The following is a 49,144-nucleotide window of genomic DNA, read 5'->3' as shown; positions in this document are numbered from 1 at the left end:
GGGCCTGGTCCCGATGGCGCCGACGACGCCAACACCAAGCCCGAACCTGCCACTACCGACGACGCGGCTACCCCTGACCAACTGCCGTTGCAGTACTAGGGGGCGCCGGGCCCGGTTGCCGCGCGGAGATATCCGCTGGCGCCCGGTCGCCGACGCCGGTTGACTGCCCACCATGACGCAGCGGGTGGCCCTCGTGACGGGCGTGAGTCGTCGGATCGGCATCGGCGCGGCGGTCGCCCGCACACTCGCCGCGGACGGCTGGCGGCTGCTGCTCACCGGCCTGCCGGAGTTCGACGACGCCCAGCCCTACGGCGGCGATCCCGAGGGCGTGCCGGCCCTGCTGGGCGAGCTGGGCGACGCCGGACACGTCCGCGCCGACCTGCTCGACCCGGCCGCGCCCGCCAACCTGGTCGCCGAGGCGCTACGCCGGCACGGCCGGCTCGACGCGGTCATCGCCGTGCACGCCTACTGCACCGACACGCCGTTCGGCGCGCTGGATCCGGCCGAGATCGACCGGCACCTGCTGGTCAACGTGCGGGCCACGCTGCTGCTCGCCGAAGCGTTCGCCGAGGCGTTCACCGCCGGATCGGGTGGCCGGCTGGTGCTCTTCTCCACCGGCCAGCGCCTCGGCCCGATGCCGCAGACCCTCGCCTACGCGGTCAGCAAGGCGGCGGTGGAGAACGCAACCTTCCAGCTCTCCCCGCTGCTGATGCCACGGGGCATCACCGTCAACTGCGTCCACCCCGGCCCGACGGACACCGGATACGCCTCGCCCGAGGCGTACGCCGAGGTCGCCAAGCTCTTTCCGAGCGGGCGCTGGGGCACGCCGCAGGACGCCGCCCGGCTGGTCCGGTTCCTCTGCTCGTCCGACGCCGACTGGATCACCGGCCAGGTGATCGACTCGGAGGGCGGCTTCCGCCGCCACCTGTGAGCCTGGCTCAGCCCGGCGGCGAGCGCCCGCGACAATTCGGCGCAGCCCATCGCCCTGACAGGCGTGCACGACGAAGGCCTCCGGATTGCCGGAGCGGTCCCTTGTCGGTTCCACTTCACAACCGGAGGCCTTCGTCATCCCGCGATCTCAAGCCGTGGCGTCATTCGCGCCAATCGACCGCCTGCGAGGTGTTTCTAGCCGCAGCCGGAGACCGACGCCTCGCTGAGGTAATCCTCCGCCGCCCAGCCGTCGATGGACGTGGGCCCGCCGTTGTTGTAGTGGATCCGGACCCAACGGTTGGTCGAATTCACGACATCGCCATAGACGTGGCACAGGTAGGTCACCCAGTGGCCGGTAGGAACCCGCCCCACCAAGCCGCAGGAGAGGTGCGGGCCGGTACGCACCGCCAGACCGGTCGTCCCGGCGCCGATCACCTGCCCGCTCGTCAGCTCCTTGTCCACGTAACCGTGGCTGCAACTGGCGGACGCCGGCCCACCGCTCACCACGGCGACGCTGGTGGCGGCGGTGACCACGACCGCGACCTTCGCCAGGGTCGCCCTATTGATTACAGACCTCATCTAGCCCCCGTTTCCTGTGGGTGCGCCGGTGTTTCCGGACACAAGAAACCTATTGCCTCCACAGAATCAGGTCAATATTGATTTCAATCGATTCGTACGGTAAGGGCCGCTGGCAAGGCCGAAAAAGGAGACCCTCGCCCCGGCCGCAGATCCACCGGGATTCCCACTATCGCAAGCCGCCCCTGCCGACAATCAGCAAGAGGCCTCAACGCTCTGTCGAACCGGGTGCCGACGAAGCCCGTCGATAACACCATCCCGCCGTCCGGCGGGCGTCAGGCGAACCGAACCATCTGCGATTCCCGACTCCATTGGTCGGCGCGACCACGGCCCATTCCATCGAGTCAACTGTTCGCGCCAGGCCTCAACGGGCGTTCTCCGGGAGTCAGCTCAGCCGCCCTGCGGGGAGACAGCCGGTTCTGACTCGTGGCGGCCGTTGGCCGACCCAGCCGCGCGGTCCCGCAGCAGCGCCAGCGTCTCGTCGTCGCCGAGGGCCACCGACGCCAGCCAGTCGCTCATCCGCTCGTAGCGGGTGACGTCAGCCTCGGAGACCAACCGCAGGTCGGCGGTCAGCGTCTCCAGCATGACCGTACGCGGATCAGCCGGGTCGGGGAACACGTAGCTGGAGTAGCCGGTCAGCGGATGCAGCCCGGCGCGCGGCGCGGCGGCACAGGGCACCATTCGGACCGTCACGTGCGGCAGGTCGGCCAACGCGGCCAGGTGCGCCACCTGCTCCCGCCACACCTCGGGCGACACGTCTGCCTGGTCACAGACCCGCTCGTCGAGCAGCGCGGTGTAGCGGGGCGGGTCGGCGCGGCGCAGCACGTCCTGACGCATCAGCCGGGCCCGGATGTCGGCCTCGACGTTGACCTCGGGGTACAGCAGCCGGCCGGCCTCGATGCGCTGGCGGGCGTACCCGGGCGACTGGAGCAGGCCGGGCACGACGGCTGGCTGGTACTCCACGATGCTCGCGGCGCCCGCCTCCAGTTCGGCGTAGGTGCGCTGCCGCTCGCCCATCTCCCCCAGCGCCTTCCACCAGCCCCGGCTGGTCGCGGCGTCGCGGGCGATGACGATGAGCGCGTCGCGCTGCGGCGGCGGCACCTCGTAGACGTCGAGCAGGTCGAGCACGTCGGCCAGGTCCGGCCGGCTCTGCCCCAGCTCGATGCGGGACAGCTTCGAGGTGGAGGCCCAACCCAGCCGGTCGCAGACCTGTTCCAGGGTCAGCGCCTCCCGCCGGCGCAGCTGACGCAACTCGGCGCCCAGCCGGGCGCGACGAATGACCGGACTCGTTGGCAACGGCATCCCCAGCCTCCCCACCGAGGGAGAGTAGGGCAGGACGATCACTCAGCGCAATAGCTTGCTCGCGTACCGCAATCAGAGGCCAGGTGGCCGCATGGGTCGGCCCGAGCCCCGCCGACCAGGTCAGGCGGGGCCCGGGCCGCTCACTTCACCCCGGCGGCGTCCATGCCGCGCAGCTCCTTCTTCAGGTCGGCGACCTCGTCGCGGATCCGGGCGGCCAGCTCGAACTGGAGCTCCCGGGCCGCGGCCAGCATCTGGTCGTTGAGCTCCTGGATGAGCTGGGCCAGCTCGGCCCGGGCCATCCCCTCCCGCGCGGGCCCGGCGCCGCCGGTACGGGCGCGGCTGCGGGTCTCCTTGACCGGCGCCTTGCCACGGGAGAGCTGCCGTACGGCTCCGCCGACGCGGCTGTTCTCGGTGTCCTCCGCCTCGCGGTAGATGTCGTCGAGAATGTCGTGGATCTTCTTGCGCAGCGGCTCGGGGCTGATGCCGTGCGCCTCGTTGTGCGCGATCTGCTTGTCCCGCCGCCGGTTGGTCTCCCCGATCGCCTCGGCCATCGACGGAGTGATCTTGTCGGCGTACATGTGCACCTGACCGGAGACGTTCCGCGCCGCCCGGCCGATGGTCTGGATCAGCGACCGGCCGCTGCGCAGGAAGCCCTCCTTGTCGGCGTCGAGGATGGCGACCAGCGACACCTCCGGCAGGTCGAGACCCTCCCGGAGCAGGTTGATGCCGACCAGCACGTCGTAGTCGCCCTTGCGCAACTCCCGCAGCAGCTCCACGCGGCGCAGCGTGTCGACCTCGGAGTGCAGGTAGCGCACCCGGATGCCGTTCTCCAGGAGGTAGTCGGACAGGTCCTCGGCCATCTTCTTGGTCAGCGTGGTGACCAGCACCCGCTCGTCGCGCTCGGTGCGCAGCTTGATCTCGTGCATGAGGTCGTCGATCTGGCCCTTGGTGGGCTTGACGACGACCTCCGGGTCGATCAGGCCGGTGGGCCGGATCACCTGCTCGACGAACTCGCCCTGGGCCTGCTCCAGCTCCCACGGGCCGGGCGTCGCGGAGAGGAAGACCATCTGGCCCACCCGCTCCAGGAACTCGTCGAAGCGCAGGGGCCGGTTGTCGGCGGCGCTGGGCAGCCGGAAGCCGTGGTCGATCAGCATCCGCTTGCGGGACGCGTCGCCCTCGTACATGCCGCCGATCTGCGGGATGGTCACGTGCGACTCGTCGACGACCGTCAGGAAGTCGTCGGGGAAGTAGTCGAGCAGGCAGTGCGGCGGGCTGCCCGGCAGCCGGCCGTCCATGTGCATCGAGTAGTTCTCGATGCCGGAGCAGAACCCGACCTGGCGCATCATCTCGATGTCGTAGGTGGTGCGCATCCGCAGCCGCTGCGCCTCCAGCAGCTTGCCCTGCCGCTCCAGCTCGGCCAGCCGCCCGGCCAGCTCGGCCTCGATGTCGCGGATCGCCCGCTCCATCCGCTCCGGCCCGGCCGCGTAGTGGGTGGCCGGGAAGATGACCAGCCCGTCGACCTCCTTGACCACGTCGCCGGTCAGGGGGTTGAGGTAGTAGAGCTTCTCCACCTCGTCGCCGAAGAGCTCGATCCGCACGGCCAGCTCCTCGTAGGCCGGGATGATCTCCAGCGTGTCGCCGCGGACCCGGAAGGTGCCCCGGTTGAAGGCCATGTCGTTGCGCGTGTACTGGATGTCGACCAGCCGGCGCAGCAACTGGTCGCGGTCCAGCTCCTGCCCGACCGCGACCCGCACCGCGCGGTCGAGGTATTCCTCCGGGGTGCCCAGGCCGTAGATCGCCGAGACGGTGGCCACCACGATCACGTCGCGGCGGGTGAGCAGCGACATGGTCGCCGAGTGCCGCAGCCGCTCGACCTCCTCGTTGATCGAGGAGTCCTTCTCGATGTAGGTGTCGGTCTGCGGGATGTAGGCCTCGGGCTGGTAGTAGTCGTAGTAGGAGACGAAGTATTCGACCGCGTTGTGCGGCAGCAGCTCGCTGAACTCCTTGGCCAGCTGCGCGCAGAGCGTCTTGTTGGGCGCCAGCACCAGCGTGGGCCGTTGCACCCGCTCGATCAGCCACGCGGTGGTGGCGCTCTTGCCGGTGCCGGTCGCGCCGAGCAGCACGGTGTTGCGGTCGCCGCGTCGGACCCGACGCTCCAGGTCGTCGATGGCCGCCGGCTGGTCGCCGGCCGGCTGGAACTCGCTGACGACCTGGAAACGGCCGTCGAGCCGGGGAATGTCGAGCGCCATGACCCCAACGGTACGCCGGGGGTCCGACACCGCGGCGCGACTACGCCCGGTCCGTGATCGGCTTCAATATTCGCATTGTGTGGCGCATCTCACCGGACTACGCTCTCCGTGTAGGCCGCTCGCGGCGGCCGACCGGGCAGGTGGCCAGGCCGTCACGGCCGGCCCGCCCCCGGCACAGGGGTCGCAGCACCCGGCACTCCCGGCGTGCGCACCCGACGTGGTCGCGCGTGAGGCGCTGACCGGCCGCCGCGAGCGCCCCTGCTCGTCACCCCACGGGGGTGAATCCCGTTCAACCTCCCGTGGAGACCTCCGCCGCCCGCTCCGGCCCGCCCGACCCGCCGCAGGGCCCACCGACGCACGACGACGCGCACACCGGCGGCATCCCACGGGTGGTGACCGGCCGTCGGCGCACCGTCCTGCTGGTGCTCGCGGCCGTGGCCGTGCTCTCCGCCGCCGCGCTGGTCGTGGGGCTGGCGAGCTGGGCGCCCGAGCGGCCGGAGCAGCCGAGGGCACTGACGGGCGACGAGCGCGAGCGACTGGCCGCGATGCGGGTCACCAACTACCGGGACCTGCGGGCCGGGGTACGCGTGACCGCGGGCAGCGGCGCGGCGCGTACCGAACTGGTCGGCTGGGTCGACTGGTCCCGGCCGCTGGTCTACCTCGACGTCGGCGGGCCCGGCGCGGGCGCCGAGCGTGGGCTGCTCCAGGCCACCCCGACGGTGGTCCTGCTGCGCCCCGACCCGACGGCGGTGCCGACCCCCGCGCCGCCCCCGCTGGTGCCGCCGGCGGACCGCTGGCGCCTGCACGACCCGCCCGCCGGGCAGGGGCTGGCCGCCGTGCTCGACCTGCTCTTCCGCCTCGCCTCCGACCGCCCGGAGCCGCCGGCCGACGCCACGCGCCGGATCGGTGGGGCCACGGTCGGGGCGACGCCGGTCGACATCCTCCAGGCACCGCCGCCCGGCCCCGCCGTCCCGGCCCCGGACGGGCTTCCCCGCTACTGGCTCGACCACGACGCGCGGCTGCACCGGCTGGAGACCGGGCTGGCCGGCGTCGGCCCGGTGACCGTGCAGCTGAACCGGACCGACCGGCCCACGCTGCGGCCGGTCGACGCTCTCGGCGGCCGTCCCGGGCAGCCCCGCGCCCTCACCGCCGTCGAGCGGGGCCGGCTGGACCGGTTGGCCGCCCGGCTGCGCGCCCATGGCGGCGCCGCCGTGACCCTGACCGCGCCCGTCGCCGCCGCCACGAACCTGCGCGGAACCGGCTGGGTGAGCTGGAGCGGGCGGGCCGCGTACCTGACGGTCGCCGACCTCGGCGTGCCGGAGCGCCGGACGCTGCTGCGCGTCGACGACGCCGGCGTGCGCCGGGCGGAGGTGCCGGCCGCGACGGTCCCGGGCACCGTGGAATCGCCCGGCCGGCCGCCGCTGCCGCCGCCCGCCCGGGGCTGGAGGGCCGACCCGCGGCGCGCGGGCGACCTGGGCCTGCTGCTCGACGCGGCGCTGCGGGCCGCCCGGTCGCCCGGCGGGCGGGGCGTCCCCCTGCGGGTGCGCGGCGACACCGTCGCCGGGAAGGCCGTCGACGTGGTCGAGCTGCGCACGTCCCGGGGGCTGCTGCGCTACTGGATCGACCGGTCCGGCGCGCTGCGCCGCCTGGAGCTGCGTACCCGCACCGGCGCCTGGGCCCAGCTCGACCTGACGCCCACCACGGTGCCCCGGCTCGTCCCACCGCCCCGGCCCCCGGCCGGGGGCCGCTGACCGGTCAGGGACGCCAGCCGGTCTGCGCCGCCCACTGTTCGGCGCGCAGGTGCTCCTCGTCGAACCACGGGTCCTTCGCGGTGGTCCAGGTGGCGCTGTCCGGGGCGGAGGCCGCCAGCTCCCGCTTCAGCGCCAGGTAGGCCGACCGCTGGTCCGGGTCGGCACGCAGGTGGTCGCGCATCAGCAGCGCGTACCGCCAGCCGGGCGCGTCGGCCGGGCGGACGTGCAGGTGCACGGGGCGGCCCGGGTCGGCGCTGCCGTGCAGGCGCTTCTCCCACCGGCCGCTGCCGGGCGGGCGGGGGTCGTCCCACCACTCGCCGGGCAGGCGCGGGAAGCCCGCCTCCGCGAGCCGTTCGGCCAGCGGTCCGTCCGCGTCGGCGAGGGTCGGGACGGTGAGCTGGATGTCGATCACGTCCCTGGCGGCGAGCCCCGGGACCGCGGTCGAGCCGATGTGGTCGATACGCAGGCCGGCGGGGGCGAGCGCGTGCCGGATCCGGGCGGCCAGCCGCGCGTACTGCTGGGGCCAGGTCGGGTCGGCCTCGGTCAGGACGACGTGCTCCGATCCGGCCGCCCGCCGCTCGCGCAGGTTCGCCTCAAAGGGCCGCAGCCGCTCGCGCCACAGCGCGTCGACGGCCGCGTGCAGGTCGTCGAGGCTGCCGTCGTTGGTCAGCAGCACGTCCGCCGCGCCCCGCCGCCGGTCGTCGTCGGCCTGCGCGGCGATCCGCCGCTCAGCCTCCGCCCGGTCCATGCCCCGGTCGCGGGCCAGCCGCGCCAACCGGGTGGCCACCTCCGTCTGCACCACGACCACCAGGTGGTACGTGGGCGCGAGCCCCACCTCCACCAGCAGCGGCACGTCGTTGACCACGATCGCGTCGGGTGCCGCCGCGGCGGCCAGCTCGGCGGCGCGGGCCCGTACGCGGGGATGGGTGATCGCCTCCAGCCGGCGGCGCGCCGTCTCGTCGGCGAACACCAGCGCGCCCAGCGCCGCCCGGTCGAGGGCGCCGTCGGCGTCGAGGACCCGCTCGGAGAAGGCCCCGACGATCTCGGCCAGCCCTTCCGTGCCCGGCGCGACGACCTCCCGGGCGATGCGGTCGGAGTCGATCACCACCGCGCCGCGCTCGGTCAGTCGCCTCGCCACGGCGCTCTTGCCGGACCCGATTCCTCCGGTCAGTCCCACCTTCAGCACGGCACCAGTCAACCGGATGATCACCGCGCCGCCGGCACCGGGGGCACCCCGGACCGGTCCCCCCGGCCCCTATTCTAGTACTAGGATAGGGACGTGGAGCTGACCACCGCCGAGCTGACCGTGCTGGGCCTGCTCATCGAACGCCCCCGGCACGGCTACGACCTGGAGCAGGTGATCGCGCGACGCGGCATCCGGCAGTGGTCCGACGTCGGGTTCTCCTCGATCTACTACCTGCTCGCCAAGCTGGACAGGCGCGGCCTGGTCCACGGTCCCGAGGCTCCCGCCGCCCCGAAGTCCCGCCAGGTGTTCCACGCCACCGCCGAGGGCCGGGCGGCCGCGGCGCGCACCGCGCTGGCGCTCATCGAGCAACCACAGCCGGTCCGGCACCCGCTTCTCGTCGGCATCGCCAACCTGCCCCTGCTCTCCGACCGGGAGTACGCGCAGGCGCTGCGCACCCGGCTGGCGGGGGTCGAGGCCCGCATCGGGTCGCTCCGGTCGGCGCAGCAGGCGCAGGCCCCCCTCCCGCACCCGGCGCGGGAGGTCTTCTCGTACTCGCTGAGCCTCCTGGAGGCGGAAAGGCAGTGGCTCGCCGCCCGAGCCCAGGTGCCTGATGACTGACAAGACCGACTTCAAGAAGACGCTCGACGCCTATCAGGCCGAGCGGGGCCAGTTCCGGATCGTGGACGTGCCCGACACGCGGTACCTCATGGTCGACGGCCACGGCGACCCGAACGGCGCACCGGCGTTCACCGGCGCCATCGAAGCCCTCTACCCGGTGGCCTACAAGCTGAAGTTCGCCAGCAGGCGGGACCTCGGCCGGGACTACGTCGTCCCGCCCCTGGAGGGCCTGTGGTGGGCCGAGGACATGGACTCGTTCACCGCCCGGCGCGACAAGGCACGGTGGAACTGGACCCTGATGATCATGGTCCCGGACTGGATCGGCCAGGACCTGTGCACCGCCGCCGTCGAGCAGGCCGGGGCCAGGAACCGCCCGTCACGCCTCGACGACGTCCGCCTGGCGACGCTGTCCGAGGGGCGGTGCGTGCAGACGCTGCACGTCGGTTCGTTCGACGACGAGGCCGAGGTGCTGGCGCGGCTGCACGGTGAGTTCGTCCCGGGCAACGGGCTGCGGATGGTGGGCAGGCATCACGAGATCTACCTCAGCGACTTCCGCCGGGTCGCGCCCGAGCGGCAACGCACCATCCTGAGGCAACCGGTCGCCCCCGCATCGGGTGCGTAGGCGCGGCGAGGGCGGAGCGGCTGCGGAAAGACGGGAGCCCCGCCCCCGGCGATCTCGCGATCGCGGGGACGGGGCCCGTCGTCGTTCAGCGGGTCACTTGCCGCCGGCGAGCTTCTCCCGCAGAGCGGCGAGCGCCTCGTCGGTGGCCAGGGTGCCGGCCGGCTCCTCGGCCTGGCGGCTCGGGGCCGCGCTGGTCGAGGTGGTGGTGCCACCACCGGTGACGGCCGGAGCCGGGTTGGCAGCGGCCTCGGCGTCGGCGGCCCGGGAGGTCTGCACCTGCTTGGTGTGGGCCTCCCAGCGCTGACGCGCCTCGGCGTACTGGTTCTCCCAGGTCTCGCGCTGCTTGTCGTACCCCTCGAGCCACTCGCCCGTCTCCGGGTCGAAGCCCTCCGGGTAGATGTAGTTGCCCTCGGCGTCGTACGTCGCCGCCATGCCGTAGAGGGTCGGGTCGAAGTGCTCCTCGCCCTCGACGAAGCCCTCGTTGGCCTGCTTGAGCGACAGCGAGATCCGGCGGCGCTCCAGGTCGATGTCGATGACCTTGACCATGACCTCGGAGCCGACCTGGACGACCTGCTCCGGGATCTCCACGTGGCGCTCGGCCAGCTCGGAGATGTGGACCAGGCCCTCGATGCCGTCGTCCACCCGGACGAAGGCGCCGAACGGCACCAGCTTGGTGACCTTACCCGGCACGATCTGCTGGATCGCGTGGGTGCGGGCGAACTGACGCCACGGGTCCTCCTGCGTCGCCTTCAGCGACAGCGAGACCCGCTCGCGGTCCAGGTCGACGTCCAGGACCTCGACCTCGACCTCCTGGCCCACCTCGACGACCTCGGACGGGTGGTCGATGTGCTTCCAGGACAGCTCGGAGACGTGCACGAGGCCGTCCACGCCGCCCAGGTCGACGAACGCGCCGAAGTTGACGATCGAGGACACGACGCCCTTGCGGACCTGGCCCTTCTGCAGCTTGTTGAGGAACTCGGTGCGCACCTCGGACTGCGTCTGCTCCAGCCAGGCCCGGCGGGACAGGACCACGTTGTTGCGGTTCTTGTCCAGCTCGATGATCTTGGCTTCGAGCTCACGCCCGACGTACGGCTGCAGGTCGCGCACCCGACGCATCTCGACCAGGGAGGCGGGCAGGAAGCCCCGCAGCCCGATGTCGAGGATGAGGCCGCCCTTGACCACCTCGATGACCGAGCCGCGGACGACCCCGTCCTCGTCCTTGATCTTCTCGATGGTGCCCCAGGCCCGCTCGTACTGCGCCCGCTTCTTGGAGAGGATCAGACGACCCTCCTTGTCCTCCTTCTGGAGGACCAGGGCCTCGATGTGGTCACCAACCGAAACGACCTCGGCCGGGTCCACGTCGTGCTTGATCGACAACTCCCGAGAGGGGATGACACCCTCGGTCTTGTAGCCGATGTCGAGCAGGACCTCGTCCCGATCGACCTTGACGACGGTGCCTTCGACAATGTCGCCGTCGTTGAAGTACTTGATGGTCTCGTCGATCGCGGCGAGGAAAGCCTCCTCGGAACCGAGATCGTCGTGGGTGACCCGGGTGGCGCTCGAGGGGGCCTCGATGCTGCTCGTCATGTGGGCGGTTGCTCCGGTCGGATGGTGTGTCACAGCAGGCTGGTGTGTCGCGGTGACCTGTTCGCGCCAGCGGATCCGTCGCCGGGCACACCGAAAGATCATCGCGTGAGATCATGGATGTGGCTCCGCCAGTGGTCCCGGAGACCGCGCACCTGCTCCCTGCCGAGGCACACGATCCGCGAGCGCATCATCTAGCCTACCCGCTGCATTACCACAGCGTGCAAGCCCTCCCGTCCTCTCGCCGCCTCGTCAGCTGCGAAAGCGGAGATATCGGCAGGAAGGCGTCGCAGGTGTCGCGTCCGTCACAGGGGCATCACCGGTGAACGGTAGCGCCGGACGCCGTACCCCGCACTCCGGGGGTCGCCCGGCGCGCGGCGCCCACGGGGCTAGCGTGGGCGGGTGGATGACGACAGCCGGGTGACCCGGCGCCGGGTCGGCAACGCCGAGGCCCGCCGGGCGAACCGCCGCTGGTGGGACGCCGACGCCGACGACTACCAGGCCGAGCACGGCCGTTTCCTCGGCGACCTGGACTTCGTCTGGTGTCCGGAGGGCGTGCGGGAGGCCGACGTACGGCTGCTGGGCGACCTGGCCGGACGGCGGGTGCTGGAACTCGGCTGCGGGGCCGCCGCCGCCGCGCGGTGGCTCGCCACCCAGGGGGCCCGCCCGGTGGCCCTGGACCTCTCCGCCGGCATGCTGCGGCACGCCGCGCTGGCGGCCGGACGCACCGGCGTACGCGTGCCGCTGGTGCAGGCCGACGCGCTGGCGCTGCCCTTCGCCGACGCGGCGTTCGACACGGCCTGCACGGCGTTCGGGGCGGTCCCGTTCGTGGCCGACTCGGCGGCGGTCATGCGCGAGGTGTTCCGGGTGCTGCGCCCCGGCGGCCGGTGGGTGTTCTCGGTGACCCACCCGATGCGGTGGATCTTCCTCGACGACCCGGGGGAGGGCGGGCTGACCGCGGTGCACTCGTACTTCGACCGCTCCCCCTACGTGGAGCAGGACGAGGCCGGCGACGCCACCTACGTCGAGCAGCACCGCACGCTCGGCGACCGGATCCGCGAGCTCGTGGGCGCCGGGTTCCGCCTGCTCGACCTGGTGGAACCGGAGTGGCCCGAGGGGCACGAGGGGATCTGGGGGCAGTGGAGCCCGCTGCGCGGCCGCCTCTTCCCCGGCACCGCCATCTTCGTCGCCGAGAAACCCGCCCGCGCGAGCCGGACAGTCAGTGCGACGTCCGAGGCGGGCCGCGGGGTTACGCTGAGCCGGTGAGCGCCGTCGCGACACCACCTGGCCCATGGTGTCCGGACCCGATCCGGCAGCAGCGTGCCGACTACACGCTGGAGGACCTGCTCAACCTGCCGGACGACGCCCCCCGCGTCGAACTCGTCGACGGAGTCATCCAGGTGACACCCTCCCCCACCCTGGGCCACCAGGACATTTCCAGCCTGCTCTGGCTGTGGCTACGAACCCACTGCCCCGCACACCTGCGTGCCACACAGGCCGTCGGCGTAGCCCTCAATGCGAACACCAGCCGGCAGCCGGACGTGCTGCTGTGCCGGACGGAGGTGACCGCCGACCGGTCGCTGCTCAGGCCGGACGACGTCATCCTCGCGGTCGAGGTGGTGTCGCCCGGCACCCGCCGCACCGACCGGTTCGCCAAGCCCGGCGAGTACGCCGCCGCCGGCATCCCCTTCTACTGGCGGATCGAGCAGGGCCCGGTCCACCTCTACGCCTACCGGCGGGGCGATCGGCTCGGGCCGGGCGGTGAGCGACAGTACGAACTGATCGCCGACAGCGCGGAGCTGATCGAGCTGGTCGAACCCTTCGAGATCAAGCTGCCGATCGCCGACATCACGCCGTAGCCCGCGGGTCGTCGTTTCGGGGCATCGACGCCGGGTACCCGCGTCGCATGGCCGAGCAGAGCGAGTTCCACAGCGGTGACCACGTCTCCTGGGCCAGCCACAGCGGCCGGGCGTACGGCGTGGTCAAGGAGAAGATCACCGAACGGACGCACGTACGCGGGCACGCCGTGAACGCGTCGCCGGACGACCCGCAGTACCGGATCCGCAACGACGACTCGGGACGGGACGTCGCACACCGACCGGAGGTGCTGCGCCATGAGCAGGGCTGACGAGGGTCGGGACACCTACCGGGAGTTCACCGAGGCGGTGAACATGAAGCCGGCCGAGCTGTCGACGTGGCTGGAGACCGACGAGTCGAAGCAGGTCGGCTGGCACAAGGGTGGGCGCTCCGGCGGCGGCGAGTCGGTCGGGCACGAGTCGGGCCGCAGGATCATCGAGCTGCTGCGGCGCAAGCGTGCCGAGCTCTCCGAGGGCGACTACCGGCACATGCGCAAGGTCGTCGGCTACGTCCGCCGGCACATGGCGCAGCGCCCCTCCGGCGATGTCCGCGACACGAAGTGGCGCTGGTCCCTGATGAACTGGGGCCACGACCCCCTGAAGCGCTGAGCGCGCCCGCTTGACCCTGCCACTGACGGCAGGGTCCGACGATCCGCACCATGAGTCGAGCGCCACGCAGGATCGTCGTCGTCACCGGTGCGGGCACCGGGATCGGACGGGCCACCGCCCGTGGGTTCAGCGCCCAGGGGGCGTACGTCGTCGCGGTGGGCCGACGGGCCGCGCCCCTGGCGGACACCGCCGCCGGTCACCCGGGTATCGAACCGCTGGTCGCCGACGTCACCGCTCCCGGTGCCGCGGAGCTGATCGTCGGCGCCGCCACGCAGCGGCACGGCCGCCTCGACGTGCTGGTCAACAACGCGGGCGTGGCGGGCGGCGGTCCGCTCGGTTCGCTCGCCCCCGAGACCGTCGAGCGCCACCTGGCGACGAACCTGGTGGCGCCGCTCCTGCTCACCCAGGCGGCGGTGCCGGCGCTGGCCGACAGCCGGGGCGTCGTCGTCAACGTCACCACGTCGGTCGGGTCGCGGGCCTGGCCGGGCAGTTCGCTGTACGCGGCCGGGAAGTCCGCCCTGGACTCACTGACCCGCAGCTGGGCGGTGGAGCTCGCGCCGGCCGGGATCAGGGTGGTGGCGGTGGCACCCGGCGCCGTCGACACTCCGATCGGCGCGCACCAGGGGCTGACGCCGCAGCAGCAGGTCGACGTGCGCCGGTGGCAGGTGGAGCGGACGCCGCTGGGACGCATCGGGCGTCCCGAGGAGGTGGCGTGGGCGATCCTGCGCCTCGCCGACCCGGCGGCCGGTTTCGTCACCGGCGTCGTGCTGCCGGTCGACGGTGGCGCCGTGATCGCGTGACGGCGTCGCCCGCCGTGCTGGTAGAACGGTGCCCGGAGGTGCGGACCATGCTGATCGGCGAGCTGGCGGAGGCCACCGGCGCCACCCCGCGCGCGCTGCGGCACTACGAACGGCACGGACTGCTCGACTCCCGGCGGGCCCACAACGGCTACCGGATCTACGACGAGCGGGCGGTGGGCCGGGTGCGCAACATCCGTCACCTGCTGGCCGCCGGCCTGACGCTGGACGACGTACGGACGTTCCTGCCCTGCCTGGACGGGGACGTGGCCGCCGCTCCGCCCGCGCCGGCCGGCGTCCGGGTCGGACTGGACCGCCTCGCGGTGCTCGACGCCCGCATCGCCGCGCAGATCGAGGTCCGCGACCGGCTGGCGGCGGCCCTGCGCGCGGCGGGCACGGCCGTCCCGGACGCCTGACGACGACGCGGACCCGCCGCCCCTGCCCCGACCACAGCCGTCCCACCGGACGCCTGACGACGCGGACCCGCCCTCCCCGCCCCGACCACGGCCCGCCGCACGGTGCGACGGCGACGGCGACGGCGACGGCGACGGCGACGGCGACGGCGGACTCTACCGCCTCCCCGGGCAGGGCCGGGTGCCGGCGCGCGGCGGTCCCGCCCCGGTCAGGACGGGACGGCGCCGGTCAGTGGTCGGCGCTGTTCCAGTCCCGGCCCTCGCCGACGGAGACCTCCAGCGGCACCGACAGCGGGTGCGCCCCGCCCATCTCCCGCCGCACCAGCGCCTCCAGGGTCTCCCGTTCGCCCGGGGCGACCTCGAAGACCAGCTCGTCGTGCACCTGGAGCAGCATCCGCGAGCGCAGGCCCGCCTCGCGCAGCGCCGTGTCGACGTGCAGCATGGCGACCTTGATGATGTCGGCCGCCGAACCCTGGATGGGGGCGTTGAGCGCCATCCGCTCCGCCATCTCCCGGCGCTGCCGGTTGTCGCTGACCAGGTCGGGCAGGTAGCGGCGGCGGCCCAGGATGGTGGAGGTGTAGCCGTCGTGCCGGGCCCGGGCGACGACCTCCTGGAGGTAGTCGCGCACGCCCCCGAAACCGGCGAAGTAGTTCTCCATCAGCCCACGCGCCTCCTCGGCGGTGATCCCGAGCTGCTGGGAGAGGCCGAACGCGCTCAGCCCGTACGCCAGGCCGTAGTTCATCGCCTTGATCTTGCGCCGCTGGTCGGCGGTGACCTCGTCCACCGGCACCTCGAAGACCGACGAGGCGGTGGCCGCGTGGAAGTCGGCGCCGGAGTTGAACGCCTCGATCAGCGCCTCGTCCGACGACAGGTGCGCCATGATCCGCATCTCGATCTGGCTGTAGTCGGCGGTCAGCAGGCAGTCGTAGCCCTCCCCCACCACGAAGGCGCGGCGGATCCGGCGCCCCTCCTCGGTGCGGATCGGGATGTTCTGCAGGTTGGGCTCGGTGGAGGAGAGCCGCCCCGTGGCCGCCACCGTCTGGTTGAACGTGGTGTGGATGCGGCCGTCGTCGGAGACCGACTTGAGCAGCCCGTCGACGGTCGTCTTGAGCTTCGCCACGTCGCGGTGGCGCAGCAGGTGGGCCAGCACCGGGTGCGGGTTCTGCGCGTGCAGCCACTGGAGGGCGTCGGCGTCGGTGGTGTAGCCGGTCTTGATCTTCTTGGTCTTGGGCAGGCCCAGCTCGCCGAAGAGGATCTCCTGCAACTGCTTCGGCGAGCCGAGGTTGAACTCCCGGCCGACCGACTCGTAGGCCCCCTGGGCGGCGGCCTTCACCTCGGCGGCGAAGTGCGCCTCCAACTCGGAGAGGTAGTGCGTGTCGGCGGCGATGCCGGTGCGTTCCATGCCGGCGAGCACCCGCATCAGCGGCAGCTCCACCCCGGCCATCAGCCGCGCCGACTGCTCGCCGTCGCGGGACAGCTCGGCGTCGATCGCGTCGGCCAGGTCGAGGGTGGCGCGGGCCTGGAGCATGAGGTTCTGCTCCGCCTCGCCGTCGTTGCCGAGCCCCTCCAGGGTGAGCTGGCCGGTCTCCGGGGCGTCGACCCGCAGCTCGCGGTGCAGGTAGCGCAGGGCCAGGTCGGTCAGGTCGTAGGAGCGCTGGTCGGGGCGGGCCAGGTAGGCGGCGATCTGCGTGTCGCGCAGGATGCCCTCCAGGCGCCAGCCGTACGCGGCGAACGCCAGCACCGCCGGCTTGCTGTCGTGCAGCACCTTGGGCCGCCCGGCGTCGGCCAGCCAGGCCGCCAGGGCCGCCTCGTCGGTCGGCTCCAGGGTGGCGGGATCGCACCAGGCCGCCGCGCCGCCGGCGGTGGCCAGCGCCAGCCCGGTCACCGAGGCGGTGTGCCGGCGGTTGGGGCCCGTGTCGAGCTTCGCCGCCACGCCCACCGGGGTGTCGGCCGGCGCGTGCGTCTCCAGCCACCCGGCGAGCGCCCCGGGCTCGGTGAGCACCTCGCCGGTCAGGTCGAACCCGGACTCGGCCTCCGGCTCCACCGCCTCCAGGTACTGGTAGAGCCGGTCGCGCAGGATGCGGAACTCGAGGGTGTCGAAGACCTGGTGGACGGCCTCGCGGTCCCACCCCTCCCACCGCGCGTCCTCGGGGCGCAGCGGCAGCTCAAGGTCGGAGACGAGACAGTTGATCTCGTAGTTGCGGATCACGTCGGCGAGCCGCTCCCGCAGGCTGTCGCCGGCCTTGCCCTTGATCTCGTCGGCCCGCGCGACGACCCCGTCGACCCCGCCGTACGTGTTGATCCACTTCGCGGCGGTCTTCGGCCCGACACCGGGCACGCCGGGCAGGTTGTCGCTGGTCTCGCCGACCAGGGCGGCCAGGTCGCGGTAGCGCTCCGGGGGGACGCCGTACTTCGCCTCGATCGCCGCCGGGTCCATCCGGGCCAGGTCCGAGACGCCCTTGCGCGGGTAGAGCACCGTGATCTGGTCGCCGACGAGCTGGAACGCGTCGCGGTCGCCGCTGCTGATCAGCACCGACATGCCCTGGTCGCGGGCCTGGCAGGCGAGGGTGGCGATGATGTCGTCGGCCTCGAAGCCCTCCTTCTCCACCACCGGGATGCGCAGCGCCGCGAGGACCTCCTTGACCAGGCTCACCTGGCCCTTGAAGTCGGTCGGGGTCTCGCTGCGGCCGGCCTTGTACTCCGCGTACTTCTCCGTGCGGAAGGAGCGGCGGGAGACGTCGAAGGCGACCACGATGTGCGTCGGCTGCTCGTCGCGCAGCACGTTGATCAGCATGGACGTGAAGCCGTAGACCGCGTTGGTCGGCTGCCCCGTCGTGGTGGAGAAGTTCTCCACCGGCAGGGCGAAGAACGCCCGGTATGCCATGGAATGTCCGTCGACGAGAAGCAGGCGCGGCGTGGTAGCTGTCACGGCAGCGACTCTAGCCGCCCGCTCCGACACTCCGGGACACCGGCACGGACGCCGGCGCGGCCCGAGGCGGACACCGGCACGGACGCCGGCACGGCCCGGGGTGGGCCGCGCCGGCGTACCGCTCAGAGCACCTTGGCCAGGAACGCCTTCGTCCGGTCGTGCCGGGGGTTGGCGATGACCTCGCGGGGCACCCCGGACTCGACCACGACGCCGCCGTCCATGAAGACCAACGAGTCGCCGACCTCGCGGGCGAAGCCGATCTCGTGGGTGACCACGATCATCGTCATGCCGTCGCGGGCCAGGTCCTTCATCACGTCGAGCACCTCGCCGACCAGCTCGGGGTCGAGCGCGCTGGTGGGCTCGTCGAAGAGCATCAGCTTCGGCTGCATCGCCAGCGCCCGGGCGATCGCCACCCGCTGCTGCTGCCCGCCGGAGAGCTGACCCGGGTAGTTGCCGAGCTTGTCGCCCAGCCCCACCCGCTCCAGCAGCGCGGCGGCCCGGTCCCGGGCGGTGGCCTTCTTCTCGCGGCCCACCTGCACCGGCGCCTCGGCGACGTTCTCCAGGGCGGTCATGTGCGGGAAGAGGTTGAACCGCTGGAACACCATGCCGATCGCGCGGCGCTGGGCGGCGACGTCCTTCTCCCGCATCTCGTGCAGCTTGCCGCCGCGCTCGCGGTAGCCGATCAGGTCGCCGTCCACCCAGATCCGACCGGCGTTGATCTTCTCCAGGTGGTTGATGCAGCGCAGGAACGTCGACTTGCCGGAGCCGGAGGGCCCCAGCAGGCAGCACACCTCGCCGCTGCGGACCTCCAGGTCGATGCCCTTGAGCACCTCGATCGGCCCGAACGACTTGTGCACCTGCTCGGCCCGGACCATCGGCCCGGACTCCACCGCCGCCCCGCCGGCCGCAGCCGGCACCGTCAGTTCGGTCATGCGCCGTCCGCCTTCCCGGTCGTGCCGCCGTTCTCCGCCGCGATCGCCCGCAGCCTGGTCTTCGCCCGTCCGCTGCGTCCGACGCCCTTGGAGAAGTGCCGCTCCAGGTAGTACTGCCCGACCAGCAGCACGCTGGTCAGCAGCAGGTACCAGACGGTCGCCGCGACCAGCATCGGGAAGACCTGGAAGGTCCGGCTACCGACGGCCCTGAGCTGGAAGAACAGCTCGGTGGAGACCGGTACGAAGGCCACCAGCGAGGTGTCCTTGAGCATGGCGATGGTCTCGTTACCGGTCGGCGGGACGATCACCCGCATGGCCTGCGGCAGCACGATCCGACGCAGGATCTGCCCCCGGCGCAGGCCGAGCGCCTGCGCGGCCTCGGTCTGCCCCTCGTCGACCGACTGGATGCCGGCCCGGACGATCTCCGCCATGTAGGCGGCCTCCGACAGGCCCAGCGCCAGCATGCCGGCGACGAAGCCGGTCAGGATCTCCACGGCGGAGAAGCCGAACAGCCGCGCCTCGAAGTCGTCGACCCCGAACAGGGCGCCGATCTGCCGGTCGAAGGGCAGCCCGAACTCGACGCGCGCCCAGAGGATGCCCAGGTTGCCGAAGAGGATCGCCAGCACCAGCCGGGGCACCGCCCGGAAGAACCAGGTGTACGCGAAGGCGACGCCGCGCAGGATCGGGTTCTCCGACAGCCGCATGATGGCGATGACGACGCCCAGCCCGACACCGATCAGCATGGAGGTCAGGAGCAGCGCGATCGTGCCGCGCAACCCCTCCATGATCGGCGGACGGAACATCTCGTCGATCATGAACGACCAGTTGAACGCCTTGTTCGTCACCAGCAGGTGCACGAACATGGCCACCAGCACCCCGATCACGCCGACGGCGACCCACCGCCCGGGATGCCGCACGGGCACGGCGCGGATGGGTTCCGGCCGTGCCCGTTCGGGTGTGCCTGTTCCGACCGACATGGTCAGCTGGTCGGGTTCAGCGCCGGAGTCGTGATGGCGCCGCCCTCGACGCCCCACTTCTTCAGCGCGCCCTCGTACGAGCCGTCGGCGATGACCGCCGCGACGGCCTCCTTCAGCACCTCGGCGAACGCGGCCTGGTCCTTCTTGACCGCGTAGCCGTACGGGGCCGACTCGTAGATGTCGCCGAGCACCTCCAGCTGGCCGTTGCTCTGCTTCACCGCGTACGCCCCGACCGGGGAGTCGGCCAGCATGGCGTCGTTCTTGCCGCTGACCACGGCGGCCGTGGCGTCGCTCTGCGCCTGGTACTGGTCGATGGTGATGGCCGGCTTGCCGGCATCGGTGCACTTCTTCGACCGGGCGGTGATGTCGTCGAGCTGCACGGTGCCGACCTGCACGGCGATCTTCTTGCCGCAGGCGTTCTCGGTGTCGACCTTGGCCGGGTTGCCGGCCTTGGTCGCCCACTGGGTGCCGGCGGAGAAGTAGCTGACCATGTTGACGGTCTTCATCCGGTCGGCGTTGATGGTGAACGAGGAGACGCCGACCTCGTACTTGCCCGAGTCGACGCCGGGCAGGATCGCGTCGAACGGCGCCGACTCGTACTCGGCCTTGAGGCCGAGCTTCTGCGCGACCGCGTTGAACAGCTCGATGTCGAAGCCGACCACCGTCTTGCCGTCGGCGTCGAGGAACTCCGCCGGGGCGTACGTCGAGTCGGTGCCGACCTTGATCACGCCGTCGGCCTTGATGGCGTCGGGCACCTTCGCGGCCAGCGCCGAGTCGGCGGCGGCGGTGACGCTGGGGCCGGCGCCGGGCTGCTCGGTGCTCTCCTTCTCGCCGCAGCCGGCCAGCGAGAGTGCGAGCAGAGCGGCGCCGGTGACGCCGAGGGCGGCCCGGCGGCCACTACTGATGCGGAACATGGGGTACTCCTTGCGATGAGGGGTGACGGCCGGTCAGGCCACGCCGAGGTAGGCCTCTTTGACCGCCGGGTCGTGCAGCAGCTCGGCGCCGGTGCCGCTCTTGACGATCCGGCCGGTCTCCAGCACGTACGCCCGGTGGGCCCGGGCCAGCGCCTGCTGGGCGTTCTGCTCGACCAGCAGGACGGTGGTGCCCTGCTGGTTGATCTCGACGATGATGTCGAAGATCTGCTGGATCAGCATCGGCGCCAGGCCCATCGAGGGCTCGTCGAGCAGCAGCAGCTTCGGCCGGCTCATCAGCGCCCGCCCGACGGCCAGCATCTGCTGCTCGCCGCCGGAGAGGGTGCCGCCCTGCTGCCTGCGCCGCTCGGCCAGGCGCGGGAAGAGCCCCAGCACCCGGTCGAGGTCCTGGGCGATGCCGGCCCGGTCGCGCCGGGTGTACGCGCCCATGTCGAGGTTCTCCAGCACCGTCATGCCCGGGAAGATCCCGCGGCCCTCGGGCGCCTGGCACAGTCCCCGCCGGACCCGCAGGTCCGCCCGGAGCTTGGTGATGTCCTCACCGTCGAACCGGATGCTGCCGCTGGCGACCGGCCGGATCCCGGAGATCGCCCGCATCGTGGTCGACTTGCCGGCGCCGTTGGCGCCGATCAGGGCGACGATCTCGCCCTCGTCCACCGTCAGGCTGATGCCGTGCAGCGCCTGGATCCGCCCGTAGAGCAGGCTCACATCGTCGATCTCAAGCAGCATCGTCCGGCACCCCCAGGTACGCCGCGATCACCTTCGGGTTCTCCCGCACCTCGGCGGGCAGCCCCTCGGCGATCTTCTTTCCGAACTCCAGCACCACGATCCGGTCGGTGACCCCCATGACCAGGCGCATGTCGTGCTCGATGAGCAGCACGGTCACGCCGGTGTCCCGGATCTGCCGGATGAGCTGGAGCAGTTCCTCCTTCTCCGCCGGGTTGAAGCCGGCGGCCGGCTCGTCCAGGCAGAGCAGCACCGGGTCGGTGGCCAGCGCGCGGGCGATCTCCAGCCGCCGCTGCTCGCCGTAGGAGAGGTTGCGGGCGAACTCGTGCATCCGCTTGCGGATGCCGACGAACTCCAGCAGGCGCTCGGCCTTCTCCCGACTCGCGCGCTCCTCCTTCCAGTACCGCGGCAGGCGGAACAGCGCGGAGATGACGCTCGTCTTGTTGTGCGCGTCCGCGCCCACCAGGACGTTCTCCAGCGCCGTCATCTCCGGGAAGAGGCGGATGTTCTGGAACGTCCGCGCCATGCCCATCTTGGTGATCTGGTGCCGCTTCTTGCCGCTGACCTTCTGGCCACGGAACCGGATCTGCCCCTCGGTGGGCTGGTAGATGCCGGTCATGGCGTTGAAGCAGGTGGTCTTGCCGGCGCCGTTCGGGCCGATCAGACCGAGGATCTCGCCCTTGTAGAGGGTGAAGTCCACCTCGTTCAGCGCGACCACGCCGCCGAAGCGCAGCGTGACCTTGTCGACCTCCAGCAGCGGCTCCCGGGTGGGCACCGCCTCCACGGCCGGCGCGCCGGCCTGTGCCGGAACGACCGGCGTCTGCTCGGTGTCACTCACCGACGGTCACCTCCTTGCGACGATCCTTGAACTCCGCCGCACGTCGTCGGTTGGGGATCAGACCCTCCGGCCGGAAGATCATCATGACCACCAGCACCAGGCCGAAGAACAGGAACCGGTACTCGTACAGCTCGACGCCCAGCACCTCGATGCCACGGAACCGCTCGATCATGTACGCCACCAGGCCACCGCCGACGATCGCGCCGACGATGTTGCCCGAACCGCCGAAGATGACCGCGGCCAAGATGATGATCGAGTTCAGCAGCTCGAAGTTCTGCGAGCTGACGAAGTTGTGCTTACCCGCGAAGAGCGCGCCGGCGAGGCCGGCGATCGCGGCGCCGGCGGCGAACGCCCACAGCTTGAACTTGAACGTCGGCACGCCCATGAGCTGCGCGGCGTCCTCGTCCTCGCGGATCGAGATCCAGGCGCGCCCGACACGGCTGTGGGTCAGGTTCCGCACCCCGATGACCACCAGGATGATCAGCGTGAGGACCAGCCAGTAGTACGGCCGGGCGTCGAGCACGCCGAAGATCGGCTTGCCGTCGGCGAACTCGCCCGGCGGGTGCGGGATCTGGTTGAAGCCCCGCTGCCCCCTGAGGAACTCCGAGCTGACCGCGCCGATGCGGATCATCTCGGCGAAGCCGAGCGTCACCAGCGCCAGGTAGTCGCCGCGCAGCCGCAGGGTCGGCGTACCGAGCATCACGCCGGAGACCATCGTCAGGGCGATCGCCACCGGCACCGCCAGCAGCCACGGCCACAGCGTCTTGAGGTTGCTGCTCGGCGAGGTCAGCACCGCCACGGTGTACGCGCCCACGGCGAAGAAGCCGAAGTAGCCGAGGTCGAGCAGGCCGGCGAAGCCGACCACGATGTTCAGGCCGACGGCCAGCAGCACGTAGATCGAGACGGTGAACATCACCTGGGTGAAGTTCGCACCGGGGGTCGGGATCGGCCCGAGGTACTGGTAGAACTCCTTGTTCGGCAACGCGTAGAAGAACACGATCACCGCGGCCAGCAGCGCCCAGCGCACCCAGCGCGGCGCCCCGCGCCACCGTTCGCCGGCCGCCTCGCGGCCGGAGCGCACCTTGTCCAGAACGGTCGTCATGCCCGTGCCCTCCCCAGCGACTCACCCAGCAGACCGGTCGGCCGGAACATCAGCAGCACCACCAGCAGCGCGAACGCGGCGAAGTCCTTCCACTCGCTGCCGAACAGACCGGAGGCGTAGTTCTCGATCAGGCCCAACAGCAGGCCGCCGAGCAGCGCGCCACGCAGGTTGCCGATGCCGCCGAGCACCGCGGCGGTGAATGCCTTGAGGCCGAGCAGGAAGCCGACGCTGTAGGTGAGGGTCTGGATCCGTACGTCGTAGAGCAGACCGGCGACGCCGGCCATGCTGCCACCGGCGATGAAGACGATCAGGATGATCCGGTCCTTGTTCACGCCCATCAGCGCGGCGGTGTTGGCGTCCTGGGCGACCGCCCGGATGCCGCGACCGACCCGGCTGCGGTTGATGAACAGGTCCAGCGCGATCATCATCACCAGCGCGGCGCCGAGGGTGAGCAGCTGCACCCCGTCGATCGGCACGCCGAAGACGTGGAACAGCGGCTCCTGGCTGACCAGGATCGGGGCGCCCTCGGGGCGGCGGCGGGTCCAGATGCCGAACGCCTCGGAGATGGCGATGGACGCGCCGATGGCGGTGATCAGAAAGGCCAGCGGCGGCGCGTTGCGCTTACGCAGCGGCCGGTACGCCACCCGCTCGATCACGGTGGCCGTGCCGGCGGAGGCGATCGCCGCGACGATCATCGCCACCAGCAGGTAGAACATGATCGACCCGATGCCGCTGACCTGCGAGTTCTGGTCGAGCCCGAAGCCGTTCCAGGTCCAGATCGCCGCGAACGCGCCGGCGATGAAGACCTCGGAGTGGGCGAAGTTGATGAGTCTCAGCACGCCGTAGACCAGCGTGTAGCCGAGCGCGACCAGGGCGTAGATCGCACCCTGCGTCAGGCCGGTCGTCGTGTATGTCCCGAAGTTGGAGAACAGGTCGTCGAAGTTCAATGAAGGGACACTCCATCAGGGTCTGGAGAGAAAAGTGGGGCGCGGCCGGGAGCACAGCTCCCGGCCGCGCCCGCGATCACCACTCAATCGCCGTAGCAGCGACCGACGTCAGGACTTGGGGATCTCCTGGTCCGGCACGACCTTGCCGTCCTTGACCTTGAAGGCCCAGACCTTGACCTGCGCCGGGTCGAGCTCGCCGCCCTCGACGAACTTGTAGCTCGCCGCGACGCCCTCGCCGCTGTAGCCCTTCACGAACTCCAGCAGGCCCTCGCGGGTGGTCTTGCCCGCCTTGATGCCGGCCAGCAGGATGTTCGCCGCGTCGTAGGCCGTGTCGCTGTAGGTGCCCGGGTCGGAGCCGTTGAGCGCCTTGTACTCCTCGATGAAGGTGCCGCGCGCCTCGGCGGCCGGCTGGCACGGGCAGGTGAGGATGGTGCCCTCGGCCGCCGCCGCACCCGCGGAGGTGATGTACGCGGCGTCGTTCACGCCGTCACCGGCGATCATCGGAGCGGTGACCCCGGCAGCGGTGAGCTGCTTGCGGATCAGGCCGGCCTCCTGGTAGTAGCCGCCGTAGAAGACCGCCTGGACGTTGGCGGCCTTGACCTTGGTGACCACGGCCGAGAACTCGACCTGCTTGCCGTCGCCCTGGACCTTGTCCGAGCCGACGACCGACGGGCCGAGCAGCTTCTTGACCTCGTCGGCCAGGCCGGCGCCGTACGCGGACTGGTCGTCGATGACGTAGACCTTCTCGGCCTTCAGCACGTTCTTGATGTAGTTGCCGGCCCCCGGGCCCTGGCTCAGGTCGTTGCCGACCGCGCGGAAGAAGGTCTTCCAGTTCTGCTTCGCGAGCGTCGGGTTGGTCGCCGACGGGGTGATGGTCACCAGACCGGCCTCGTTGAAGAGCGGACCGGCGGCCTCCGACTCACCCGAGTAGGCCGGGCCGACGATGCCGAGGATCTTGGTGTCGTCGATGGCCTTCTGGGCCAGCTGCGGGGCCTGGTCCGGGCTGCCCTGCGAGTCCAGGGGAACCAGCTCGACCTTGCAGTCGGCGTTCTCCTTGTTGTACTTGTCGACCGCCAGCTTGACGCCGTTGTTCTCGTTGATGCCGAGCGCCGCCGACGGGCCGGTCAGCGCGCCGAAGAACGCGATCTTGTTGCCGCAGGCGTCGCCACCGGACGCCGCGTCGTCGCTACTGGAGCATGCCGTGCCGCCGGCGACGAGCGCCAGCATGGCGACCCCACCGATAACGCGCGCGAGCTTCTGCCTCAAGGCCCGAACCCTCCTCCGTCCCATGGTCCGAACCACCCGCTGCCGATTGGCCCTTGCGGGGGCGGACGAACCAGACCGTCGTCGCCGGTCTGGGGCCGGACGCTATCCCACCTTTGAGCTGTGACGAAAGCCCCAGGGGAGCGGGTTGACCGAACCGTTACACGGCGTGGCGGATTCGAAACGATCGCTGTAAGAACCGTCGGCCGCGAAAGCCACTCGCCTTCGTTTCGTCGGTAACGGGTCGAACCTCGTCCACCCCCTACCGATCGATGGTCGGCAACCCGACTGACCAGGCACGGGACGCCTCCCCGTCGTCAGACACCAACACAAGTCGATCACCCTGCGACGCGACCGCCACGGCCGTGTTCCCACCGTCGGGCACCGGGGCCGGCATGGCCATCAGTCGCCACGAATCCCCCGCATCGGCGGAAAGCCACAGTCCGTGACCACCGCCGTCCCCCGTCACCGCGACCAGCTCCCGCCCGGCCGGCACCAGGGCGTCGACCGAGGACACCCCCGGACCGGGCGCGCCGAACCCGCCGGCCCGCCGCCACTCGTCGCCCGCCAGCCGCCAGGTCGCGAACCCGTCGCGCACCGGGCCGACGGCCACCACCACACCGTCGACCGAGGCCACCCGCTGCGCCTGGCCCCGCCCGTCCGGCACCGGCAGCGTCACCCGCCGCCAGGCCCGGCCGTCGGCCGAACTCCAGGCCAGGGGCGCCAGCGCCGTCGCGCCGGGCGGCAGCACCGCGCCCACCACCCACCAGCCCGACGGCACGGCCATCGCGTCGTACGCGACCGTCCGGCCCCGCCCGTCGCCGGCGAGCTCCGCGACGCCCTCGTGGATCGTGAACCGCTCGCCGTCCGGCGACGTCCAGACCGCCGCCCCGTCGACCCGCGCCCCCGCGATCAGCCAACCGGCCGGCCCCGCCGCGAGCCGCGCCACGCTCACCGCGCGCGGGCCGGCGTACAGCTCGAAGGGCGCCGGCGCCTCCCGCAGCCGCCCGCCCGGCGACTGCGACCAGGTGCCCGTGCGCGGGTTGCCGTGCGCGCCGCCGTTCTTCGCCCCGAGCGCCGCCAGCCGGCCGTCGCGGCACGCGGCCGCGTAGAGCACGTGCTGGCGGCCGTAGTGACTCGACGGCGAGACCGGCAGCGCCGTCCACGACACGCCGTCGGCGCTGCGCCAGGCGGCCGGCCGGGTCTCCCCCGCCGCGTCGGCCAGCCCGCCGACGACGTACCACGAGCCGGCGCAGGCCACGGCGTCGCGCAGCAGCGGCCGGCCGGGGGCGCCCGGCGGCGCCGGCAGGGTCAGCGGCTGCCACTGCGGGCGCAGCGGCTCGGCCTCGACCGCGGGCTCCGCCGGGGCCCGGTCGCAGCCGGCCGGCAGCAGCGCGAGGACACCGAGCACCGCCACCAGCCGCCGGGTCCGCATGGATCAGATGCTATCGATCAACCGGCCCCGCGAGGACCCCCCGGAGCGCTCCCCGGCGTGTCGCGTCGCCCGGCGGCACCTCAGGAAGCGGGCTGGGCGATTTCGCCGCCGGCGGTCTCGGCGAGGATCCGCTCGGCGACCTCCTTCATGGTCATCCGGTGGTCCATCGCCGTGCGCTGGATCCACTTGAACGCCTGCGGCTCGGTCATCCCGTACGTCGTCATGAGCGCGCCCTTGGCGCGCTCGACCGTCTTGCGGATCTCCAGCCGGTCGGTCAGCCCCGCGACCTCCGCCTCCAGGGCGGCGATCTCCGAGTAACGCGACAGCGCGATCTCCACCGCCGGCACCAGGTCGCTCTTCTGGAAGGGCTTCACGAGGTACGCCATCGCGCCGGCCGCCCGCGCCCGCTCCACCAGGTCACGCTGGCTGAACGCGGTCAGGATGATCACCGGGGCGATCCGGGCGCCCGCGATCCGCTCGGCGGCGGCCAGCCCGTCCATGATCGGCATCTTGATGTCGAGGATGACCAGATCCGGCTTGAGCTCCTCGGCGAGCCGGACGGCGGTCTCGCCGTCACCGGCCTCCCCGACGACCTCGTAGCCCTCCTCGACGAGCATCTCGGCCAGGTCCAGCCGGATCAGCGCCTCGTCCTCGGCGATCAGAACGCGCCTGCGCTCGACGTCCGTCTGCATCTCGGCCACGAGCCACTCCCACCATCGTTCCCGGCACGGCTACCACCCATGCTCCCGCACGAGCGTAGTCGGGTACAGTAAGCCGCACTCGCCGGGATGGTGGAACGGCATACACGGAAGTCTCAAACACTTCTGCCCGAAAGGGCTTGCGGGTTCGAATCCCGCTCCCGGCACACCTGTCATACACCTGTTCGATGATGCGTGGGTGCACCCACCTGAGATGCGAGCGCGAGCCCGCGCCCTCCGCGCCCGCGGCAGCAACATCCAGTCGGTCGCCCGGGACCTGTCCCTGCCCTACAGCACCGTCTGGCACTGGTGCGTGGACCGGCCCGAGCCGGTCATGCTCGGCACCGCCGCTCGCTGCTTCCGCTGCTTTCCCGATGTCGGCAATCCGACCGACCCGACGGCCTATCCCTACCTGCTGGGCCTCTATCTCGGGGACGGCCACCTGGTCACCACCGACCGCGTTCCCGTCCTGCGCGTCTACTGCGCCGACGCATGGCCTGATCTCATCGACGCCTGCGACGTCGCGATGAGGGCGGTGCTCGCCAACAAGGTCCAGCGGATCCAGAAGCAGGGCTGCGTGGCGGTCCAGAGCACCGGCAAGCACTGGCCGTGCCTGTTCCCGCAGCACGGTCCCGGCAAGAAGCACGATCGTCAGATCGTCCTCGCCGACTGGCAGCGGGAGATCCTCACGGCGCGACCCGGCGACTTCCTGCGGGGCCTGTTCCACTCCGACGGGTGCCGTGTCACCAACCGGGTGACGACGCGCGGCAGGAGCTACGTCTACCCGCGCTACATGTTCGTCAACGAGTCGGCCGACATCATGGGGCTCTGCCAGTGGGCGCTGGACCTGCTCGGCATCGCGTGGCGGATGAACCGCCGCAACTCCCTCTCCGTGGCACGCCGGGACGCCGTCGCCGCCCTCGACCACCACGTCGGCCCGAAGTCCTGACCGTGCCGCCCGGTCGGCCCCCACGGGTGGAACGCCACGGGTGTCACCGGGGCCCGTTGGCACCCGTGGCGTTCCACCCGTGCGCCACGACGCCCGCGGCGGGGCGACTCGCGGCAACGGGGGCGGCCGACTCGCGACAGCGAGGGCGGCGACGGCTCCGGTCAGCCGAGTTCGGCGAGGGCCTGGGCCAGGTCCGCGCGCAGGTCCTCGGCGTCCTCCAGGCCCACCGAGACGCGCAGCAGGCCCCCGCACGGCTTGGCCTCCCCCTCGACGGGGCGGTGGGTCAGCGAGGCCGGGTGCTGGATGAGGGTGTCGACGCCGCCCAGCGAGACCGCGTGGGTGATCAGCCGGCAGGCGTTCGCCACGGCGGCCGCGGCGGGCGCGCCGCCGCGTACCTCGAAGGCGAGGAGGCTGCCGGGGCCGCTCATCTGCCGTCCGACGAGCCCGGCGGGGTCGTGCAGCGACGGGTGGTGCACCCGCGCGACGGCGGGGTGGGCGGCGAGCCAGGCGGCGAGCTTCTCGGCGCCGGCCTGCTGGGCACGCACCCGCACCGGCAGGGTCTGCAGGCCGCGGTGCAGCAGGTACGCGCCGAGGGGGTGCAGGATCGCGCCGGTGAGCGCGCGGACCTGGCGCAGCCGGGCGGCCCAGTCGGCGTCGCAGGCGACCACGCCGGCGAGGACGTCGCCGTGCCCGCCGATGCTCTTGGTGGCGCTGTGCAGCACGAGCGTGGCGCCGTGCCGGGTGGGCTGCTGGAGCACGGGGGTGGCGACGGTGTTGTCGACGAGCAGTGGCACGTCGCCGGCGGCGCGGGCGAGGGCGGCGATGTCGACCAGGTCGAGGGTGGGGTTGGCCGGGGTCTCGGCGATCACCAGGGCGGTGTCGGGGCGGACGGCGGCGGCGACCTCGTCGGGGCGGGCCCAGGTGACGGTGGTGCCGAGCAGGCCGGTGGCGAGCACGTGGTCGGTGCCGCCGTAGAGGGGGCGGACGGCGACGAGGTGGCGCCTGCCGTCCCGGGTGGCGGCGAGCAGGGTGGCGGTGAGGGCGGCCATGCCGCTGGCGAAGGCGACGGCGTCGGTGGTGTCTTCGAGGTCGGCGAGGGCGGTCTCGAAGCGGGCCACGGTGGGGTTCCACAGGCGCTGGTAGACGGCGCTGCCGCCGGCGGGGAGGGTGCCCCCGGTGGCGAGGGCCTCGTACGCGTCGCCGCCGGCGTCGACCGACGGCAGCGGGTTGGTGGTGGAGAAGTCGATCGGCGGCACGTGGACGCCGAGGGCGGCGAGGTCGTCGCGGCCGGCGTGCACGGCTCTGGTGTCCACGGTCGTCATGCTGGAAGGATCGAACATAGCGCCAACGGGCGGCAATAGTTCCGAACATGATTCGGTAATTGGCCTTGGAAGCGCGGGCAGGTTCGATGGATGATGCCTGCATGCCCCTTGCTACGAATGATGTGCGGCGGTTCGCCGACCTGGACGACACCGACCGGGCGATCCTGTCGGAGCTGGCCGCCGACGGCCGCCTGCCGAACAACGCCCTCGCCGAGCGGGTCGGGGTGGCCCCCTCGACGTGCCTGACCCGCACCCGCGCCCTGCGGGAGCGCGGGGCGATCCGCGGGTTCCACGCGGAGGTCGATCCGGCGGCGGTGGGGCTGCCGTTGCAGGCGCTGGTGTCGGTGCGGCTGACCGCGCACGAGCGGGCGGCGGTGGACGCGTTCCGGGCCCGGTCGGTGCGGCTGCCGGGGGTGGTGGCGGTGTTCCACGTGGCGGGCGCGGAGGACTACGTGCTGCACGTGCGGGCGGCCTCGGCGGACGCCCTGCGGGACTTCGTGCTGGACCACCTGGCCGTGGACCCGGCGGTGCAGCACACCCAGACGAGCCTGATCTTCGAGCAGGCCCGCGGCATGGGCTGAGCGCGCTACGGGCCCGCGACAGGCGCGTGAGCCGGATCGCCTCGGGGAACAAACCCGAGGTGGGACGGGTTGGCCACCCTTGTGATCAACGTACCGCTGTCTGTTCTCGATCTTGCCCCGGTCGCGGCCGGCGCCACCGCCGGCGCGGCGCTGCGGCACACCACCGAGCTGGCCCGGCGCACGGAGGAACTCGGGTACCGCCGGTTCTGGGTGGCCGAGCACCACAACATGCCGGCGATCGCGAGTTCCGCGCCGGCGGTGCTGCTCGCGCACCTGGCGGCGCACACGTCGACGATCCGGCTGGGCTCGGGCGGGGTGATGCTGCCCAACCACGCGCCGCTGGTGGTGGCCGAGCAGTTCGGCACCCTCGAAGCGCTGCACCCGGGCCGCATCGACCTGGGCATCGGCCGCGCCCCCGGCACCGACCAGGTGACCGCGCTGGCGCTGCGCCGGACGATGGAAGGGCTGTCGGCGGAGGGCTTCCCCCGGGAGCTGGCGGACCTGATGAACTACTTCAGCGGCGAGCGGCCGGGACCGATCACGGCCACCCCGGGCCTCGGCGAGCAGCCGGCCGTCTGGCTGCTCGGCTCCAGCGGGTTCAGCGCCCAGCTGGCCGGGCTGCTGGGCCTGCCGTTCTCCTTCGCGCACCACTTCAGCGCGCAGAACACGGTGCCCGCGCTGGCGCTGTACCGGCAGCACTTCCGGCCGTCGAAGTGGCTGGAGAAGCCGTACGCGATGGTGGCCGTCAACGCGGTCTGCGCGGACACCGACGAGCGGGCGGAGTGGCTGGCGGGGCCGGCGGCGCTGTCGTTCCTGCGGCTGCGCTCGGGGCGGCCCGAGCCCCTGTCGACGCCCGACGAGGCGGCGGCGTACCCGTACACGGAGGCCGAGCGCGAGTTCGTGCGGCAGCGCCGCGACGGGCAGGCGACGGGCTCCCCGGAGACGGTACGGCGGCAGCTCGGCGAGCTGCTGGCGCGCACCGGCGCGGACGAGCTGATGCTGACCACGCTGGTGTACGACGTGGCCGACCGGGTGCGCTCGTACGAGCTGATCGCCGAGCACGTGGCCGGTGGCCTGCGCCGCGAGGGCTGAAACACGATCTTCACGTCGGCGTCACCGGGGCGACGCGTGGCCCGCCTAGTTTTGACCTCGGTGGTGGTACGGCATTCCCGGTCGGGACGGGTCGGGATGCCGCGGTGTGGGGCACCGGGCCGGAGCTGTGCGGATTCCGCGGCTGCGGCCCGGTGCCTTTTCCGTCCCGCGACCGGCCGACCGCGTGCCCCGAGGCGCCGCCGCCGGCCGGTCGTCGCTTCACCGCAGGTAGACGTTGGGCGTGGGCGGGGCGGCCATGCCGTCGCCGATGAAGAAGCCCGGGTGCGGGGGCTGGTTGTAGGCGGTGTTCTGCCAGGCGACCGCCACCCGGTACTGCGGGTCGTGCATGAGCGTGTGGATCCGGGTGCCGGTGGGCGTGGGCGTGCTGTAGATCCGCAGGGCGCGACTGTCGCTGGTGCGCCAGACGACCTCCTCCCGCCAGTCGCCGAACAGGTCGGCGGAGAGCGCCGGGGTGGACTTGGTGCCGTTGTTCGCCGCCACGCCGCTGGCAGTCAGCAGCCGGGTGTCGCCCCCGGTGCCGTACTTGTCGATCCGGGTGCCGTCGAGCAGTTCCCGCACGGGGTCGCCGTCCCACCACGCGAGGAAGTTCGCCGAGGACGGCCGGCGCCCGACGACGGCCCCGGTGGCGCTGTAGAGGTCGCCCATGTGAGTGCCGGCGCCCCAGACCTCGGCGCCGGGGCTGCCGGCGTGGATGTCGGCGGCGACGCCCCGGCCGGGGCCCTCGACTCCCCCGTTGTTCGGCCGCTGCCAGACGACCTGGCCGGTGCGGGCGTCGTGCAGGTCGGCCGCCGGCTGGTTGCCGGACTCGTGGATGGTGAAGACCTCCAGGCCGGCGCGGGCGGGCAGGAGGTCGCCGATGTGCAGGGCGTCGCCGTGGCCGAAGCCGGTGGCGTACATCAGGCGGCCGTCGTCGTTGATGGTGGCCGACCCGTACACGATCTCCTGGCGCCCGTCGGCGTCGACGTCGGCGACGGAGAGGTTGTGGTTGCCCTGGCCGTAGGCGGCGCCGTTGCCCGAGGCGTTGGAGTCGAAGGTCCACCGCTTGCGCAGGGTGCCGTCGCGGAAGTCCCAGGCCGCCACGACCGCCCGGGTGTAGTAGCCGCGGGCCATCACCAGGGAGGGGCGCTGCCCGTCGAGGTAGGCGGTGGCGGCGAGGAAGCGGTCGACCCGGTTGCCGTAGTTGTCGCCCCAGGAGGAGACGGTGCCCCGCGGCGGGTCGTAGCTGACGGTGGAGAGGATCGCGCCGGTGCGGCCGTCGAACATGGTCAGGTACTCGGGGCCGGCGAGGACGTACCCGCTGGAGTTGCGGTGGTCGGCGGTGGCGGAGCCGATCACCTGGCCGGTGCCGGAGCGGGTGCCGTCGGCGGTCTTCATGGCCACCTCGGCGCGGCCGTCGCCGTCGTAGTCGTACACCTGGAACTGGGTGTAGTGGGCCCCGGCCCGGATGTTGCGGCCCAGGTCGACGCGCCATAGCCGGGTGCCGGTGATGGTGTACGCGTCGACGTAGACGTTGCCGGTGTAGCCGGACTGGGAGTTGTCCTTGGCGTTGGACGGCTCCCACTTGACCACGAACTCGTAGTCGCCGTCGCCGTCGAGGTCGCCCACGGAGGCGTCGCTGGCGGAGTACGTGTAGCTCTCGCCGCTCGGCGTGCTCGCGCCTGCCGGCACCTGCAACGGCACGTCGAGGTAGCCGGCGGGGAACCGGAGCGCGGCCGCGGAGGCGGCCTGTTCGGTGCCGCCGACGACGGCGCGCACGGTGTAGGTCGCGTCGGCCGCCGCGCCACTGTCGAGGTAGTTGGTCGCCCCGGTGATCGGGCTGCCGTTGACCCTGGTCGCGCCGCGGTAGAGATTGAAGGCCACCCCGGTCGTCTCGGTGCCGAGCAGCCGCCAGGAGACCAGGTTGCCGCTGCCGGAGCGGACGCTGACCAGTCCCCGGTCGAGGTCCTCCATCTGCACCGCCCCGGTCGGCGGCGGGGTGGTCGGCGGTGGCGTGGTGGGTGGCGGGGTCGTGGGCGGCGGCGTGCTCGGCGGCGGTGGGGTGGTCGGGCCGCCGGTGGGCACCGCGCCGGTGCAGACGGTGCCGTTGAGGGCGAAGCTGGTCGGCGCCGGGTTGCTGCCGTCCCAGGAGCCGGTGAAGCCGAAGGCGGCACTGGCGCCGGTGGCGATCACCGCGTTGTAGTCGACGTTGCGGGCGGTCACCTGGGCGCCGGACTGGTCGACGACGGCGCTCCACGCCTGGGTGACCCGCTGGCCAGCGGCGTACGACCAGGTGAGGGCCCAGCCGTTCACCGGGTCGCCCAGGTTGGTGACGGTGACGTCGGCGCCGAAGCCGCCGGGCCACTGGTTGGTGATCCGGTGCTCGACGCGGCAGCCGGCGGCGGCAGCCGAGGCGGTGAGGGTCGGGAGCGTACCGGCGGCGAGTGCGGCCGCGGCGGCTGCGGCGAGCAGCGCGACGCGGCGGTGGGTGACGGGCATGGGGAGTGTCCTCCGGGGAGGTTGGGCGCGCGGCGACCGTCGCCGTCGGCCTGCCCGGGCCGGCGGGAGGAGACGCCGCGCTGGCGGCGGTGGTCCGACGCCGTCGGTGCGGCGTCGGTGTCGTCGCCGCCGCTCCGGTGTCGGCACTCCGGCGCCGGCAGTGCGGCGTCGGTGCTCCGGCGGGGCGGCGTCGAGGGGTGGCTCCGCACACCTGCGATGCTAGGGCAAGCGCTTTCAGCGGACAATCCGTCCTCTCTCCGCCCTGCTCCGGGTGTCCCCGGTGGCGGGGGGCACCAGCCGCTTCCCTTGCCCCCGGCCCGGATTCTTGATCGACTCAGGGCGTGGCTGAGCACATGACCCCGGACGAGTTCCGACGCGCCGGGCACGCCGTGGTGGACTGGATCGCCGACTACTGGGCGACGCTGGAGCGGCGTCCGGTGACCTCGCAGGACCCGCCCGGGACGGTGGCCGCCCGGCTGCCCGCCGGCCCGCCGGAGCACGGCGAGCCGGTGGAGGCCGTCCTGGCCGACCTGGACACCCTGATCACGCCGGGGCTGACGCACTGGCAGCACCCCGGTTTCTTCGGCTACTTCCCGGCCAACACCTCGGGGCCCAGCGTGCTCGGCGACCTGGTCAGCGCCGGGCTGGGCGTGCAGGGGATGCTCTGGGCGACCGGGCCGGCGTGCACCGAGTTGGAGACGGTGCTGCTGGACTGGCTCGCCGACCTGCTGGACCTGCCGAAGCGGTTCCGCTCCGGTTCGGGGGGCGGCGGGGTGATCCAGGACTCGGCGTCCTCGGCGACGCTGGTGGCGACCCTGGTCGCGCTGCACCGCGCCGGCGGCGGCCGGTGGCGCGAGGTCGGCGTCGACCGCCGCTACCGCGCCTACGCCTCCACCCAGGGCCACTCGTCCATCGAGAAGGCCGCCCGGATCGCCGGGCTGGGCGCCGACGGCGTACGGCCGGTCGAGGTCGACCCCGAGACGCAGGCGATGTCCCCGGCGGCGCTGCGCGCGGCGATCGAGGCGGACCTGGCGGCCGGCGTGGTCCCGGCGATCGTGGTGGCCACCGTCGGCACCACCTCCACGACCGCGATCGATCCGCTGCCGCAGATCGGCGCGATCTGCGCCGAGTACGGCGTCTTCCTGCACGTCGACGCCGCGTACGCGGGAGCGGCGGCGGTCTGCCCAGAGCTGCGGTTCGGGCACGCCGGCCTGGAGTACGCCGACTCGTACTGCTTCGACCCGCACAAGTGGCTGCTCACCGGCTTCGACTGCGACGCGTTCTGGGTGGCCGACACGGCGGAGCTGATCGAGGCGCTCAGCGTGCTGCCGGAGTACCTGCGCAACGCCGCCACCGAGTCCGGCGCGGTGATCGACTACCGGGACTGGCAGGTGCCGCTGGGCCGCCGGTTCCGGGCGCTGAAGCTCTGGTTCGTGCTGCGCTGGTACGGCGCCGAGGGGCTGCGCGCACACATCCGCTCGGGCGTGGCGCTCGCCGCCCGGTTCGCCGACCGGGTCCGCGCCGACGACCGGTTCACGCTGGTGGGGGCGCACCCGTACTCGCTGGTGTGCTTCCGGCTGGCGGCGGACGACGAGGTCAACGCGGAGCTGCTGGCCCGGGTGAACGCCACGGGCCGGGTGCACCTGACGCACACCCGGGTGAACGGCCGCTACACGCTGCGCCTGGCCGTCGGCTCCCCGCAGAGCACCGAGGTTCACGTCGACGAGGCGTGGACCCTCCTCACCGACGCCGCGACCGCCCTCCTCCCCCACTGACCGCCGGGGCCGGGGCCGGGCCGGGGCGGGTCCGGGGCGGCTAGAGATCTTGGTAGGAATCGGCCCCTGGAGGGGCACGTTTCTACCAAGATCTACACGACACGAACGACACGAACGACGCGACGCGACGCGACGCGACGCGACGTGACCTCAGGGCAGGCAGGCAGGCAGGGCGGGCGACGCAGGGGCGGGGGTCAGCGGTTGTTGAGCGAGGGGACCGCCGCCGAGGTCGGGAGAGGGTCCCCGGCCGGGGCAGCCGCCGGAGCGACGGCCGCCGGGAGACGGTCCCCGGCCGGGGCAGCCGCCGGGGCGACGGTCGCCGGGAGACGGTCCCCAGCGGGGGCAGCCGCCGGGGGGACGGTCGCGAGGGCGGTGGCGGCGACGGCGCGCTGGCGGCGGGTGCGCAGCAGTGCCCGCACGGCCAGTGCCAGGGCGGCGGCCCAGGCGACGGCCAGCAGCGCGTAGACGGCCGGCCGGGCCGGGCCGCCGAGGTCGGCCGAGCGCATCAGCGTACGGGCGTTGGTCAGCACGATGACGCCGCCGATCGCCGCGCCGAGCAGTTGGGCGGGGACGATGCGCACCAGCCAGGCCGCGATCGGCGCGGCGATCAGACCGCCGATGAGCAGCGCGGCCACCATGGGCAGCAGGAAGCCCTCGGAGCCGAGGCCGATCAGGAAGCCGAGGCTGGCGGCGCCGGCGACCACGAACTCGGACGTGTCCACCGAGCCGATCACCTTGCGCGGCTCCATCCGCCCGCTGACCAGCAGGGCCGGCGTGGCGACCGGGCCCCACCCGCCGCCGCCGGTGGCGTCGACGAAGCCGGCGACCAGGCCGAGCGGGCCGAGGAAGCGGCTGCGCAGCCGGCCGCCGCGCCGATCGGTGCGCAGCGGCCGGGAGAAGCGCACCAGCAGGTACGCGCCGAGGGTGAACAGGATGCCGGCCATCCACGGGGCGGCCGACTCGGTGGAGATCGAGCTGAGGAAGGTCGCGCCGGCGAACGCGCCCACGGCGCCGGGCAGGGCGATCCGGCCGACCACCCGCCAGTCGACGTTGCCGAACCGCCAGTGCGACACCCCGGCGGCGAGCGTGGTGCCGATCTCGGCCAGGTGCACGGACGCCGACGCGGCGGCCGGCGCCACCCCGACGAGCAGCAGCAACGTGGAGGAGGTCAGCCCGTACGCCATGCCGAGCGCGCCGTCGACGAGTTGCGCGGCGAGCCCGACCAGCGCGAGGACCAGCAGCTTGCGCACGAGCGCCCCCTGACTTTTCGGTATCTCCTATCGACTTGGTCGACAATGCGGCACGGGGCGTGCCCCGGTCAAGCCTCCAACCGGTCAGTGAGACGACAGACGCCGCCCGGCCGGGGCGACGACGGGCACGATGCCCGGCGGAGAGGAGTCCGGCGGGCATGCGGGACCAGGCCAGGCCCGGGACCGCGGGGCCCTCAGGCGCCGGGCCAGGCGGGCTCGGCTCCCGGAGCGCACCGGAACTGCGGAACGGGTCCGGCGGCGAGCGCGATCCGGAAGCGGTGCGGGTCAGGTCCAGGCGCGGGGGTCGGCGGCCAACTCGACGACCCGACCCGGCAGGGTGCCGCCGGCCACGTCCGCGACGGTGACCAGTTCCAGGATCTCGCGTTCGCTGGCCCGCAGGGCGATCCAGACCTCCTGGAGGGCGCGCGCCGCCCCGTGGTAGCCGAGTTCCTCGGGCCGCTGCCCGCGTACGTGCGCGAGCGGGCCGTCGATCACCCGGATCACCTCGGCCAGCGAGATCTTCCCGGCCGGTCGGGCCAGCCAGTAGCCGCCCTCTGGGCCGCGCTGGGCCTGCACGATGCCGCCCCGGCGCAGTTGCAGCAGGATGCTCTCCAGGAACTTCGGCGGGATCTCCTGGGCGCGGGCGATCTGGTCGGCGGTCACGGGCCGGCTTCGCCCGGGCCCGGCGTCGGCGGTCACCGAGGCGAGCTCGACGACCGCGCGGAGGGCGTAGTCGACCCGGGCGGAGAGGCGCATGCGGCAAGGTTAGTCGCCTGACCGACCCGCCCGGACGATCACCCCTCGACCGATCGGCCGGTGGCGATGCGCCGCCGGGGTCAGTCGCCGACGCGGCGCAGCAGCCCCTCCTGCACGGCGCTGGCGATGTGGTGCCCGTCGGTGGTGAACATGCGGCCGGTGGCGAGCCCCCGGGCGCCGGAGGCCGACGGGCTCCAGCAGTCGTAGAGGAACCACTCGTCGGCGCGGAACGGCCGGTGGAACCAGAGCGCGTGGTCGAGGCTGGCCCCGACCACGCCGCCCGGGCCCCAGACCTCGCCGTGCACGGAGAGCACCGAGTCGAGCAGCGTCAGGTCGGAGGCGTACGTCAGCGCGCAGGCGTGCAGCAGCGGATCCTCGGGCAGCTTGCCGTCGATGCGCATCCAGACCCGCTGGTGGGGGTCGGCGGGGCGGTCGCCGGGGCGTACCCAGCCGGGCTCGCCGACGTAGCGGACGTCGATCGGGCGCGGGATCTGCGCCCAGATGCCGAGTCGCTCCGGGTAGCGGGCGAGCCGGTCGGCCATCGTCGGGACCTCGTCCGGCCCCGGCACGTCGGGCGGGGTGGGGGCCTGGTGGTCCAGGCCCTCCTCCGTCCGCTGGAACGACGCCGACATGAAGAAGATCGGCTTGTCGTGCTGGAGCGCCACCGAGCGGCGCACCGAGAAGGAGCGGCCGTCGCGGACGTTCTCCACCTCGTAGACGATCGGCTCGGCCGGGTCGCCGGGCCGCACGAAGTAGCCGTGCAGGGAGTGCACGAAGCGGGCCGGGTCGACGGTGCGTCCGGCGGCGACCAGCGCCTGGCCGGCGACCTGGCCGCCGTACACCCGCTGGGGACCGACCGGGGGGCTCATCCCCCGGAAGGTCATCCCGCCGGTGTGCTCCAGGTCGAGCACCTCCAGGAGCTGGTCGACCGCGGCCTGCCCGACCGCGACGTCCGCGTCGCTCACTGCAAGGCCCGCGCCGACGCCGCGTCGACCAGCGATCCGAGCTGGTGTACGCGCAGCGTGTTGGTCGAGCCGGGGGTGCCGGGCGGGCTGCCGGCGACGATCACCACGTAGTCGCCGGGGTTGGCCCGGTCGAGGCCGAGCAGCGCCTGGTCGACCTGGCGGAACATGTCGTCGGTGTGCTCGACGAACGGCATCAGGAACGTCTCCACGCCCCAGGAGAGGGCGAGCTGGTTGCGCACCTCGGGCACCGGGGTGAACGCGAGCAGCGGCAGGTCGCAGTGCAGCCGGGACAGCCGCCGCACGGTGTCGCCGGTCTGCGAGAAGGCGACCAGGGCCTTCGCGCCGATGGCCCGGGAGATCGAGGAGGCGGCGACGGTCAGCGCGCCACCGTGCGTACGGGGGTCGTGCTGGAGGCGCGGCACGCCGATCGAGCCGGACTCGGTGGTGGTGACGATCTTCGCCATGGTGCTGACGGTCAGCACCGGGTACTTTCCGACGCTGGTCTCGCCGGAGAGCATCACCGCGTCTGCGCCGTCGAGCACGGCGTTGGCGACGTCGGAGGCCTCGGCGCGGGTCGGCCGGGAGTTCTCGATCATGGAGTCGAGCATCTGGGTGGCCACGATGACCGGCTTGGCGTTCTCCCGGCAGAGCTGCACGGCGCGCTTCTGCACCAGGGGCACCTGGTCGAGCGGCAGCTCCACGCCGAGGTCGCCGCGGGCGACCATGACGCCGTCGAAGGCCAGCACGATCTGCTCCAGGCAGTCGACCGCCTCGGGCTTCTCCACCTTGGCCAGCACCGGCCGGTGCACGCCCTCCTCGGCCATGATGCCGTGCACCAGCTTGATGTCGTCGGCCGAGCGGACGAAGGAGAGCGCGATCAGGTCGACGCCCAGGCCGAGGGCGAAACGCAGGTCCTCGGCGTCCTTGTCGGACATCGCCGGCACGCTGACCGCCACGTTCGGCAGCGAGACGCCCTTGTTGTTGGAGACCGGGCCACCCTCGGTGACCAGGCAGCGGATGTCGTTGCCGCTGACGTCGGTGACCTCGACGGCGACCCGGCCGTCGTCGATCAGCAGCCGGTCGCCGGGCTTGACCTCCTGCGGAAGCTTGCGGTAGGTGCAGGAGACCCGCTCCTTGGTGCCGAGGATGTCGTCACCGGTGATGACGACCGAGTCGCCGGTGCGCCACTCGTGCGGGCCGTCGGCGAACCTGCCGAGCCGGATCTTCGGGCCCTGGAGGTCGGCGAGCACGGCCACGGGTCGACCGGCAGCCTCGGCGGCCTCGCGGACCAGCCGGTACACCGCCTCGTGATCCTCGTGGCTGCCGTGGCTGAAGTTGAGTCTCGCCACGTTCATGCCGGCCTCGACGAGGCCCCGGATGCGCTCCGGCGACGAGGTGGCAGGACCAAGAGTGCAGACGATCTTCGCGCGGCGTGTCACGCCCATCAGGCTAGTCTCTCCTCCGGGTCTGGCTGTGGGCCGACCCCTTGCGGACTGCGGAACATTGTCCAACGACGCGCGTCACGCGCGCAGCCGGCGGGCGGAACCCACGCCGGAACGTTGAGGCGGCGGGCATCGGCGACCGCGCGCGGGGAATCGTACGCCCCCGGCGCGAACGGACAGCCGGGTGCTCCCCGCCACGGACACCCGGACACCCGGACCGAGCGTCCCAACCGGGCAGGTTCGGTAACGTCCGGTAATCGCCTCCTGTTGCGCCCTCGAAGTTGCTCTGCGTGACCGTCCGCCAGCCACGTAGCGCGCCCTTCCGTCCACCCGCCGTCGACAGACGGACCTGAACAGCGGCTTTGCGGGATACCTCGATCGCGTCACCCACCCTTTCCGCAACCCTTTGCTCTGCAGCCACATACGCACCGCTTACGGAACGTGGCCGGTGCCTATTTGCCTGCAAAGCAAAGGGGACGCGGCGGGAGGGTGCGGCGGTTGAGGTTGCCCACCCTGTGTGACTGTCGCGGTAGGGAGTGGCGTCTGTGCGTCCACGCGGCTCGACGGCACGCCAGCGGACGGCTTCGCGGGCGGGTGCGCCCCGGCCGCGCCGCCGGTTCCGCATCCTGGCCGCCGCCGGGCGGGTCAGCTCTGCGTCTTGACCAGCGGGAAGTCCAGCGAGCCCTCCGGGCAGAGGAAGGTCAGCACGTCCACCCGGTAGAGCCCCGCCTGGACGGCCGGGTCGGCCTCCATGACGCTGCGTACGTCGTCCACGGAGCCGGTGCGGGCCAAGCCGAAGCCGATCGGCGGGTCCGGTTCGCGGGCCGGGCCGTCCATCGAGCCGGCGACCAGGATGATCCCCCGCCGTTGCAGGGCCTGCATGTGCGCGAGGTGCTCGGCCTGCAACCGCTGCACCGTCTCCGCCGGCAGCGCCCGCCCGGCCGCGCCGGGATACAGCACGATGCACTCGTACGTGTCGAGCGCGAAGTCGACCTGCGGCACTCCCGTCATGGCGCTCCCCTCCCGCGTCGCGCCGCACGCGGCGACGTGGGCTCGGTCGACCGGCGGGGCGAGCGCCCGTGGTCGACGTCGAGCCGGCACGGCCCAGCGTCGCACGGGCAGCCGGCCGGCACGGGTGCTCCGGGCAACTTCGTCGGCCGCCCGGCCCGGTTGCGGCCCGCTCGCGCTGTTTCCGCAGCACCGTGCCCGCTGACCCGGCCCTTCCGGCGCGCCCACCTCGATCACCTGCCAGCCCCGGTGCACGTGCGGCCCGGGTGATCCCGGTCTCGATCCGCCCCGGTGGTGGTGCGGGCGGCGATCGGTGGGAAAGCCTCCAGGTGGTGGGATCGACCGCCGGAGACGGACAGGATGGGGAATGCACGCATGACGAATGACGCCGGCAAACAGCCCGCGAAGGCCTCGGGGACGTACCGGATCGGGGGCGACCTCCAGGTCGACCGGCTCGGCTACGGGGCGATGCAGCTCACCGGCCCGGGCGTCTGGGGCGACCCGAAGGACCCGGCCGAGGCCGTGCGGGTGCTGCGCCGGGCGTACGAGCTGGGCGTGACGTTCATCGACACGGCCGACTCCTACGGGCCCTTCGTCAGCGAGCTGCTCATCCGGGAGGCCCTGCACCCGTACGCCGACGACCTGGTCATCGCGACCAAGGCCGGCCTGACCCGCTCCGGCCCGGGCGACTGGCGTCCGGTGGGGCGCCCGGAGTACCTGCGCCAGCAGTGCGAGCTGAGCCTGCGGCACCTCGGCCTGGAGGCCATCGGGCTCTACCAGCTGCACCGGATCGACCCGCAGGTGCCGCTCGCCGACCAGCTCGGGGAGCTGGCGCTGCTCAAGCAGGAGGGCAAGATCCGGCACATCGGCCTGTCCGAGGTGACCGTCGAGCAGATCGAGGCGGCCCGCGCCGTCACCCCGATCGTCTCGGTGCAGAACCTCTACAACCTGGCGGACCGCAGCGCGGAGGCCGTCCTGGAGTACTGCGAGCGCAACGACCTCGCGTTCATCCCCTGGTTCCCGATCGCCACCGGCAACCTGGCGCGGCCGGGCGGTCCGCTGGACGCGATCAGCACCGGACACGGCGCGACGCCCGCCCAGCTCGCGCTCGCCTGGCTGCTGCGCCGGTCGCCGGTGATGCTGCCGATCCCGGGCACGTCGTCGGTGGCGCACCTGGAGGAGAACGTGGCCGCCGCCGAGGTGCGGCTGACCGACGACGAGTACGCGGCCCTCGCCGAGGCGGCCTGACGCGGCGCGCGGGGCGGGCGGCGCGCGGTCGCCCGCCCCCGCGCGCTACAGGGCGAAGCAGTTGGGGCGGATCGGCTGATCGCGCAGGGCCTGCCGGATCACCGTGTAGGTGGTGCCGTCGAGCACCAGGCCGAGGTGCCCGACGACCCGCAGGGGGCACGCCGACTGGATCAGCACGTTGGTCGCTCCGTCGGCCAGTGTGGCGTTGTCGACGGGCCGCACCAGCTCGTCCTGGAGGGTGCGCACCGCCGTCCAGCGGACCGTGCCGGGGGTGTCGTCGCCCGCGTTGAGGCCGGCGAGGAACGACGAGCCGATCGACATCTGCTGGCAGGCGACGACGCCGGCGCAGCTGCCCAGGCCGAGGAACTTCACGATGTTGGCCACGTACGTGCCGTACTGCGGGGTGCCGAGGCTGACGTAGCGGTCGATGCTGCTGGTCCCGCCCAGGTTCTTGATGAAGTACCGGGACACCAGGCCGCCCTCGGAGTGGGCGACGACGTCGACCTTGGCCGCGCCGGTCGATGCGCGGACCTGCCCGACGAAGCTGCTGAACGCGCGGGCCGAGGTGGGGATGTCGCCGAGCCCGAGGTTGGGCAGCTGGTAGACCCAGACCCGGTACCCGTCGACGCGCAGCCGGGAGGCCAGCGGCCCGTACGCGGAGGCGATGCCGCTTAGGCCACCGACGACGATGACGGGGTTACCTGCCGCGGCCACGGCGATCTCGGCGGCGGTGCTGGTGACGCCGTCCCCGGCGGCGGGATCGGCCGGGTCGGCGGCGCTCCGGTCCGTGCTGGCCGCGGGCCGGTCGTGGGCTGCGACAGCGGCCGTGGCGGGGGCGGCGAGCACGGCGGCGACCATGACGGCGAGGGCGGGGACGATCTTTCGGAACAGCAAAGCTGCACCTCCCATGGAGGATCCCGGTGGAACCGGGCGGGCGGGGGTGGGGGTGGTTCCGATCGATCGTGGAGACGATGATGATGGGCATAATCCATAAACGTCAATCACAAGTTACGGCCCGGTAACCTCTTGTCGCGCCGAGAGCGCAAACCGGCAATCCAGGCAGCCACCGTCCACGGGGGACGGTGCCCCACGTCGGCCCCGGCGCGGTGGCATGCTGTGACCCGTGCGCCCGACACCGCCCCGCGAAGAGCCGCTGCGGGTGATGCCGTGGTGGCTGGTGCTCGTCGGGCTGCTGGTCGCCGCGCTGCTCGGCTGGCTGGTGCTCGACTGGCTGCTCGGCGAGGCCGACCGCGCCGCCCAGCCGGACACCCGCGCGACGCTGCGCATCGACGCCATCCGCACCGGGCTGACCGTGGTCGCCGGCACCGGCGGCGGGCTCGCCCTGCTGCTGGCCGCCCGGCGACAGTGGATCGGCGAACGCGCCCAGCGGCATCAGGAGGCCGTCGCCGCGCAGGACCAGGCGCACCGGGAACGGGTGCAGGCGCACGCGGAGGCGGTCACCGAGGCCGGGCACAGCCACCAGGAACGGCAGGCCGAGGCCGCCGAGCACGACGCCGCCGAGCGCCGCCTCACTGAGCTGTACACCAGCGCCGTCGCCCTGCTCGGCAACGACAACGCGGCCGTACGCCTGGGTGGCCTGCACGCCCTGGAGCGGCTCGGGCAGGACAATCCCGCCCAGCGGGAGACGATCGTGGCGGTGCTCTGCGCGTACCTGCGGATGCCAGCGCCGGAGGACGACGCGCGCGAGGCGGAGGTGCGCCGCACCGCCCAGCGGGTCCTGACCCGGCACCTGCGCGCGGACGACGACGCCTACTGGCCGGGGGTCAGGCTGGACCTGACCGGCGCCCGGCTCGACGGGTTCGACGCGGCCGGCTGCACACTGGACGACGCGGACCTCACCGGCGCGGTCTGCGCCGGCACCACCAGCCTGGCCGGCGCGACCGTGCGCGGGCGGCTCTCCCTCGGCGCGACCTTCGCGGACCTGGCCTGCGACGACCTGCGCGGCGACGCCGAGATCGTCCTCGACCGCGCCTGGATCGCCGGTCGGGTCAGTTTCGACCGCGCCGACCTCGCCGGCGGGCTGTCGTGCCGGCACGCCACCGTCGCCCGGGCCTCCTTCCGGGGCGTCACCTTCCACCGGACGGCGAGCTTCGACGCGTCCCGCTTCACCGACAGCGCGACCTTCCGCGAGGCGGTCTTCCTGAGCGGGGTCTCGATGGACCACGCCACGTTCACCGGCTACGCCGGGTTCCGGCAGACCCGCTTCGCGGACCTGGCCCTGTTCCGGTGGACCGAGTTCGGTGACCAGACCTGGTTCGAGCGGGCCCGCTTCGAGGGGGCGGCGAACTTCGGTCGGGCCCGCTTCCACGGCCCGGTGACCTTCGACGGGGCGAGCTTCGCCCGCCGTCCCCAGGTGGACCAGGCGCGGGCGACGGCCGCCGGCTCACATGTCTGGCCCGAGGGCGCGACCGTCGTCCCGCTCGACGACGACTGGCTGCTGCTCACCGATCCCTGACCGGTGCCCTTCCCCCGCTTCCGCGCCGTCCGACGGGCCGACGATCACCGCGGGACGCCGCTAGGCTGGCCGGATGTCGGAGACCATTGAGGACAGCCCGGTCGAGTGGGTGGCCAGCCACGTGCGCCGCTACGTGGCGAGCGACGGCGTCGACGGCGGGAAGTACCACGGCTACGACGCCCTGCTGATCACCACCCGGGGGCGCCGCTCGGGCACGCTGCGGCGCACCGCGCTCATCTACGGCCGCGACGGCGACCGCTACCTGCTGGTGGCGTCGAACGGCGGGGCGGCGCGGCACCCCGCCTGGTACCTCAACCTGTGCGCCGACCCCCAGGTGGAGGTGCAGGTCGGGGCCGAGAGGTTCCGGGGCAGGGCGCGTACCGCCACCGCCGAGGAGCGGCCCCGGCTGTGGCAGGCGATGACGGAGGTCTTCCCGACGTACGCCCGCTACCAGAAGGAGACCGAGCGCGAGATCCCGGTGATCGTGGTCGAGCGCGCCTGATCACCACCGGCCCGGCGGGCAGTCGGGGCGAAGACCAGCGCGGGGCCGGCCGAGTCGATGCAGGCCGCGTGTGCGACTACCTGATCCACTGGCGGCTGACAATTCACCTCGTAGGTAATTCGGATACCCCTGGCCGAGTCCTCACCTACACTGACGCCCGCCTGGGCTGGGGTGACGAGAACTCGGGGTCACCCGATGACTGCCCGGGTTGGCACTTCGCGGGGGAAGGACTCGGCAGTGGTAGGTAATCGCCCGTATCACGGGTTTGTCCTCGGCCTCGTCGTCGCGGCCGTGTGTGTGGTGAGCGGGTGCACACCGGAGCGGCACGACGATGCCGCAGCCGTGCTCCAAGAGACGGTCGACCGGCTCGACCGCGAGAGCTTTCGACTGACTGCGAAGGTGACGCGAGGGGATGGGCAGGAACTCAGTGACCTGGTGGGAGTGACGGACCAATCAAGGAACTGGCGAGTCTTCACGATGTCCGTCCTGGAGGACGGGGTGAAGGTCACCACGGAGACCCGCCAGATCGGGCAGGACGTCTACACCCGCTTCTCGAAGGACGGCGCGCTGGTCAAAGCCCAAGAGGGCAAGACCTGGGTGCATACCGACGCCACACGGCACCCCAAGGGCAACGGGCTCATCGATATGGATGCCCGTGGCCTGTTCAAGCCCTTGGATCACATCGTCCGGGCGGAGCGGGCCGGCAGCGGCAACTTCCGGGGCGACTTCGACTTCGCAGCAGCCTACGGGCTGGAGGACAGGTCGCAGGACCGAGCCGTGGCGTTCGAGGCGACTGTCGACAGCCAGGGCCGCCTCGCCCGCCTTGCGTACCTCCGCGAGCCGGCCGGTGACAGTCAGTGGGACCGGTCGGAACTGACCATCTCCGAGTATGGGGCGAAGGTGAACGTTGATGTTCCGCCGGCCGCCGAGATCACGCGGAACCCGCTGACCAGGTAGCGACCGCTAACGGGTCCGGGATGTCGCGGGGTCATGTGTCTCGGGATGCGAAGCCCGCCGGGGCAGCGGGTCGGCCCGGTGTTCGGCATCAATGCTGCCTGAATTACGTGCGATCCGGCGGCGCGGTCCCGCGCCAGCCCGGCGGGCCGCGCTGCTCGCCTTGCTGCATCTCGGTGGTGAACGGCACTCGACTCCGCCGACCTGACCGCGCTGCACCGACTCATCGGGATCAAACTGCCGCACGACCGGCCGCACGTGCTCGACGGCCGCTTCAACGCCTGATCGCCGTGCGGGGGCGACGACCAACAGGGAATCATGCGAATGCTCGGACTGACCCGATCCGTGCCCGCCATGTACGGCCCGGGCGAAACACTCGTCGCCCACCTCGGCCACCCGATGATCGCCTGGCCCGCGTCCGACGACGACGTCAGCATCCTTTGCGGCTGCTACACCTTCGCGGTCTGAACCGATCAGCATTTGTCAGCAAGAACGCCGCAGCAGCGCGGCGCTCATCACACATGGTCAGGCCAGGCGAAGGATTTTCGGCCCGAAGCGGTCGACCAGCTTGCCCGTCGGCAGCGCGGCCAGGAAGGCGGCGATGCCGGCGCACGTCAGGCCGAGACCAACCTGGGCGGCGGACAGCCCGACGATCTGGGTGAAGAACACCGCCGAGCCCGTCATGAACGTGCCCTCACCGAGGGCGAGAAGGAGTGACTGGGCAGCGAGCGGGCCGGCGAGAGGCGACGGCGGGCGCGCTCGGCGGAGGAGAACAGCGAACATCACCGGAGATCCTCCGGCACCTCACGACAGTTGTCGTGTGATTTCCCGGCGGCGGGTGCCCTACAGCATCCCCGTTGCCGTGACAGCCCATCCCGAACAGGACATTGCCCGTCGGAGAAGCCGATCACCGGACGCCGACACCAGACGCACCTCGGCACCGCTGACCTTAATCCGCTGGTGGACGCACTGGGGCCAGTCGTTCGACGCCTGCGCTGGCGGGATCATCCTGATTTGATACCGCCACGACGGCAAGCGCCGTTGCCAGAAGCTGCCCCTCGTCCGCCAGGTCGGCGGCGACCAGCACGTTGACGGCGACGCCAGGCTCAGCAAGCCAGAACGCCTGGGAGTCGTCACGAAGTCCCGCAGCGTCACCGCGCATGAACTCGGTCAACGGCCAGTCGTCAGGGTCGCGCTCGTGGTACTCGGTGAGGAAGTCGCGCAGCGCGGCGAGGTCGGACAGCCGCTCGCCCCGCATGACGTGTACGCGCAGGTCGACCTGGTGACCGTCGTCGGTCTGCCGCTCCCAGACCCGCGTGGCGAACCGGACGTCGTCCCATTCGCTGGCGAAGTCGGAGACCTCGGTGCCGATGTCACCTGGCACCTGCCGGATGTGGAACCCGTCCAGCACCCCACCGTCACGCGTCACCGGCTCGGACGCCCGGCTCATCCCGCCGCCTCGATCGCCGCCTCCACCTTGTCCAGATAGTTGAACCACCACTCGCCCTCATCCGGCTGGGAAGCAGCGGCCAGCAGGTTCGCCGTAACCACAAATGGGACGGCGGCCGACGCCGACCCACTCCCCGCCACCACCGGGCTTCCGGTCGATATCGCTCGCAGCAGGAAATCGACCTCAGCAGCTCGGATCCCGCTCCACTGTTCCTGCTCCGCAATCGTGCGGGAGATCTCCGTGATCTGGTCGGCCGAGGGCGAGCCCTCATGAACCTCGAAGAGCACGGCAGCCGCTACCGCGAGGCTGAGTTCCACAGCCTTCGTCACGGTTGCCTCGTCTCCGAGCGACGCTGTTGCGGCAGCAAGGCGGTCGGCATCCTTGTGGACCGCCGCATCCAGGACAGATCTGACCAGCACTTCGACACGGTCATCGATCTTCATCGCCACCACTCCGATCTTTCCGCTTTGCTTGCCATGCCTTGTACGAGCCGACAGATGTGGCGGCAGCCAGGACAGTGCCGGCGAACGCCTTCACCACAGGCGGCAGGAACTCTTGAAACGTCGCATACGCCGCCGCCGTTGCTGATGTCCACCAGGCGATCGACTCGCTGGAGAGGCGTTCACGCGGGCGAGCAGGAGGAGCGGCCTGCCCGCGAGCACCGGCGTCAAGCCTTCGCGGAATCGCCGGCCGAATCACGGGTCTCGCGACAACGGGTGGCTGACTTGTACCGCCGCCACCACCCGTGCTCAGTTTCCCAGCGCATGCACCTTGGCGATCGTCTCCTGGACCTGCTGCTTGGCCGGCTCGCTGCCCTGCGCGGCCCGCATCAGCGCCTCGCGGTACGAATCGATCATGCCGATCAGCGGCCCGGCACCGATGCCCTGCAACGCGCCCGCGACGAGTTGCCGCGCCTCGGCCGCGTCCTGGGCAGCCGCCGCCGTCTTCGCTTTTGCCTCGTCCAGCTTCTGCGACGCCGCCGCCAACCTGGCGATCATCTCCGCTGCGCTCACGTGCCCTCCCCCGAACACCACGAATGACCGTCGCGCCCCCGCACGAGCCACGACCACAGAGGAGAGTACGAGATCAGCGCACCGAGCGCGACCGTGCGATCACCTGAAGCAAGGCCGGCGGCTAGATCTTGGCGATACGTTGCCCCGCTGAGGGCCGAAAGCTGCCAAGATCTACGGGAAGTCCGACAATGCGGCCCGGGTCGCTCAGCGGTGGCAGTGCCGCACCACACGTGCGGACGTCACTCGTCCACGACGAAGACGCCCACACCGCCGACGCCTTCGACCAGGCCCTCGATCTTCAACGCGTTAATTGCCTGCCGAACGACGATGGCCGAGACGTCATGCTGACGACACAGCTCGGAGGTCGACGGCAGCTTGTCGCCCGGCGACAGCTCGCCGGACTGGATCTGAGCGCGGATGCCGTCGGCGATCTGCGCCCACTTTGCTTTAGCGGGCATGTGTGTCTCCCAGGTCTGCACCTCCATTCGATCACGAGCGAGCCGTGTATAGCAACCAATACGAAGTCAGCCTTGCGCGTACATCACTTGTTATATAGGCTCCCCCTGACCGGCTCCCAGGTCTGCAAACCGGAGTTG

48 protein-coding genes and 1 tRNA gene are annotated in these 49,144 nt (G+C 72.1%); 20 read left to right on the top strand and 29 right to left on the bottom strand.

Annotation, left to right across the window (positions count from 1 at the left end; genetic code table 11):
• Positions 1-172: 172 nt before the first annotated feature.
• Complete coding sequence (locus EV374_RS17105; protein WP_132236473.1) at positions 173-931, top strand: SDR family oxidoreductase; 759 nt, start codon at positions 173-175, stop codon at positions 929-931.
• A 194-nt stretch (positions 932-1,125) separates the two neighbouring features.
• Here the strand turns inward: EV374_RS17105 and EV374_RS17100 are convergent, their stop codons facing one another.
• The 3 genes from EV374_RS17100 to uvrB form a co-directional block, all read right to left on the bottom strand.
• Positions 1,126-1,509, bottom strand: coding sequence for an SH3 domain-containing protein (locus tag EV374_RS17100; RefSeq protein ID WP_132236471.1), 384 nt, complete (start codon positions 1,507-1,509; stop codon positions 1,126-1,128).
• Between the two features lie 387 nt (positions 1,510-1,896).
• Positions 1,897-2,808, bottom strand: coding sequence for a Scr1 family TA system antitoxin-like transcriptional regulator (locus EV374_RS17095; protein WP_132236469.1), 912 nt, complete (start codon positions 2,806-2,808; stop codon positions 1,897-1,899).
• Between the two features lie 140 nt (positions 2,809-2,948).
• The gene (gene uvrB, locus EV374_RS17090; protein ID WP_132236467.1) at positions 2,949-5,057 is read right to left on the bottom strand and encodes an excinuclease ABC subunit UvrB; all 2,109 of its coding nucleotides are present in this window, start codon (positions 5,055-5,057) and stop codon (positions 2,949-2,951) included.
• 299 nt (positions 5,058-5,356) lie between these two features.
• On the opposite strand from uvrB, the gene EV374_RS17085 reads away from it, so the two are divergent.
• Entirely contained in the window at positions 5,357-6,808 is a 1,452-nt protein-coding gene (locus EV374_RS17085) for a hypothetical protein (protein WP_486485805.1), read from the top strand.
• A gap of 4 nt (positions 6,809-6,812) precedes the next feature.
• Here EV374_RS17085 and coaE read toward each other — a convergent pair whose 3' ends face one another.
• Entirely contained in the window at positions 6,813-7,994 is a 1,182-nt protein-coding gene (coaE, locus tag EV374_RS17080) for a dephospho-CoA kinase (RefSeq protein ID WP_132236465.1), read from the bottom strand.
• Between the two features lie 93 nt (positions 7,995-8,087).
• Here coaE and EV374_RS17075 point away from each other — a divergent pair, with 93 nt between their 5' ends.
• Together EV374_RS17075 and EV374_RS17070 are read left to right on the top strand one after the other, a co-directional pair.
• The gene (locus EV374_RS17075; protein ID WP_132236463.1) at positions 8,088-8,612 is read left to right on the top strand and encodes a PadR family transcriptional regulator; all 525 of its coding nucleotides are present in this window, start codon (positions 8,088-8,090) and stop codon (positions 8,610-8,612) included.
• On the top strand, positions 8,605-9,234 hold the full coding sequence (locus EV374_RS17070) for a GyrI-like domain-containing protein (protein ID WP_132236462.1): 630 nt from the start codon (positions 8,605-8,607) through the stop codon (positions 9,232-9,234). Before EV374_RS17075 ends, EV374_RS17070 begins: the two co-directional genes overlap by 8 nt.
• A 93-nt stretch (positions 9,235-9,327) precedes the next feature.
• Here EV374_RS17070 and rpsA read toward each other — a convergent pair whose 3' ends face one another.
• Entirely contained in the window at positions 9,328-10,923 is a 1,596-nt protein-coding gene (rpsA, locus tag EV374_RS17065; protein ID WP_088999324.1) for a 30S ribosomal protein S1, read from the bottom strand.
• A 297-nt stretch (positions 10,924-11,220) separates the two neighbouring features.
• On the opposite strand from rpsA, the gene EV374_RS17060 reads away from it, so the two are divergent.
• From EV374_RS17060 to EV374_RS17035, 6 genes are read left to right on the top strand one after another with little or no spacing between them, the layout of a single operon-like run.
• A complete protein-coding gene (locus tag EV374_RS17060) occupies positions 11,221-12,084 on the top strand; it encodes a class I SAM-dependent methyltransferase (RefSeq protein WP_486485804.1) in 864 nt (287 codons plus the stop codon).
• Positions 12,081-12,677, top strand: a complete 597-nt coding sequence (locus EV374_RS17055; protein ID WP_486485803.1) for a Uma2 family endonuclease — start codon at positions 12,081-12,083, stop codon at positions 12,675-12,677. Before EV374_RS17060 ends, EV374_RS17055 begins: the two co-directional genes overlap by 4 nt.
• A gap of 47 nt (positions 12,678-12,724) precedes the next feature.
• Positions 12,725-12,946: a hypervirulence associated TUDOR domain-containing protein gene (locus EV374_RS17050; RefSeq protein WP_132236460.1), complete on the top strand. Its 222-nt coding sequence runs from the start codon at positions 12,725-12,727 to the stop codon at positions 12,944-12,946.
• A complete protein-coding gene (locus EV374_RS17045) occupies positions 12,933-13,283 on the top strand; it encodes a DUF3140 domain-containing protein (protein ID WP_132236459.1) in 351 nt (116 codons plus the stop codon). Before EV374_RS17050 ends, EV374_RS17045 begins: the two co-directional genes overlap by 14 nt.
• Before the next feature lie 50 nt (positions 13,284-13,333).
• Positions 13,334-14,083: an SDR family oxidoreductase gene (locus EV374_RS17040; protein ID WP_132236457.1), complete on the top strand. Its 750-nt coding sequence runs from the start codon at positions 13,334-13,336 to the stop codon at positions 14,081-14,083.
• 47 nt (positions 14,084-14,130) lie between these two features.
• On the top strand, positions 14,131-14,496 hold the full coding sequence (locus tag EV374_RS17035) for a MerR family transcriptional regulator (RefSeq protein WP_486485808.1): 366 nt from the start codon (positions 14,131-14,133) through the stop codon (positions 14,494-14,496).
• 226 nt (positions 14,497-14,722) lie between these two features.
• Here the strand turns inward: EV374_RS17035 and polA are convergent, their stop codons facing one another.
• The 11 genes from polA to EV374_RS16980 all read right to left on the bottom strand — a co-directional run bounded on the left by polA (position 14,723) and on the right by EV374_RS16980 (position 27,272).
• Positions 14,723-17,422, bottom strand: a complete 2,700-nt coding sequence (gene polA / locus EV374_RS17030; protein WP_132236453.1) for a DNA polymerase I — start codon at positions 17,420-17,422, stop codon at positions 14,723-14,725.
• A 122-nt stretch (positions 17,423-17,544) separates the two neighbouring features.
• Positions 17,545-18,354 carry an amino acid ABC transporter ATP-binding protein gene (locus EV374_RS17025; RefSeq protein ID WP_132236451.1) on the bottom strand — a complete coding sequence of 270 codons (810 nt, stop codon included), beginning with the start codon at positions 18,352-18,354 and terminating at the stop codon, positions 17,545-17,547.
• Positions 18,351-19,331 (bottom strand): amino acid ABC transporter permease, encoded by a 981-nt coding sequence (locus EV374_RS17020; protein WP_132236449.1) that lies wholly within the window; start codon positions 19,329-19,331, stop codon positions 18,351-18,353. Before EV374_RS17020 ends, EV374_RS17025 begins: the two co-directional genes overlap by 4 nt.
• A gap of 2 nt (positions 19,332-19,333) precedes the next feature.
• Positions 19,334-20,245 (bottom strand): ABC transporter substrate-binding protein, encoded by a 912-nt coding sequence (locus EV374_RS17015; protein WP_132236447.1) that lies wholly within the window; start codon positions 20,243-20,245, stop codon positions 19,334-19,336.
• 33 nt (positions 20,246-20,278) lie between these two features.
• Positions 20,279-20,989: an ABC transporter ATP-binding protein gene (locus tag EV374_RS17010; RefSeq protein ID WP_101411744.1), complete on the bottom strand. Its 711-nt coding sequence runs from the start codon at positions 20,987-20,989 to the stop codon at positions 20,279-20,281.
• Entirely contained in the window at positions 20,979-21,824 is an 846-nt protein-coding gene (locus EV374_RS17005) for an ABC transporter ATP-binding protein (RefSeq protein ID WP_132236445.1), read from the bottom strand. Before EV374_RS17005 ends, EV374_RS17010 begins: the two co-directional genes overlap by 11 nt.
• Positions 21,817-22,926 carry a branched-chain amino acid ABC transporter permease gene (locus EV374_RS17000; protein ID WP_132236443.1) on the bottom strand — a complete coding sequence of 370 codons (1,110 nt, stop codon included), beginning with the start codon at positions 22,924-22,926 and terminating at the stop codon, positions 21,817-21,819. The genes EV374_RS17005 and EV374_RS17000 overlap by 8 nt, the downstream gene beginning before the upstream one ends.
• Positions 22,923-23,873: a branched-chain amino acid ABC transporter permease gene (locus EV374_RS16995; RefSeq protein ID WP_132236441.1), complete on the bottom strand. Its 951-nt coding sequence runs from the start codon at positions 23,871-23,873 to the stop codon at positions 22,923-22,925. The genes EV374_RS17000 and EV374_RS16995 overlap by 4 nt, the downstream gene beginning before the upstream one ends.
• A gap of 108 nt (positions 23,874-23,981) precedes the next feature.
• On the bottom strand, positions 23,982-25,139 hold the full coding sequence (locus tag EV374_RS16990; protein ID WP_132236439.1) for a branched-chain amino acid ABC transporter substrate-binding protein: 1,158 nt from the start codon (positions 25,137-25,139) through the stop codon (positions 23,982-23,984).
• Between the two features lie 259 nt (positions 25,140-25,398).
• Positions 25,399-26,571 carry a hypothetical protein gene (locus EV374_RS16985; protein WP_132236437.1) on the bottom strand — a complete coding sequence of 391 codons (1,173 nt, stop codon included), beginning with the start codon at positions 26,569-26,571 and terminating at the stop codon, positions 25,399-25,401.
• A gap of 80 nt (positions 26,572-26,651) precedes the next feature.
• Complete coding sequence (locus EV374_RS16980) at positions 26,652-27,272, bottom strand: response regulator (protein ID WP_132236435.1); 621 nt, start codon at positions 27,270-27,272, stop codon at positions 26,652-26,654.
• Positions 27,273-27,353: 81 nt separating this feature from the next.
• On the opposite strand from EV374_RS16980, the gene EV374_RS16975 reads away from it, so the two are divergent.
• A tRNA-Leu gene (locus EV374_RS16975) sits at positions 27,354-27,436 on the top strand.
• Between the two features lie 47 nt (positions 27,437-27,483).
• On the top strand, positions 27,484-28,218 hold the full coding sequence (locus EV374_RS16970; RefSeq protein WP_486485802.1) for a transcriptional regulator: 735 nt from the start codon (positions 27,484-27,486) through the stop codon (positions 28,216-28,218).
• A gap of 161 nt (positions 28,219-28,379) precedes the next feature.
• Here EV374_RS16970 and EV374_RS16965 read toward each other — a convergent pair whose 3' ends face one another.
• The gene (locus EV374_RS16965) at positions 28,380-29,558 is read right to left on the bottom strand and encodes a PLP-dependent transferase (RefSeq protein WP_132236431.1); all 1,179 of its coding nucleotides are present in this window, start codon (positions 29,556-29,558) and stop codon (positions 28,380-28,382) included.
• Between the two features lie 83 nt (positions 29,559-29,641).
• On the opposite strand from EV374_RS16965, the gene EV374_RS16960 reads away from it, so the two are divergent.
• Positions 29,642-30,121, top strand: a complete 480-nt coding sequence (locus EV374_RS16960) for an Lrp/AsnC family transcriptional regulator (protein WP_132236429.1) — start codon at positions 29,642-29,644, stop codon at positions 30,119-30,121.
• An 81-nt stretch (positions 30,122-30,202) separates the two neighbouring features.
• Positions 30,203-31,213: an LLM class flavin-dependent oxidoreductase gene (locus EV374_RS16955; RefSeq protein ID WP_486485807.1), complete on the top strand. Its 1,011-nt coding sequence runs from the start codon at positions 30,203-30,205 to the stop codon at positions 31,211-31,213.
• 219 nt (positions 31,214-31,432) lie between these two features.
• Here EV374_RS16955 and EV374_RS16950 read toward each other — a convergent pair whose 3' ends face one another.
• Complete coding sequence (locus tag EV374_RS16950; protein WP_132236425.1) at positions 31,433-33,709, bottom strand: rhamnogalacturonan lyase family protein; 2,277 nt, start codon at positions 33,707-33,709, stop codon at positions 31,433-31,435.
• Between the two features lie 341 nt (positions 33,710-34,050).
• On the opposite strand from EV374_RS16950, the gene EV374_RS16945 reads away from it, so the two are divergent.
• Positions 34,051-35,484, top strand: coding sequence for a pyridoxal-dependent decarboxylase (locus EV374_RS16945; RefSeq protein ID WP_486485801.1), 1,434 nt, complete (start codon positions 34,051-34,053; stop codon positions 35,482-35,484).
• 194 nt (positions 35,485-35,678) lie between these two features.
• On the opposite strand, the gene EV374_RS16940 is transcribed toward EV374_RS16945, so the two are convergent.
• The 5 genes from EV374_RS16940 to EV374_RS16920 all read right to left on the bottom strand — a co-directional run bounded on the left by EV374_RS16940 (position 35,679) and on the right by EV374_RS16920 (position 40,908).
• Positions 35,679-36,734: a sulfite exporter TauE/SafE family protein gene (locus tag EV374_RS16940; RefSeq protein WP_132236423.1), complete on the bottom strand. Its 1,056-nt coding sequence runs from the start codon at positions 36,732-36,734 to the stop codon at positions 35,679-35,681.
• A gap of 285 nt (positions 36,735-37,019) precedes the next feature.
• Positions 37,020-37,490 carry an RrF2 family transcriptional regulator gene (locus EV374_RS16935; protein WP_132236421.1) on the bottom strand — a complete coding sequence of 157 codons (471 nt, stop codon included), beginning with the start codon at positions 37,488-37,490 and terminating at the stop codon, positions 37,020-37,022.
• Positions 37,491-37,570: 80 nt separating this feature from the next.
• On the bottom strand, positions 37,571-38,455 hold the full coding sequence (locus tag EV374_RS16930; protein ID WP_132236419.1) for an acyl-CoA thioesterase: 885 nt from the start codon (positions 38,453-38,455) through the stop codon (positions 37,571-37,573).
• Positions 38,452-39,900: a pyruvate kinase gene (gene pyk, locus EV374_RS16925; protein ID WP_132236417.1), complete on the bottom strand. Its 1,449-nt coding sequence runs from the start codon at positions 39,898-39,900 to the stop codon at positions 38,452-38,454. The genes EV374_RS16930 and pyk overlap by 4 nt, the downstream gene beginning before the upstream one ends.
• Positions 39,901-40,542: 642 nt before the next feature.
• Positions 40,543-40,908: a YciI family protein gene (locus EV374_RS16920; RefSeq protein ID WP_132236415.1), complete on the bottom strand. Its 366-nt coding sequence runs from the start codon at positions 40,906-40,908 to the stop codon at positions 40,543-40,545.
• A 372-nt stretch (positions 40,909-41,280) separates the two neighbouring features.
• On the opposite strand from EV374_RS16920, the gene EV374_RS16915 reads away from it, so the two are divergent.
• Positions 41,281-42,153, top strand: coding sequence for an aldo/keto reductase (locus EV374_RS16915; protein WP_132236413.1), 873 nt, complete (start codon positions 41,281-41,283; stop codon positions 42,151-42,153).
• Between the two features lie 45 nt (positions 42,154-42,198).
• Here the strand turns inward: EV374_RS16915 and EV374_RS16910 are convergent, their stop codons facing one another.
• Positions 42,199-43,047 (bottom strand): alpha/beta hydrolase, encoded by an 849-nt coding sequence (locus EV374_RS16910; protein ID WP_486485800.1) that lies wholly within the window; start codon positions 43,045-43,047, stop codon positions 42,199-42,201.
• Positions 43,048-43,276: 229 nt separating this feature from the next.
• On the opposite strand from EV374_RS16910, the gene EV374_RS16905 reads away from it, so the two are divergent.
• From EV374_RS16905 to EV374_RS32595, 4 genes are all read left to right on the top strand, one after another.
• A complete protein-coding gene (locus tag EV374_RS16905; protein ID WP_132236411.1) occupies positions 43,277-44,629 on the top strand; it encodes a pentapeptide repeat-containing protein in 1,353 nt (450 codons plus the stop codon).
• Between the two features lie 73 nt (positions 44,630-44,702).
• Positions 44,703-45,131 (top strand): nitroreductase family deazaflavin-dependent oxidoreductase, encoded by a 429-nt coding sequence (locus EV374_RS16900; protein ID WP_132236409.1) that lies wholly within the window; start codon positions 44,703-44,705, stop codon positions 45,129-45,131.
• Positions 45,132-45,368: 237 nt separating this feature from the next.
• On the top strand, positions 45,369-46,088 hold the full coding sequence (locus tag EV374_RS16895) for a hypothetical protein (RefSeq protein ID WP_132236407.1): 720 nt from the start codon (positions 45,369-45,371) through the stop codon (positions 46,086-46,088).
• A 321-nt stretch (positions 46,089-46,409) separates the two neighbouring features.
• The gene (locus tag EV374_RS32595; RefSeq protein ID WP_165947809.1) at positions 46,410-46,553 is read left to right on the top strand and encodes a hypothetical protein; all 144 of its coding nucleotides are present in this window, start codon (positions 46,410-46,412) and stop codon (positions 46,551-46,553) included.
• A gap of 57 nt (positions 46,554-46,610) precedes the next feature.
• Here EV374_RS32595 and EV374_RS16890 read toward each other — a convergent pair whose 3' ends face one another.
• The 5 genes from EV374_RS16890 to EV374_RS16870 all read right to left on the bottom strand — a co-directional run bounded on the left by EV374_RS16890 (position 46,611) and on the right by EV374_RS16870 (position 49,033).
• The gene (locus EV374_RS16890; protein ID WP_207914246.1) at positions 46,611-46,871 is read right to left on the bottom strand and encodes an MFS transporter; all 261 of its coding nucleotides are present in this window, start codon (positions 46,869-46,871) and stop codon (positions 46,611-46,613) included.
• Positions 46,872-47,034: 163 nt separating this feature from the next.
• Complete coding sequence (locus EV374_RS16885) at positions 47,035-47,535, bottom strand: hypothetical protein (protein ID WP_132236405.1); 501 nt, start codon at positions 47,533-47,535, stop codon at positions 47,035-47,037.
• Positions 47,532-47,984: a hypothetical protein gene (locus EV374_RS16880; RefSeq protein WP_132236403.1), complete on the bottom strand. Its 453-nt coding sequence runs from the start codon at positions 47,982-47,984 to the stop codon at positions 47,532-47,534. The genes EV374_RS16885 and EV374_RS16880 overlap by 4 nt, the downstream gene beginning before the upstream one ends.
• 300 nt (positions 47,985-48,284) lie before the next feature.
• Positions 48,285-48,548 (bottom strand): DUF6244 family protein, encoded by a 264-nt coding sequence (locus tag EV374_RS16875; protein WP_091076450.1) that lies wholly within the window; start codon positions 48,546-48,548, stop codon positions 48,285-48,287.
• Between the two features lie 239 nt (positions 48,549-48,787).
• On the bottom strand, positions 48,788-49,033 hold the full coding sequence (locus EV374_RS16870) for a winged helix-turn-helix domain-containing protein (protein WP_132236401.1): 246 nt from the start codon (positions 49,031-49,033) through the stop codon (positions 48,788-48,790).
• Between the last annotated feature and the right edge of the window lie 111 nt (positions 49,034-49,144).

It is taken from the genome of Micromonospora sp. CNZ303 (genome assembly GCF_004345505.1).
The sequence above is the reverse complement of the archived record's forward strand: the minus strand, read 5'-3'. Positions and strand labels throughout refer to the sequence as shown.

Coding starts and splice junctions, on each gene's coding strand:
- EV374_RS17105 (WP_132236473.1), top strand. CDS start 173: ATGACGCAGCGGGTGGCCCTCGTGACGGGCGTGAGTCGTCGGATCGGC.
- EV374_RS17100 (WP_132236471.1), bottom strand. CDS start 1,509: ATGAGGTCTGTAATCAATAGGGCGACCCTGGCGAAGGTCGCGGTCGTG.
- EV374_RS17095 (WP_132236469.1), bottom strand. CDS start 2,808: ATGCCGTTGCCAACGAGTCCGGTCATTCGTCGCGCCCGGCTGGGCGCC.
- uvrB (WP_132236467.1), bottom strand. CDS start 5,057: ATGGCGCTCGACATTCCCCGGCTCGACGGCCGTTTCCAGGTCGTCAGC.
- EV374_RS17070 (WP_132236462.1), top strand. CDS start 8,605: ATGACTGACAAGACCGACTTCAAGAAGACGCTCGACGCCTATCAGGCC.
- rpsA (WP_088999324.1), bottom strand. CDS start 10,923: ATGATCTTTCGGTGTGCCCGGCGACGGATCCGCTGGCGCGAACAGGTC.
- EV374_RS17050 (WP_132236460.1), top strand. CDS start 12,725: ATGGCCGAGCAGAGCGAGTTCCACAGCGGTGACCACGTCTCCTGGGCC.
- EV374_RS17045 (WP_132236459.1), top strand. CDS start 12,933: ATGAGCAGGGCTGACGAGGGTCGGGACACCTACCGGGAGTTCACCGAG.
- EV374_RS17040 (WP_132236457.1), top strand. CDS start 13,334: ATGAGTCGAGCGCCACGCAGGATCGTCGTCGTCACCGGTGCGGGCACC.
- EV374_RS17035 (WP_486485808.1), top strand. CDS start 14,131: ATGCTGATCGGCGAGCTGGCGGAGGCCACCGGCGCCACCCCGCGCGCG.
- EV374_RS17025 (WP_132236451.1), bottom strand. CDS start 18,354: ATGACCGAACTGACGGTGCCGGCTGCGGCCGGCGGGGCGGCGGTGGAG.
- EV374_RS17020 (WP_132236449.1), bottom strand. CDS start 19,331: ATGTCGGTCGGAACAGGCACACCCGAACGGGCACGGCCGGAACCCATC.
- EV374_RS17015 (WP_132236447.1), bottom strand. CDS start 20,245: ATGTTCCGCATCAGTAGTGGCCGCCGGGCCGCCCTCGGCGTCACCGGC.
- EV374_RS17010 (WP_101411744.1), bottom strand. CDS start 20,989: ATGCTGCTTGAGATCGACGATGTGAGCCTGCTCTACGGGCGGATCCAG.
- EV374_RS17000 (WP_132236443.1), bottom strand. CDS start 22,926: ATGACGACCGTTCTGGACAAGGTGCGCTCCGGCCGCGAGGCGGCCGGC.
- EV374_RS16985 (WP_132236437.1), bottom strand. CDS start 26,571: ATGCGGACCCGGCGGCTGGTGGCGGTGCTCGGTGTCCTCGCGCTGCTG.
- EV374_RS16970 (WP_486485802.1), top strand. CDS start 27,484: ATGCGAGCGCGAGCCCGCGCCCTCCGCGCCCGCGGCAGCAACATCCAG.
- EV374_RS16965 (WP_132236431.1), bottom strand. CDS start 29,558: ATGTTCGATCCTTCCAGCATGACGACCGTGGACACCAGAGCCGTGCAC.
- EV374_RS16960 (WP_132236429.1), top strand. CDS start 29,642: ATGCCCCTTGCTACGAATGATGTGCGGCGGTTCGCCGACCTGGACGAC.
- EV374_RS16950 (WP_132236425.1), bottom strand. CDS start 33,709: ATGCCCGTCACCCACCGCCGCGTCGCGCTGCTCGCCGCAGCCGCCGCG.
- EV374_RS16935 (WP_132236421.1), bottom strand. CDS start 37,490: ATGCGCCTCTCCGCCCGGGTCGACTACGCCCTCCGCGCGGTCGTCGAG.
- pyk (WP_132236417.1), bottom strand. CDS start 39,900: ATGGGCGTGACACGCCGCGCGAAGATCGTCTGCACTCTTGGTCCTGCC.
- EV374_RS16920 (WP_132236415.1), bottom strand. CDS start 40,908: ATGACGGGAGTGCCGCAGGTCGACTTCGCGCTCGACACGTACGAGTGC.
- EV374_RS16915 (WP_132236413.1), top strand. CDS start 41,281: ATGACGAATGACGCCGGCAAACAGCCCGCGAAGGCCTCGGGGACGTAC.
- EV374_RS16900 (WP_132236409.1), top strand. CDS start 44,703: ATGTCGGAGACCATTGAGGACAGCCCGGTCGAGTGGGTGGCCAGCCAC.
- EV374_RS32595 (WP_165947809.1), top strand. CDS start 46,410: ATGCTCGGACTGACCCGATCCGTGCCCGCCATGTACGGCCCGGGCGAA.
- EV374_RS16885 (WP_132236405.1), bottom strand. CDS start 47,535: ATGAGCCGGGCGTCCGAGCCGGTGACGCGTGACGGTGGGGTGCTGGAC.
- EV374_RS16870 (WP_132236401.1), bottom strand. CDS start 49,033: ATGGAGGTGCAGACCTGGGAGACACACATGCCCGCTAAAGCAAAGTGG.